Annotated in this window: 17 protein-coding genes (1 of these 17 running past the window's edge); 12 read left to right on the forward strand and 5 right to left on the reverse strand. The window is 74.3% G+C overall.

The annotated features are described in order from the left end of the window. Positions 1-139 precede the first annotated feature (139 nt). Positions 140-1,771 (reverse strand): MFS transporter, encoded by a 1,632-nt coding sequence (locus ACFXGI_RS31360; RefSeq protein WP_384713970.1) that lies wholly within the window; start codon positions 1,769-1,771, stop codon positions 140-142. 694 nt (positions 1,772-2,465) lie between these two features. On the opposite strand from ACFXGI_RS31360, the gene ACFXGI_RS31365 reads away from it, so the two are divergent. From ACFXGI_RS31365 to ACFXGI_RS31390, 6 genes are all read left to right on the forward strand, one after another. After that, positions 2,466-13,145: a beta-ketoacyl synthase N-terminal-like domain-containing protein gene (locus ACFXGI_RS31365; RefSeq protein WP_384713973.1), complete on the forward strand. Its 10,680-nt coding sequence runs from the start codon at positions 2,466-2,468 to the stop codon at positions 13,143-13,145. 63 nt (positions 13,146-13,208) lie between these two features. Then, positions 13,209-18,137 (forward strand): type I polyketide synthase, encoded by a 4,929-nt coding sequence (locus tag ACFXGI_RS31370; protein WP_384713976.1) that lies wholly within the window; start codon positions 13,209-13,211, stop codon positions 18,135-18,137. Between the two features lie 44 nt (positions 18,138-18,181). Next, entirely contained in the window at positions 18,182-28,852 is a 10,671-nt protein-coding gene (locus tag ACFXGI_RS31375; RefSeq protein ID WP_384713979.1) for an SDR family NAD(P)-dependent oxidoreductase, read from the forward strand. Between the two features lie 7 nt (positions 28,853-28,859). Continuing rightward, positions 28,860-40,157 carry an SDR family NAD(P)-dependent oxidoreductase gene (locus ACFXGI_RS31380; RefSeq protein WP_384713982.1) on the forward strand — a complete coding sequence of 3,766 codons (11,298 nt, stop codon included), beginning with the start codon at positions 28,860-28,862 and terminating at the stop codon, positions 40,155-40,157. Between the two features lie 7 nt (positions 40,158-40,164). Next, a complete protein-coding gene (locus ACFXGI_RS31385; protein WP_384713985.1) occupies positions 40,165-41,091 on the forward strand; it encodes a proline iminopeptidase-family hydrolase in 927 nt (308 codons plus the stop codon). Then, a complete protein-coding gene (locus tag ACFXGI_RS31390; RefSeq protein ID WP_384713988.1) occupies positions 41,078-42,043 on the forward strand; it encodes an ACP S-malonyltransferase in 966 nt (321 codons plus the stop codon). The genes ACFXGI_RS31385 and ACFXGI_RS31390 overlap by 14 nt, the downstream gene beginning before the upstream one ends. A gap of 42 nt (positions 42,044-42,085) precedes the next feature. Here ACFXGI_RS31390 and ACFXGI_RS31395 read toward each other — a convergent pair whose 3' ends face one another. Further along, on the reverse strand, positions 42,086-42,352 hold the full coding sequence (locus ACFXGI_RS31395) for an acyl carrier protein (protein ID WP_331742766.1): 267 nt from the start codon (positions 42,350-42,352) through the stop codon (positions 42,086-42,088). Positions 42,353-42,487: 135 nt separating this feature from the next. Here ACFXGI_RS31395 and ACFXGI_RS31400 point away from each other — a divergent pair, with 135 nt between their 5' ends. The 3 genes from ACFXGI_RS31400 to ACFXGI_RS31410 all read left to right on the forward strand — a co-directional run bounded on the left by ACFXGI_RS31400 (position 42,488) and on the right by ACFXGI_RS31410 (position 46,093). Then, on the forward strand, positions 42,488-43,981 hold the full coding sequence (locus ACFXGI_RS31400; protein WP_384713991.1) for an AMP-binding protein: 1,494 nt from the start codon (positions 42,488-42,490) through the stop codon (positions 43,979-43,981). A gap of 121 nt (positions 43,982-44,102) precedes the next feature. Next, a complete protein-coding gene (locus tag ACFXGI_RS31405; protein WP_384713994.1) occupies positions 44,103-45,443 on the forward strand; it encodes an AAA family ATPase in 1,341 nt (446 codons plus the stop codon). Then, positions 45,440-46,093: a hypothetical protein gene (locus ACFXGI_RS31410; RefSeq protein ID WP_384713997.1), complete on the forward strand. Its 654-nt coding sequence runs from the start codon at positions 45,440-45,442 to the stop codon at positions 46,091-46,093. The genes ACFXGI_RS31405 and ACFXGI_RS31410 overlap by 4 nt, the downstream gene beginning before the upstream one ends. Positions 46,094-46,134: 41 nt before the next feature. Here ACFXGI_RS31410 and ACFXGI_RS31415 read toward each other — a convergent pair whose 3' ends face one another. Both ACFXGI_RS31415 and ACFXGI_RS31420 read right to left on the reverse strand, forming a co-directional pair. After that, entirely contained in the window at positions 46,135-48,831 is a 2,697-nt protein-coding gene (locus ACFXGI_RS31415) for an AAA family ATPase (protein WP_384713999.1), read from the reverse strand. Positions 48,832-48,985: 154 nt separating this feature from the next. Continuing rightward, positions 48,986-49,318 (reverse strand): PqqD family protein, encoded by a 333-nt coding sequence (locus tag ACFXGI_RS31420; protein WP_384714002.1) that lies wholly within the window; start codon positions 49,316-49,318, stop codon positions 48,986-48,988. A 583-nt stretch (positions 49,319-49,901) separates the two neighbouring features. Between ACFXGI_RS31420 and ACFXGI_RS31425 the strand changes: the two genes are divergently transcribed. Together ACFXGI_RS31425 and ACFXGI_RS31430 are read left to right on the forward strand one after the other, a co-directional pair. Continuing rightward, entirely contained in the window at positions 49,902-51,806 is a 1,905-nt protein-coding gene (locus ACFXGI_RS31425; RefSeq protein WP_384714059.1) for a 2-oxoacid:acceptor oxidoreductase subunit alpha, read from the forward strand. A gap of 40 nt (positions 51,807-51,846) precedes the next feature. Continuing rightward, complete coding sequence (locus ACFXGI_RS31430) at positions 51,847-52,848, forward strand: 2-oxoacid:ferredoxin oxidoreductase subunit beta (protein ID WP_384714062.1); 1,002 nt, start codon at positions 51,847-51,849, stop codon at positions 52,846-52,848. 138 nt (positions 52,849-52,986) lie between these two features. Here the strand turns inward: ACFXGI_RS31430 and ACFXGI_RS31435 are convergent, their stop codons facing one another. Continuing rightward, positions 52,987-56,259 carry a BREX system ATP-binding domain-containing protein gene (locus ACFXGI_RS31435; RefSeq protein WP_384714005.1) on the reverse strand — a complete coding sequence of 1,091 codons (3,273 nt, stop codon included), beginning with the start codon at positions 56,257-56,259 and terminating at the stop codon, positions 52,987-52,989. A 574-nt stretch (positions 56,260-56,833) separates the two neighbouring features. Here ACFXGI_RS31435 and ACFXGI_RS31440 point away from each other — a divergent pair. Then, on the forward strand, positions 56,834-57,671 hold the 5' portion of the coding sequence (locus tag ACFXGI_RS31440) for a 4'-phosphopantetheinyl transferase family protein (RefSeq protein WP_384714008.1). The gene runs 14 nt beyond the window's last position; 838 of the gene's 852 nt are visible here — the first part of the coding sequence; it begins with the start codon at positions 56,834-56,836; the stop codon falls past the right edge of the window.

Here is a 57,671-nt window from a genome sequence, read left to right on the forward strand (position 1 = left end):
ATAGCGTTGGGGGGGTTTTTTTTTTTTTATTCCCCCCGGGCCCCCCGCGGGGGGCGGCCCCCGGCCCCGCGCCCCCCCCGCCCCGGGGGGGGGGGGGGGGGGCGGACGTCTTCCGGGCCCTCCGGGGGCCTATCGCGGATCAGTGATAGGCGACCGAAGAGTGCGGTGCGGCGGCGGGGGTGGAAGCCGCACCCGCGGTGGTCGGGATGTGCTGGGGCTCCTGCGACTGCGCGGCCTCGACGGAACCGGGCAGTGCCGCCTCGATCGGGGTCTTGCGGAGCAGGAGGGTGGTGATGACCGCGGTGAGGAGCATCAGGGCCGCACCGGCGATCGAGGCCACCTGGAGGCCGTGCGTGAAGGCCTCCCGGCTCGCGTCGAGCACCTGGGCGCCGACCTGCTGCGACTGGTGGGCGGCCACGTCGGCCGCACCGCCGATGGTGTTGCGCAGCGAGTCCAGCGCCGAGCCGGTGACGCCCTCGGGGCTGATCTTGGCCATGTCGTCGCGGTAGACGGCGGAGCCGATGGAGCCGAGCGAGGCGAAGCCGAAGGCGATGCCGAACTCGGTGAAGGTCTCGGAGGTCGCCACCGAGGAGCCGGCCTGCTCCGGCGGGGCCGAGGTGACCACGATCTCGGCGGCCAGCGTCTTCGACGCCACCATGCCGCCGGCCAGGAGGCCGACGCCGACGAGGACGATCGCGATGCTGGAGTCGACCTCGACCATCGTCAGGACGCCGAAGCCGGCGGCCATGATGACCAGGGCGGAGCCGATGAGGACGGCCGGGCGGACCTTGCGGCCGAGCGAGGCCGACAGGGCGACGGCGATGCCGATGGCCGGCATCGGGGCCAGCGACCACAGCGAGGCGGTGAGCGGGGAGTACCCGAGCACCATCTGGAGGTACTGGTTGGTCAGGACGCTGCTGCCCATCAGGGCGAAGGCGACCATCAGGTTGACGATGACCGCGCCGCTGAAGCCGCCGCTGCGGAACAGCGAGATGTTGATCATCGGGTTGGCCGCGGTCTTCTGACGGATCACGAAGGCGATGACCAGGAGGGCGCCGACGACGGCCCAGACGACCGCGCCCTGGCTGTAGCCCTCGATGACGAGCTCCTTGAACCCGTAGATCAGCGTCATGACGCCGCCCAGGGAGAGCGCGGTGCTCAGCAGGTCGAGCTTGCCGCGGTTCGGGTCGCGGTACTCGGGGAGCAGGAACGGCGCCGAGAGCAGGACCAGGACCATCACCGGGGTGTTGATCAGGAAGACCGAGCCCCACCAGAAGTTGTTCAGCAGGAGACCGCCGACGACGGGACCGATGGCGGCACCCGAGGTGAGCGTGCCACCCCAGGCCGCGATGGCCGTCTTGCGCTCCTTGGAGTCGTGGAACATGTTGCGGATCAGCGCCAGCGACGTCGGCGTCAGGGTCGACGCGGCGAGGCCGAGCAGGGCCCGCGAGGCGATGAGCATCTCAGGGCTGGTGGAGAAGGCGGCGCAGGCGGAGGCCACGCCGAACAGGGCGGCACCGATCAGCAGCAGCTTGCGCCGGCCGATGCGGTCGCCGAGCCAGCCGACGGTGACCAGGGTGCCGGCCAGGACGAAGCTGTAGATGTCCATGATCCACAGCAGCTGCGAGGCCGTGGGCGAGATGTCCTCGCTCAGCGGCGCGATCGCGAATCCCAGCACGGATACATCGACAGAGACCAGCAGGGTGACCAGAACGATCACTCCGAGGCCGATCCACTCCTTCGTTCCTGCCTTGGGCTTCAGTTCCGTCATGGCAATCGTCCATATCCTCTCGGCGTACGCGGCACGCAGAGCGTATCAGGTACGCACACGCGTGTCACGTACTCGTTGGGGGGTGGAGGGGTCGGTGGGGGGTTGCGCCGCGAACGGTGGGGGCGGGAACGGGTCCTGCGTGGAGCGGCGGAAGACAGCATGAGCGCCGTGGGGTGCGGTACCCCAGGCGCTCGTCGGAATTGATATGAGTGAGATCCTGCACGGAAATCGGATCGCCGTTACGGACGCTGACTGCTAACGCCGGGCCTTTGTAAGGCATTTCTGTATCCCTGAAAGCATGCGTATTTCCGGATGGGCGATTCGCCTGACTGTCGTCAGAGTTTCCGTACTGAACGCTAACGGAGCGATTTGCACCGGAGCCACCCCTATCCACCCCTAACCAGACCCCAGTTGTGCCGTTGCCGGCGCCAAGGGGTCAGGTCGGCTTCGCGGCGGGCGGGCGGGTCGGTCCCCGCCGGGGAGGGGTGGGACGGCTGTGATCCTAGGGGGCCCGGGGCCGTGCTCAGGGGTGGGCGGACCACCTTCCACCGAAGTAATTTTCGAGAGATCTCAGTCCGTCGCGAGTTTGTGGAACATACGTGCCGACTCGGCGCAGGGTCGAAATTCCTGCCCCGAGCGCACGGAAAGCGCATCTCGCCCGGGCGCCGTCGAATGGCATAGGAGGGTGTGCTCGGTGAGCAACGAGGAGAAGCTTCTCGGGTATCTACGCCGGGCTACCACCGACTTGCGTGAAGCCCGCAAGCGGCTGGCCGCGGCGGAGCGCAGGTCATCGGGTGAGCCGATCGCGATCGTGGGCATGGCCTGCCGGTACCCGGGCGGTGTCACCTCCCCGGACGACCTGTGGCGGCTCGTGGCCGAGGGCCGTGACGGCGTCTCCGCGTTCCCCGAGGACCGCGGCTGGAACACCGACGCCCTGTACGACCCCGAGCCGGGCAAGCCCGGCAGGACGATCACCCGCGAGGGCGGATTCCTCTACGACGCCGGCGACTTCGACGCGGGCCTCTTCGGGATCTCCCCGCGGGAGGCCCTGACCCTCGACCCCCAGCAGCGGCTGCTGCTGGAGACGTCGTGGGAGGCCATCGAGAACGCGGGCATCGCCCCGCACACCCTGCGCGGCACGAAGACCGGTGTCTTCGGCGGCGTCATGTACCACGACTACGCGCTGGGCACGGAAGCCGCGGCGACCACCGGCGGGAGCCTGGTCACCGGCCGCGTCGCGTTCAGCCTGGGCCTGGAGGGCCCGGCCCTGACGATCGACACGGCCTGCTCGTCCTCCCTCGTCGCCCTGCACCTGGCCGCGCAGTCCCTGAACTCCGGCGAGTCCACGCTCGCCCTGGCCGGCGGCGTCACTGTGATGACCGAGCCGGACATGTTCCTCTACTTCAGCCACCAGCGCGGCATGGCCGCCGACGGCCGCTGCAAGTCCTTCTCGGCCGACGCCGACGGGACCGGCTGCTCGGAGGGCGTCGGCGTCATCGTCCTGGAGAAGCTCTCGGACGCGCGCCGCAACGGGCACGAGGTCCTCGCCGTCATCCGCGGCTCAGCCGTCAACCAGGACGGCGCGTCCAGCTCCATGACCGCCCCCAACGGCCCCTCCCAGCAGCGCGTCATCCGCAGCGCCCTCGAAAACGCCGGCCTGACCATCGCCGACGTGGACGCCGTCGAGGCCCACGGCACCGGCACCCGCCTCGGCGACCCCATCGAGGCGCAGGCACTGCTCGCCACCTACGGGCAGGACCGCGACGAGGACAAGCCGCTGTGGCTCGGCTCCCTCAAGTCCAACCTCGCGCACACGCAGGCAGCGGCCGGCGTCGGCGGCGTCATCAAGATGGTCCAGGCACTGCGCCACGGCCTGCTGCCCAAGACCCTGTACGCCGAGGACCCGACCCCGCACGTCGACTGGACGGCCGGCAACGTCAAGCTGCTCACCGAGGCGGTCGCCTGGCCTGCCGGTGAGCGGCCGCGCCGCGCGGGCATCTCCTCCTTCGGCCTCAGCGGTACGAACGCCCACGTCATCGTCGAAGAGGCCCCGGCCGCCGACGCGGCGGAGGCCGACGGCGAGATCCGTACGCTCCCGCTGGTCCCCGTGGCCCTCTCGGGCCGTTCGGAGAAGGCCCTGGCCGAGCAGGCCGGGCGGTTGCACGCCCACCTCACCGGGCACGCGGACGTATCGCCCACCGACCTCGGGTTCTCGTCGGCGACCACCCGGACCGCGCACGAGCACCGGGCCGTCGTCGTCGGCGCAGACCGCGAGGAGCTCCTTTCCGGCCTGTCGGCGCTCGCCGAGGGTTCGGCGGCGCCCGTTGCCGTGCGGGGCGTCGTACGGGAGGGCCGCTCGGCCTTCCTGTTCACGGGTCAGGGCGCGCAGCGGCTGGGGATGGGGCGTGAACTGCATGCCGCTTTCCCGGTGTTCGCGGAGGCGCTGGATGCGGTGGTCGCCGCGCTGGACGCACACCTGGACACCCCGCTGTACGAGGTGATGTGGGGTGAGTCCGCCGAGGACGAGGCGCTGCTGAACAGCACCGCGTTCACGCAGCCGGCCCTCTTCGCGATCGAGACGGCGCTGTTCAGGCTGGTGGAGTCGTGGGGTGTGCGGCCCGACTTCCTGGCCGGGCACTCCATCGGCGAGATCACCGCGGCGCATGTGGCCGGGGTCCTCTCGCTGGAGGACGCGGCCCGCCTGGTCACCGCGCGCGGCCGCCTCATGCAGGCGCTCCCGGCAGGCGGAGCCATGGCCGCCATCGAAGCCACGGAGGAGGAAGTCCTTCCGTACGTCTCCGACCTGGTCGGCATCGCGGCGATCAACAGCCCGCGCTCCATCGTGGTGTCGGGTGCCGTGGACGCCGTCGAGGCGATCCAGGCGCAGTTCACCGAGCTGGGCCGCAAGACGACCCGGCTGCGCGTCTCGCACGCCTTCCACTCCCCGCTCATGGACCCGGCGCTCGCCGAGTTCCGCACCGTCGCCGAATCCGTGACCTACGCGCCCGCCCGGATCCCGGTCGTCGCCGGGGTCCACGGCGAGATCAGCGAGGACTGGGGCACCCCCGACTACTGGACCCGCCACCTGCGCGAGGCCGTCCGCTTCTCCGACACCGTCCAGCACCTGGCCGCCAAGGGCGTCCAGACGTTCGTCGAGCTCGGCCCCGACGCGATCCTGACCGCGCTCACCCAGAACACCCTCGACGGCGAAGACGCGGTGGTCGAACCCGCCGTACGCAAGAACCGGCCCGAGGCGCGCACGCTCCTGACCGCCCTCGCCCGCCTGCACGCCACCGGCACGCCCGTCGACTGGACCGCCTTCTACGCCGGGACCGGCGCGGCGCCGGTCGCACTGCCGACGTACGCCTTCCAGCGCGAGCGGTACTGGATGATCGCCGACCTCGCGGGCGGCGGCGACGCCACCGCCTTCGGCCTCGCGCCCGCCGACCACCCGCTGCTCGGTGCGGTCATCTCCTCTCCCGACACGGACGGGGTGACCTTCAGCGGTCGCCTCGGCGTCGACACCCAGCCCTGGCTGGCCGACCACGACGTGCTCGGCGCCGTGCTGCTGCCCGGCACCGGCTTCGTCGAACTCGCCCTGCACGCCGGTGAGCAGGTGGGCCACACCACCCTGGAGGAGCTCATCCTCCAGGCCCCCCTCGTCCTGCCCGAGCACGGCGGCGTCGCGCTCCAGGTCTCGGTCGCAGGCCCGGACGAGCTGGACCGCCGGGCCGTGCTCATCCACTCCCGGCCCCAGGACTGCCTGCCCGACACCCCCTGGGTGCTGCACGCCCAGGGCCTGCTCGCCGAGGCTCCCGTCGCGGCCGGCGCGGACCTCACCGCGTGGCCGCCGGCCGGCGCCGCCGAGGTGGCCGTGGGCGAGGCGTACGAGCTGCTCCAGGAGCGCGGCTACCACTACGGTCCGGTGTTCCAGGGCCTCAAGGCCGCCTGGCGCCAGGGCGACGCGGTGTACGCCGAGATCGAACTGCCCGAGCAGGCGCACGAGGACGCCGCCCGCTTCGGCATCCACCCCGCCCTCCTCGACGCCGCCCTGCACGGTTCGCTGCTCGACGACGGCCAGGGCGGCTCCGACTCCGGCGTGTCCGGCGTGCTGCTGCCGTTCGCGTGGCGGGGGGTGCGCTTCCACGCCGTCGGCGCGACCCGGCTGCGCGTGCGGATCGCCCCCTCCGGCCCGGACGGCATCACCCTCGACGGCGCCGACGCGGACGGCCTCCCCGTCTTCTCCGTCGAATCGCTGGTCTCGCGGGCCGCCGCCCCGGCTCCCGAATCCTCCGGACAGGCCCCGGGCGGGGCGCTGTTCGCCGTGGAGCTCCGGCCGCTGCCCGCCCCCACCGCCACTCCCGCCCCGCTGACCTGGGGCCTGTGGGAGGCGGACGACCGCACCCGGCCCGCGCGGGACGTACTGGTCCTGGAGGGGTCCGATGCCTCCGACGCGGCCGGGGACACCGCCGCCCGGGTGCACGCGGCCACGGCCCGGGCCCTGGTCCGCGTACAGGAGTGGCTCGCGGACGAGCGGTACGCCGACTCCCGCCTGCTCGTCGTCACCCGCGGCGCGGTCGCCGCGCCCGGAGAGGGCGTCACGGACCTGGCCGGTGCGGCGGTCCGCGGTCTGATGCGCTCGGCCCAGGCCGAGAACCCCGGCCGGATCGTCCTGGCCGACCTCGAACACGGCGCCGACCTCGAACCCGGCTCGGCCGAACTCCCGGTGGAGCCCGCCGTCCTGCTCGCCGCCGCCGAGCCCGAGATCGTCGTACGCGGCGGCGCGCTGTACGCCCCGCGCCTGGTCCGCGCCACGGCCGGTGCCACGGCGGAGCAGACGATCCGCTTCGACGCCCCCGGCGCCGTCCTGCTCGCCGGCGGCACCGGCACACTGGGCCGCCTGGTGGCCCGCCACCTCGTGGCCGAGCACGGCGTACGCGAGCTCCTGCTGGTCAGCCGCCGCGGCCCCGAGGCCCCCGGCGCCGCCGACCTGCACGCCGAGCTCACCGGCCTCGGCGCCGAAGTCACCCTCGCCGCCTGCGACCTCGCCGACCCGGACCGGGCGCGCGAGCTGCTCGCCCGCCACCGGGTGTCCGCGGTGATCCACCTCGCGGGCGTCCTCGGCGACGTCACCATCGGCTCGCTCACCCCCGAGCTGCTGGCCGGGTCGCTGCGCCCCAAGGCCGACGCCGCGTGGAACCTCCACGAGCTGACCCGCGACCAGGACCTGTCCGCCTTCGTACTGTTCTCCTCGGTCGCCGGTGTCCTCGGCAACCCGGGCCAGGGCAACTACGCGGCGGGCAACGCCTTCCTCGACGCCCTCGCCGCCCACCGCCGGGCCGAGGGCCTGCCCGGCCAGTCGCTCGCCTGGGGCCTGTGGGCCACCGAGGGCGACGGCGGCTCCGTCAGCGGCGACGGCATGGCGGAGGAGCTGAACGGCACCGACCTGCAGCGCATGCGCCGCTCCGGCATCGGCGCGCTGTCCGCCGCCGACGGCCTGGCCCTGTTCGAGGCCGCCACCACCTCGGCCGACGCCGTCCTGCTGCCGCTCGCCCTGGACCTCGCCGCCCTGCGCGCGGCCGAGGACCTGCCCGCGCAGTTCTCCGCCCTGGTCCGCAGGCGCGCCCGCGCGGCGGCCCGTACCGGCGGAGCCCGCACCGCCGGCCGCGGCCGGGAGCTCGCAGCGCTGCCGGAGAAGGAGCGCCGCCGCGCCCTGCTGGACCTCGTACGCGGCCAGGTGGCCTCGATCCTGGGGCACTCCACCACGGCCGAGGTCGGACCGGAGCGCGCCTTCAACGAGCTGGGCTTCGACTCGCTCACCGCACTGGAACTGCGCAACCAGCTCACCACCGCGACCGGGCTGCGGCTGACCCCGACGCTCGTCTTCGACCACCCGAACGCCCAGGCGGTCGCCGAGCACCTCGACACCCTCCTCGCAGGATCCGCCGTCACCGCCCCGGCCGCGACCGCCGCGGGGGGCAGGACGGGCACCGCGGACGACGACGACCCGATCGTGATCGTCGGCATGGCCTGCCGCTACCCGGGCGGCGTCCGCTCCCCCGAGGAGCTGTGGCGCCTCGTCGAGGACGAGGTCGACGCGATCACCGAGTTCCCGGTCAACCGAGGCTGGGACCTCGACGGGCTGTACGACCCGGAGCCGGGCACCCCCGGCAAGGTGTACGTACGCCACGGCGGCTTCCTGCACGACGCCGACGAGTTCGACCCCGCGTTCTTCGGCATGAGCCCCAACGACGCCCTGACCACGGACCCGCAGCACCGGCTGCTGCTGGAGGTCGCCCACGAGGCGCTGGAGCGCGCGGCGATCGACCAGGCCTCGCTGAAGGGCACCCCGACCGGCGTGTTCGCCGGGATCATGTACCACGACTACACGGGCAACAGCGCCGCCGGTTCGCTCGGTTCGGGCCGCGTCTCCTATACGTTCGGCCTCGAAGGCCCGTCCGTGACGGTGGACACCGCCTGCTCCTCCTCGCTGGTAGCCCTGCACCTCGCGGCGCAGGCCCTGCGGTCCGGCGAATGCCCGCTGGCGCTGGTGGGCGGCGTGACCGTGATGTCGTCCACGGAGACCTTCGTGGAGTTCTCGCGGCAGCGGGGCCTGTCCAAGGACGGGCGGTGCAAGTCGTTCTCGGACGCGGCCGACGGCGCCGCCTGGTCCGAGGGCGTCGGCGTCCTCGTCATCGAGCGGTTGTCGGACGCGCGGAGCAACGGGCACCGGGTGCTCGCCGTGCTGCGCGGCAGCGCGGTGAACCAGGACGGTGCGAGCAACGGCCTGATGGCGCCGAACGGGCCCTCGCAGCAGCGGGTCATCCGCCAGGCCCTGGCCAACGCGGGGCTGTCGACCGCCGATGTCGACCTCGTCGAGGCGCACGGTACGGGCACCACCCTCGGCGACCCGATCGAGGCGCAGGCGCTGCTCGCGACGTACGGGCAGGGCCGCGGCGACGCGGAGCCGCTGTGGCTGGGGTCCGTCAAGTCGAACATCGGGCACACGCAGGCCGCCGCCGGCGTGGCCGGGGTCATCAAGATGGTGCAGGCGCTGCAGACCGGCATCATGCCGAAGTCCCTGCACCTGGACGCGCCGTCGACCAAGGTCGACTGGGAGGCGGGCGCGGTCCGGCTGCTCGACGAGGCCCGCAAGTGGCCCGCCTCGGACCGCCCGCGCCGCGCCGGCGTCTCCTCCTTCGGCATCAGCGGCACGAACGCCCACGTCATCCTGGAGGCCCCGGCCCTCCCGGAGGCCCCCGCCTCCGACGCCCCGGCCGCGCCGGAGGCCCCGGCGCGGGTCGTGCCCTGGCTGCTGTCCGCCCGGGACGCGGAGGGGCTCGTACGGCAGGCAGGGCGGCTGCTGGGGCACCTGGACACGCTGCCCGCGGCCGAGCTGCGCGACGTCGGGTTCTCGCTGGCGGCCACGCGGGCGCCCATGGAGCACCGGGTCGCGCTCGTCGCGACCGATTCCGCGCAGGCCCGCCAGGCGCTGGCCGCGCTCGCGTCCGGCGCGCCCGCCGCCGTGCCCGCCGTACGGGCGGCCGCCGCCGGCGGACTCACCGCCTTCCTGTTCTCCGGCCAGGGTGCCCAGCGCCCCGGCATGGGGCGCGGACTGCACGCCGCCTTCCCGGTGTTCGCCGAGGCCTTCGACGCCGCCGTCGCGGAGCTCGACCGGCACCTGGACCGGCCGCTGCGCGAGGTCGTCTGGGGCGAGGACGCGGCGGAGCTCGGCCGCACCCTCTACACACAGACCGGGCTCTTCGCCTTCGAGACGGCCCTCTTCCGGCTGCTGGAGTCCTGGGGTGTGCGGCCGGACTTCCTCGCCGGGCACTCCATCGGCGAGATCACCGCCGCCCACGTCAGCGGCGTTCTGTCCCTGGCCGACGCGGCCAGGCTGGTCGCCGCCCGCGGCCGGCTCATGCAGGCCCTGCCCTCCGGCGGAGCCATGGCGGCCGTCCAGGCCTCCGAGGACGAGGTGCTGCCGCTGCTCACCGGCGCCGTCAGCATCGGCGCGGTCAACGGCCCGCAGTCCGTGGTCGTCTCCGGCGCCGAGGACGAAGTCCTCGCGATCCAGGAGCACTTCACGGCCCAGGGCCGCAAGACCTCCCGGCTGCGCGTCTCCCACGCCTTCCACTCGCCGCTGATGGAGCCGATGCTCGCCGAGTTCGGAGCCGTCGCGGCCGGGCTCACCCCGGCCGAGCCCCGGATCCCGCTCGTCTCGAACGTGACCGGCCGGATCATGACCGCCGAGGAGATCGCCGATCCGCAGTACTGGGTCCGGCACGTCCGGCAGGCCGTCCGCTTCTCCGACGGCGTACGCGCCCTCGCCGAGGCCGGGGCCACCGCCTTCGTCGAGGTCGGCCCGGACGCCGTCCTCGCGGGCCTCGGCCCCGCCTGCCTCGCCGACTCCGACACCGACTCCGACTCCGGCATCGGCACCGGCGCCGCCGACACCCCGGTGTTCGTGGCGCTCTCGCGGCGCGAACGCGACGAGGAGCACACCCTCGTGGCCGCCCTCGCCCAGGCCCACACCCACGGCGTCGACGTCGACTGGTCCGGCTTCTTCGCCGGCAGCGGCGCCCGGCGCATCGAGCTGCCGACGTACGCCTTCCGCCGCGACCGCTTCTGGGCGCTCGACGAGCGTCGCGGCGGGGACGCCGGATCGCTCGGCCTCGACGCCGTCGACCACCCGCTGCTGAGCGCGGTCGTCCCCGCACCCGTCACCGGCGGGGCCACCTTCACCGGCCGCCCGGCCCGCTCCGCCCAGCCCTGGCTGGAGGACCACGACCTGCTCGGCACGGTCGTCCTCCCGGCCACCGGCCTCGTGGAGCTGGCCCTGCGCGCCGGAGCCGAGTTCGGCTGCGACCGGCTGGCCGGCCTGACCCTGCACGCCCCGCTGCCGCTGCCCGAGCAGGGCGGCGTCCCCCTCCACGTGGTGGTGGGCGCGCCCGGCGCGGACGGTCCGCGCCCGGTCGCCGTGTACTCCCGGGCCGAAGACGCCGACGGCGACGCCGACTCCGGCTGGAGCCTGCACGCCGAAGGCACCCTCACCACCGGCTCCGCCACCACCCCCGCCGATCTGTCGGCGTGGCCGCCCGCGGGCGCCGCGCCCGTCGCGGTGGCCGACGCGTACGAGCGGCTGCTCGCCCGCGGCTACGGGTACGGCCCCGTCTTCCAGGGCCTGCAGGCGGCCTGGCGGCGCGGCGGCGAACTGTTCGCCGAGATCGCGCTGCCCGGCGACACGGGCTCCGGCGAGGCCGCGGCCGACCGGTTCACCGTCCACCCCGCCCTGCTCGACGCGGCCCTGCACCTCGACCGCCTCGACCGCCTCGACCAGCTCGACACCGACGCCCCGGCCCCGCTGGCCACCGCCTCCTGGACCGACCTCCAGGTGCACCGGACCGGCGCCGCCGCCCTCCGGGTCCGCATCACCCGGGACGCGCAGGGCGCACTCGCCCTCGAAGCGGCCGACGAGGAGGGCCGTCCCGTCCTGTCGGCGGGCGCGGTCACCCAGCGGGCCGTCTCGGGAGACGAGCTCCGCACCGGCGAACTGCCCGGCGCCCTCTACCGGCTGACCTGGGTCCAGTCCCCCGTCGGCGGCACCGCGGCGCAGGCGGCGCCCGTCCTCTTCGAGTGCCCCGTACCCGAAGGGGCCGCCGACGCCGACGCGGCCGACCGGGCCCGCACGGTGGCCGCGGCCACCCTGGCCCGGCTCGCGCAGTGGCTCGGCGAGGAGCAGGCCGCGCCCCTGGCCGTCGTCACCCGCGGGGCCGTCGCGGTCCGCGAGGACGAGGGCGCCGACCTCGCCCAGGCTCCCGTACGGGGTCTGGTACGGGCCGCCCAGGGCGAGCACCCCGGCCGGTTCGTGCTGGCCGACCTCGACGACACCGAGGCCTCCCGGCAGGCGCTGCCCGCCGCCCTCGGCGCCGGGCTCACCGAGTTCGCGATCCGCGCCGGCGCCGTCCTCGTGCCCCGGCTGGCCAAGGCCGCCGCACCGCAGGGGGAGCTGCCGTCCCTGGCGGCCGGCACGGTCCTGGTGACCGGCGCCGGGTCCGCCGCCGGCGCGGCCGTGGCCCGCCGCCTGGTGACCGCGTACGGCGCCACCCGCCTCCTGCTCGTCCGCACGCCGGCCGCCACCGGCACGGACCCGCAGCCGGCTCCCGCCCACGATGCCGGCACCGCACCGCAGCACGCGGACGGCCTCTCCCGGCTCGCCGCCGAGTTCGCCGGGTCCGCGGTCACGGTGGACACCGCCGACTGCGACCCCGCCGACCGCACCGCCCTCGCCGCGCTGCTGGCCTCCGTACCCGCCGGGCACCCGCTCATCGCGGTCGTCCACGCCGACCTCCCGGCCGGCGCCACGCGCACCGACGCGCAGGACCTGGCCACGCTCGACGCCGACCTGCGGCGCAGCGCCGGCGCGGCCTGGAACCTGCACGAGCTCACCCGCGAGAACCGCCTCGCGGTCTTCCTGCTGCCGTCCTCCTCCGCCGGGCTGATGCACGGCGCCGGACAGGGCGCCCGGGCCGCCGCGGCCGGCTTCCTCACCGCGCTCGCCCGGCACCGCCACACCCTCGGACTCGCCGCCACCACCCTCGCCTTCGGGCCCTGGGAGGCGGCCGCCGAGCCCGCCGGGCAGACGGAGCTGCTGGCCTCGCTCGGACTGCCCGCCCTGGGCGCCGAGCGCGGACTGGCCCTGCTCGACGAGGCGCTGCGCGGTGCCGAGCCCGACCTGACCGCCCTCGACCTCGACCGCGGCACGCTCCGCGCGGCCACCGGCCGGGTCCCGGCCGTCCTGGCCGGCTTCGTACGGACCCCCGCCGGCCGCTCCGGCCGCGGCGGCGCCGACGAGGCCGACCGGCTGCGGCGCCGGCTGACCGGCCTGGACGCGCAGGAGCGGGAGCGGCTGCTCCTGGAGCTGGTGCGCTCGCAGGTGGCCGGACTGCTCGGCCACGCCTCGGCCGAAGCCGTCGCCGCCGACCAGTCCTTCCAGGAACTGGGCTTCGACTCCCTGGCCGTGGTCGAACTCCGCAGCCGCCTCGGCTCGGCCACCGGACTGGCCCTCCCGGCGAGCCTCGCCTTCGACTTCCCGACCTCGCGGGCCGTGGCCGGCTACCTGGCCGCCGCCGTCCAGCCCGAGGGCGACGACGGGTCGCGAGGGGTCACGGAGGCGCTGGACCAGCTGGACGCGGCCCTGGCGGCCGTCGCCCGGGGCGCCGCCGACCCGGCCCGGATCACCGCACGGCTCGAAGCGGTACTGCGCCGCTGGCAGGACACCCGCACCACCGAACCGGCCGACCCGGAGCAGGACTTCCAGGCGGTCACCGACGACGAGCTGTTCGAGGCACTGGACCGGGAGCTCGGGCTCTGACCCGCCGCGACAACGACCCCGACCGCCGCGATCCACAGTTGGCTTCAGATTGGTTGACTTCAGATGCCTGACCAGGACAAACTCCGCGACTATCTCAAGCGTGCCACCGCCGACCTGCAGAGCGCCAAGAGGCGCCTGCGCGAGGCCGAGGCCCGCGAGCACGAGCCGATCGCGATCGTCGGGATGAGCTGCCGCTACCCCGGCGGGATCGGCTCCCCCGAGGACCTGTGGGACCTGGTGGCCTCCGGCGGCGACGGGATCACCGGCTTCCCGCTCAACCGGGGCTGGGACGTCGACGGGCTGTACGACCCGGAGCCGGGCACGCCCGGCAAGTCGTACGCCCGCGAAGGCGGGTTCCTGCACGACGCGGACCGGTTCGACGCCGACTTCTTCAAGATCAGCCCGAAGGAGGCGCGGGAGACCGACCCCCAGCAGCGCTTGCTGCTGGAGACCTCCTGGGAGGCGCTGGAGCGCGCCACCATCGACCCGCACTCGCTGCGCGGCAGCCGCACCGGCGTGTACGCGGGCGTCGTCTACCACGACTACCCCTCCGACGGCGGGATCGGCGGCCTCGGCTCCATCGCCTCCGGCCGCATCTCCTACACCCTCGGCCTGGAGGGCCCCGCGGTCACCGTGGACACGGCCTGCTCCTCCTCGCTGGTCGCCCTGCACTGGGCGGTCAAGGCCCTGCGCGCCGGCGAGTGCGGCCTGGCGCTGGCCGGCGGCGTGACCGTGATGGCGACACCGACCTCCTTCGTCGGCTTCAGCCAGGAGCGCGGCCTCGCCCCCAACGGCCGCTGCAAGTCCTTCGCCGCGGCCGCCGACGGCACCGGCTGGGGCGAGGGCGCCGGCATGCTCGTCGTCGAGCGGCTCTCCGACGCCCGCAGGAACGGCCACCCGGTGCTCGCCGTCATCCGAGGCAGCGCCATCAACCAGGACGGCGCCTCCAACGGCATCACCGCCCCCAACGGCCCGTCCCAGCAGCGGCTGATCGAGCAGACGCTGGCCGGCGCGCAGCTCACCGCCGACCAGGTCGACGCGGTCGAGGCGCACGGTACGGGCACGACCCTCGGCGACCCCATCGAGGCGCAGGCGCTGCTCGCCACGTACGGCAAGGGCCGCTCCGCGGACCGGCCGCTGTGGCTGGGCTCCATCAAGTCGAACATCGGGCACGCGCAGGCCGCGGCCGGGGTCGGCGGCATCATCAAGATGGTCGAGGCGATCCGCCACGGCGTCCTGCCCAAGACCCTGCACGTCGACGAGCCGAGCCCCAAGGTGGACTGGTCGGCGGGCAACATCCGGCTGCTCACCGAGGCCGTCGCCTGGCCCGAGACCGGGCAGCCGCGGCGCGCCGCCGTCTCCGCGTTCGGCCTCAGCGGCACCAACGCCCACGTCATCATCGAGGCCGCGCCGGCCGAGGAGGCCCCGGAGGGCGAGGACGCCCCCGAAGCCGCCGCCCCCGAGGCGGCCGCCCCCGAAGCGGCCGCCCCCGAAGCCGTCCCCGCGCTGCTGCCGCTCTCGGCGAAGACCGCCGACGCGCTGCGCGCCCAGGCCGCCAACCTGCTGGACCACCTGGCCTCTCCGGACGCCGCCGGTGACGAGGCGACCGTACGCGACCTCGGCCACTCGCTGGCCGTCACCCGCGCCGCGCTGGAGCACCGCGCCGTCCTCCTCGCCGCCGACCGCGAGGAGCTCGTACGGGGCCTCGCGGCGCTCGCCGAGGGGGACCTCCCGGGCGACGCGGCCCGGGCCGTCGCCGAACCGGACGTCCGCACCGCCTTCCTCTTCTCCGGGCAGGGTGCCCAGCGCCTGGGCATGGGCCGGGAACTGCACGCCGCCTTCCCCGTCTTCGCCGAGGCCCTCGACGAGGCGGCCGCCGCCCTCGACGCCCACCTCGACACCCCGCTGAAGGACGTGATGTGGGGCGGGGAAGAGGAGGCGCTGAACCGCACCGTCTACGCCCAGCCCGCGCTCTTCGCCGTCGAGACCGCCCTGTTCCGGCTCGTCCGCTCCTGGGGCCTGCGCCCCGACCTGCTGGCCGGCCACTCCATCGGCGAGATCGCCGCGGCCCACGCGGCCGGGGTCCTCGACCTCGCCGACGCCGCCCGCCTCGTCACCGCGCGCGGCCGCCTCATGCAGGCCCTGCCCGCGGGCGGTGCGATGGCCGCGGTCCAGGCCACCGAGGAGGAGGTCCGCCCCCACCTCACGGACGGCGTGGGCATCGCCGCGGTCAACGGCCCCCGCGCGGTGGTCGTCTCCGGCGAGCAGGACACCGTCCGCGCCATCGCCGCCCACTTCGGGCAGGAGGGCCGCAAGACCAAGGAACTGCGGGTCTCGCACGCCTTCCACTCCCCGCTCATGGACCCCATGCTCGAGGAGTTCCGCGCCGTCGCCCAGAGCGTGACCTTCCGCGAGGCCCGGATCCCCGTCGTGTCGAACCTGACCGGCCGCCCCGCCGGGGACGGCGAGCTGCAGAGCGCCGACTACTGGGTCCGCCACGTCCGCGAGGCCGTCCGCTTCTCCGACGCCCTGCGCGCGATCGAGGCCGACGGCGTCCGCGTCCTGCTCGAACTGGGCCCGGACGCCGCGCTCACCCCGATGGCCGCCGACTCGCTCACGGCCGAAGCCGGAGCCGTCATCGCTCCCGCCCTGCGCCGCGGCCGCGACGAGGAGCGCACGCTCCTGGCCGCCGTCGCCCAGGCGTTCGCCCGCGGCGCGGCCCTGGACTGGCCGGCCCTGTTCGCGGCCCGCCCGGCGCTCCGCCCCGCCCGACGGCCGGCGCTGCCGACCTACGCCTTCCAGCACCGCAGCTTCTGGGCCGACGCCGTCCCGGCCACCCCGGGCCTGCTCGCCGCCGCGCAGGGGGGCGGGAGCGGCGCGGCCGACCCGGCCGACACCGCCTTCTGGGACTCCGTCGAGCACGCCGACGTCGACTCCCTCGCCGACCGGCTGGAGATCGCCGCCGAGCCGCTCCACGAGGTGCTGCCCGCCCTCTCCAAGTGGCGCCGCCGCCACCAGGACGCGTACACGCTCGACTCCTGGCGCTACCGCGTCGTCTGGCAGCCCGCCCCCGAGGCCCTGCCCGCCCCGGCCCTGACCGGCACCTGGCTCGTCGCGGTGACCCCGCAGAGCGCCACCGACCCCCGGGTCGCCGCCGTGCTCGCGGCGCTGGCCGAGAGCGGGGCCGCCCCCGAGACCGTCGAGGTCGCCGGGGAGGACCGCACGGCGCTGACCGAGGAGCTCCGTACGCGCGCGGCCGCCGGGGTGCTCTCGCTGCTCTCCCTCGACGAGCGGCCCCACCCCGGACACCCCGGCCTCACCCGGGGCCTGGCCGCCACCATCACCCTCGTACAGGCCCATGGCGACGCCGGGCTCGGCGCCCCGCTGTGGCTCGCCACCGCCGAGGCGGCCGCCGTCGCCGGCTCCCACGAGGTGGCGGCCGTCGCCCAGACCCCGCTGTGGGGTCTGGCCGGCGCCCTCGCCCTGGACCTGCCGCAGACCTGGGGCGGCATCGTCGACCTGCCCGCCTCCGTCGACGCCGCCGCGGCCCGGCTGCTGTGCTCGCTGCTCACCGGCACCTCCGGCGAGGACGCCGTCGCGATCCGCCCGCAGGGCGTCTTCGTACGCCGCCTCGTCCGCGCCCCCCTCGCCGGGCAGGAACCCCGCCGCACCTGGCAGCCCCGTGGCACCGTCCTCATCACGGGCGGCACCGGCGGCCTCGGCGCCCACGTGGCCCGTACGTTCGCCGCCGAAGGCGCCGCACACCTGCTGCTCACCAGCCGCCGCGGCCGGGCCGCAGCCGGCACGGCCGAGCTCGAAGCCGAACTGACCGCCCTCGGCGCCCGCGTGAGCATCGAGGCCTGCGACGTCACCGACCGGGCCTCCCTGACCCGCGTCCTGGACTCCGTACCCGAGGACCAGCCGCTCACCGCCGTCGTCCACGCGGCCGGCGCGATGCAGCGCATCGCCCCGCTCGCCGACCTCTCCCTCGAGGAGTTCGCCGAGGTCGGCCACGCCAAGGTGGCCGGAGCCGTCCTCCTCGACGAACTGCTCGCCGACCGGGCGCTGGACGCCTTCGTCCTCTTCTCCTCCGGCGCGGCCGTCTGGGGCAGCGCCGGCCAGAGCGCCTACGCCGCCGCCAACGCCCACCTCGACGGCCTCGCCCACCGCCGCCGCGCCCAGGGCCGTACGGTGACCTCCGTCGCCTGGAGCTCGTGGGACGGCGGCATGGTCGACGCCGAACTGGGCGCCATGATGCGCCGGATCGGCGCCCCCGCCATGCGCCCCTCCATCGCCGTCGGCGCGCTGCGCCAGGTCATCGAGCACGACGAGAGCCACCTCGTGGTAGCCGAGTTCGACTGGGAGCGCTTCGTCCCCACCTACACCCTCGCCCGGCCCCGCCCGCTGCTGAACGCCCTGCCCGAGGTGCGCGACATCCTCGCCGGGGCCGACGCGGGCGCCGCGGCGGGCGGCGGTTCCGCCCTGGTCGCCTCGCTCGCCGCGAAGCCGGAGGCGGAGCAGACCCGTGCCCTGCTGGACCTGGTCCGCGGCAAGGTCGCGGCCCTGCTCGGCTACGACTCCCCGGCGGAGCTGGAGCCCACCCGCGCCTTCGAGGACCTCGGCTTCGACTCCGTCGCCGCCGTCGAACTGCGGGCCCGCCTGAGCGAGGCGACCGGCGCGAACCTCCCGAGCACGATGGTGTTCGACTACGCGACCCCCGCCGCGCTCGCCGCCTTCCTGCGCACCGAGCTGTTCCAGGACGGCGACGCGGGCCCGGCCGACGTGCTCACCGAGCTGGACCGCTTCGAGGAGCTCGCCGCCTCCCTCGACATCGAGCAGATCCGCTCCAGCCGGATCACCTCGCGGCTGCAGGCCCTGGTCGGCAGGCTCACCGACCTCCAGGGAACCGGCGAGATGGTCCGCGACCAGCTCGAATCCGCCTCGGCGGACGACGTCTTCGCCTTCATCGACAGAGAACTCGGCCTGGCCTGACCGAGCCCCGAGCACGTTGCCGACACATTCATCAAAAGGACTCGGTGAGACCCGACATGGCAAATGACGAGAAGATCCTCGACTACCTGAAGAAAGTCACGGCCGATCTGCACCAGACCCGGCAGCGGCTCCAGGACGTCGAGGCTCAGACGCGGGAGCCGATCGCGATCGTGGCCATGAGCTGCCGCTTTCCCGGCGGGATCACCACGCCGGAAGAGCTGTGGCAGCTGGTGGCCGAGGGCCGCGACGCCGTGGCGGGCATGCCCACCGACCGCGGCTGGGACCTCGAGGCCCTGATGGACCCGAACCCCGACGCCCCCGGGTCGAGCTACGTCCACCAGGGCGGCTTCCTGGAGAACGCCGGCATGTTCGACCCCGGGTTCTTCGGGCTCAGCCCGCTGGAGGCCGAGGGCACCGACCCGCAGCAGCGGCTCACCCTCGAAGTGGCCTGGGAGGCCTTCGAGCGCGCCGGCATCGACCCGGAGACCCTGCGGGGCAGCCAGGTCGGCGTCTACATGGGCTCGGGCATCCAGGACTACGGCGACTACGAGGAAGGCGTCCCGGAGGCCGTCGAGGCCTTCATGGCGACCTCCCGCGCCTCGTCCGTCATCTCGGGCCGCGTCTCCTACACCCTGGGGCTGGAAGGCCCCGCCTTCACCGTCGACACCGCCTGCTCATCCTCCCTGGTGGCCATCCACCTGGCCGCGCAGGCGCTGCGCCAGAACGAGTGCAGGCTCGCCCTGGCCGGCGGTGTGATGATCATGTCGACGGCGTCCCCGTTCGTCGCGTTCAGCAAGCAGAAGGGCCTGTCGCCGGACGGACGCTGCAAGGCGTTCTCCGACGCGGCCGACGGCACCGGCTGGGCCGAGGGCGCCGCCGTCATCCTCCTGGAGCGCCTCTCCGACGCCCGCCGCAACGGGCACGAGGTCCTCGCGGTGATCCAGGGCTCGGCCATCAACCAGGACGGCGCCTCGAACGGGCTGACCGCGCCGAACGGCCCCGCCCAGCAGAAGGTGATCCGCCAGGCCCTCGCCAACGCCCAGATCCCCGGCGCCCACGTCGACCTCGTCGAGGCCCACGGCACCGGCACCACCCTCGGCGACCCGATCGAGGCCCAGGCCCTGCTCGCCACCTACGGACAGGACCGCAGCGCCCAGCGGCCGCTGCGGCTCGGCTCGTTCAAGTCGAACATCGGCCACGCCCAGGGCGCGGCCGGCGTCGGCGGCGTCATCAAGACCGTCATGGCGATGCGCAACGGCCTGATGCCGCGCACCCTGCACGTCTCCGAGCCCTCCAGCCACGTGGACTGGAACGCCGGCCACGTCGAGCTGCTGACCGAGGCACTGCCCTGGCCCAAGGCCGAGGACCACGCCCGTACCGCGGGCGTCTCCGCGTTCGGCCTCAGCGGCACCAACGCCCACGTCATCCTCCAGGAGGCGCCGGAGCCGGCCGTCTCGCAGGAGGCTCCCGAGACCCCGGCCGTCCCCGCCGTCACCTCCCCGGTCCTGCCGTACGCGGTCTCCGCGCGCGGCGCCCAGGCCCTGCGCGGACAGGCCGCCAAGCTGGCGTCCTTCGTCCGCGGGCAGGCCGCTGCCGAGGACCCGCGCGACATCAGCCACGCCCTGATCACCCGCCGCACCGCCTTCGACCACCGCGCCGTCGTCCTCGGCGGCGACCGGGACGCCCTGCTGGCCGGGCTCGACACCCTCGCCGACGGCGGCAAGGCCCCGCACCTGGTCCGCGGCACCGCCTCCGGCGCCCCGCAGGTCGCGTTCGTCTTCCCCGGCCAGGGCTCGCAGTGGATCGGCATGGCCGTCGAACTGCTCGATTCCTCCCCGGCGTTCGCCGAGCGGATGCGCCAGTGCGCCGAGGCCCTCGCCGAGTTCACCGACTGGAACCTCATCGACGTCGTACGCGGTGAGCCCGGCGCCCCCACGTACGACGAGGTCGACGTGGTCCAGCCGGTGCTGTGGGCCGTCATGGTCTCGCTCGCCGAGCTGTGGCGCTCCTTCGGCGTGGAGCCGGCCGCGGTCGTCGGCCACTCCCAGGGCGAGATCGCGGCGGCCACCGTCGCCGGCGCCCTCTCCCTGCAGGACGGCGCCCGCGTCGTCGCCCTCCGCAGCAAGATCATCCGTACCGGGCTGGCCGGCCGCGGCGGCATGATGTCCGTACGCCTGCCCTCCGCCGAGGTCCGCGAGCTCATCGCCCGCTGGGACGGCCGCCTCCAGCTCGCCGTCGTCAACAGCCCCACCTCGGTCGTCGTCTGCGGCCACCCCGAGAACCTCGACGAGCTGTACGCGCACCTGGAGGCGGAAGGGGTCCAGGCCCGCAAGATCCCCGTCGACTACGCCTCGCACTCCGTCTTCGTCGAGGAGATCCGCGACGAGGTCCGCGCCGCCCTCGCAGGCGTGACTCCGCGCTCCGCCGACGTCTCCTTCTACTCCACCGTCGTCGGCGCCCCCGTCGACACCGCCACCCTCGACGCCGACTACTGGTACCGCAACCTGCGCCAGACCGTCCTCTTCGAGGAGACCACCCGCGCCCTCCTCGACGACGGCTTCACCGTCTTCGTCGAGGCCAGCCCGCACCCCGGCCTGCTCGTCGGCCTCGCCGAGACCGTCTCCGCCGTCGGCGTCAGCGCCGCGCCCGTCGGCTCGCTGCGCCGCGGCGAAGGCGGCATCGAGCGGTTCGCCACCTCGCTCGCCGAGGCCTGGGTCGCGGGCGCGCCCGTCGACTGGAGCCTCTTCCACGGCGCGGCCCCCGCCCGCCCCGTCGACCTGCCGACGTACGCCTTCCAGCGCGAGCACTACTGGGCGCCGGCCCCCGCCGCCGCGGGCGACGTCGAGGCCGCCGGCCTCGACCCGGCCGGCCACCCGCTGCTCGGCGCCGTCGTCACCGCGCCCGACAGCGAGGGCATCACGCTGACCGGCCGCCTCTCCACCGCCACCCACGGCTGGCTCGCCGACCACCGCGTCGGCGACCAGGTCTTCTTCCCCGGCACCGGCTTCGTCGAACTCGCCGTCCTGGCCGGCGACCGGGCCGGCTGCACCACCGTCGAGGAACTGACCCTGGAGGCCCCGCTGGTGCTGCCCGCGCGCGGCGGAGTCGCCGTACGGGTCACCGTCGACGGCCCCGACCCGGCCGGCCGCCGGGGCGTGAGCGTCCACTCGCGCGGCGAGGACGCCGGCCTGTCCTGGACCCGGCACGCGGTCGGTGTCCTCGGCCGCACCGCCGCCCCCGCCCGCCCCTTCGACACCACCGCCTGGCCGCCCGCCGGCGCCGAACCGGTGGACCTCGGCGGGTTCTACGAGAACGTCGCCGCGGAGGGCCTGAACTACGGGCCCGTCTTCCGGGGCCTGACCGCGGCCTGGCGCCTCGGCGAGGACCTGTACGCCGAGGCCTCCCTGCCCGACGCCGCCGACGGCTCCGCGTACGGACTCCACCCGGCGCTGCTCGACGCGGCCCTGCACACCGTGGCGCTGACCGGCGTCACCGGCGACGGGGCGGCCCTGCCGTTCGCCTGGTCCGGGGTCACCCTCGCGGCCGAGGGCGCCACCGCCGTCCGCGTCCGGGTCAGCGCGCTCGGCGAGGGCGAGGTCGCCGTCGACCTGGCCGACTCCGCCGGGCAGCCCGTCGCCTCCGTGGACTCCCTCGTCCTGCGGCCGCTCACCGACGACCGGCTCGCCCAGGACCGCTCCCTCACCCGGGACGCCCTGTTCCGCATCGACTGGCAGGCCCTCCCGGCGGCGGCCGCCGCCGAGGCCTCGCTCACGACGTGGGAGGCGGCACGGGCCGAGGACGCCGAACTCGCCGACGTGGTCCTGTGGGACGCGCCGGCCGCCGCCGGCGCCGAGGCCGCCCGCACCGCCGCGCAGGCCGCCCTCGCCGTCGCCCAGGAGTGGCTCGCCGACGAGCGGTACGCCGGATCGGTGCTGGTCGTCCGTACGAGCGGCGCCGTCGCCGCCCGCACCGGCGAGGACGTCACCGACCTGGCCGGCGCCACCGTATGGGGCCTGGTCAAGTCGGCCCAGTCCGAGAATCCCGGCCGCATCGTCCTCGCCGACGCCGCCACCGAGGCCGACGTGCTGACCGCGTACGCCGCCGGCGAGTCCCAGATCGCCGTCCGCGACGGAGTCGCCTACGCGCCCCGCCTGGTCCGCTCCGCCGCCGACGACGGCGGCGAGGCACCGCGGTTCGCCGCGGACGGCACCGTCCTGCTCACCGGCGGCACGGGCATGCTGGGCCGGCTCTTCGCCCGGCACCTGATCACCGGGCAGGGCGTCCGCCGCCTGCTGCTGACGAGCCGCAGCGGACCCGACGCCGAAGGCGCCGCCGAACTCGCCGCCGAGCTCACGGAACTGGGCGCGCACGTCGAGATCGCCGCCTGCGACGCCGCGGACCGCGGCGCCCTCGCCGCCCTCCTGGCCGCCGTACCGGCGGAGCACCCCCTCACCGGGGTCATCCACCTCGCCGGCGTCCTCGACGACGGCATCCTCGGCTCGCTCACCCCCGAGCGCCTCGACTCCGTCCTGCGCCCCAAGGTCGACGCGGCCCTCAACCTGCACGAACTCACCGCCGGCGCCGACCTCGCGGCCTTCGTGCTCTTCTCCTCCGTCGCCGGGATCTTCGGCAACCCCGGTCAGGCCAACTACGCCGCCGCCAACGCCTTCCTGGACGGCCTCGCCGCCCACCGCCAGGCGGCCGGCCTGCCCGCCCAGTCCCTCGCCTGGGGCTTCTGGGGCGAGGCCAGCGGCATGACCGGCGCCCTCACGGACGCCGAGCGCTCCCGCATCTCGCAGGGCGGCGTCCACCCGATCTCCTCCGACGAGGGCGTCGCCCTCTTCGACGCCGCGCGCGCCGCGGGCGACGCCACCCTGGTCCCCGTCAAGCTGGACCTCGGCGCGATCCGCGCCCAGGGTGCGAGCGCCCGCGAGGTGTTCCGCTCCCTCGCCCCGGTCACCGCCCGCCGCAAGGCCGGCGGCAAGATCGAGGCCGGCGCCCTCCAGCAGCGGCTGGCCTCCCTCCCCGAGGCCGACCGCGAGGAGGTGCTCGTCGAGCTGGTGCTGCGTCAGGTCGCCGACGTACTGGGCTTCAGCTCCACCCAGGCCATCGAGCCGGAGCGGGCGTTCAAGGAGCTCGGCTTCGACTCCCTGCGCGCCGTCGAGTTCCGCAACGGCCTCGCCGAGGCCACCGGCCTGCGCCTGCCCGCCACCGTCGTCTTCGACTACCCGAACCCGCTGGGCCTCGCGCGCCACCTGCTCACCGAGGTGTCCGGCCTGCCGGCCGCCGCACGGCCCGCCGCCCGCAAGGCCGCGGCCAAGGCCGCCGACGACGACCTCGTCGCCATCGTCGGCATGGCCTGCCGCTTCCCCGGCGGCATCACCTCGCCCGCCGGCCTGTGGCAGGCCGTCGCCGACGGCGTCGACGCCATCTCCGACTTCCCGACCGACCGCGGCTGGGACCTGGCCCGCATCTACGACCCCACCGGTGCCCGCCCCGACACCAGCTACGTCGCCCGGGGCGGATTCCTGTACGACGCGGGCGACTTCGACCCCGACTTCTTCGGGATCAGCCCCAACGAGGCGCTGATCATGGACCCGCAGCAGCGCCTGCTGCTGGAGGCCTCCTGGGAGGCCTTCGAGGACGCCGGCATCGACCCGCGCACCCTCAAGGGCAGCCGGACCGGCGTCTACTCCGGGATGATGTACCACGACTACGCGCACAACGCGTCCACGGGCGGCATCGCCTCGGGCCGGGTCTCCTACGTCCTCGGCGTCGAAGGCCCGTCCATGACGGTCGACACCGCCTGCTCCTCCTCCCTCGTCTCCCTGCACCTGGCCATCCAGGCGCTGCGCTCCGGCGAGTGCGGCCTGGCCCTGGCCGGCGGCGTCACCGTGATGTCCGACCCCGAGGTCTTCGTCGAGTTCAGCCGCCAGAAGGGCATGGCCAGGGACGGCCGCTGCAAGTCCTTCGCGGGCGCCGCCGACGGCGCCGCCTGGTCCGAGGGCGTCGGCGTGCTCGTCGTCGAGCGGCTCTCGGACGCCCGGGCCAACGGCCACCGGGTTCTGGCCGTCGTACGCGGCTCCGCCGTCAACCAGGACGGTGCCTCCAACGGGCTCACCGCCCCCAACGGCCCCTCCCAGCAGCGCGTCATCCGCGCCGCCCTGGAAGGCGCCGGACTGACCACCGCCGACGTCGACGTCGTCGAGGCGCACGGCACCGGCACCACCCTCGGCGACCCGATCGAGGCCCAGGCCGTCCTCGCCACCTACGGCCAGGACCGCGCCGAGGACGAGCCGCTGTGGCTCGGCTCCCTCAAGTCGAACATCGGACACGCCCAGGCCGCCGCGGGCGTCGGCGGCGTCATCAAGATGGTCGAGGCCCTGCGCCACGGGCTGATGCCGAAGACCCTGCACATCGACGAGCCCACCCCGCACGTCGACTGGGAGGCGGGCAACGTCAAGCTGCTCCAGGAGCCGGTCGCCTGGCCCGCCCGGGCCGGCCGCCCGCGCCGCGCGGGCATCTCCTCCTTCGGCCTCAGCGGCACCAACGCCCACGTCATCCTCGAAGAGGCCCCCGCCGACGCCGCGGCGCCCGCCGGCGAACACCGCGAACTGCCCCTCGTACCGGTCGTGCTGTCGGCCCGCAGCCCGCAGTCCCTCGCCGAGCAGGCGCAGCGCCTCCGGGCGCGGGCCGCAGAGGACGCGGAGCTCTCCCTGACCGACCTCGGCCACGCGGCGGCCACCTCCCGCACCCCCCACGACCACCGCGCCGCGGTGATCGCCGGGAACCGTGAGGAACTGCTCGCCGGACTCGCCGCGCTGGCCGAAGGCTCGGCGACGGCGGGTGTGGTCCAAGGCGCCGTACGGGACGGCAAGCGCGCCTTCCTGTTCACCGGCCAGGGCGCCCAGCGCCTGGGCATGGGCCGGGAACTGCACGCCGGCTTCCCGGTCTTCGCCGCCGCCCTCGACGAGGTCGTCGCCGCCCTCGACACCTACCTCGACACCCCGCTGTACGAGGTGATGTGGGGTGAGTCCGCCGAGGACGAGGCGCTGCTGAACAGCACCGCCTACACCCAGCCCGCCCTCTTCGCCATCGAGACGGCCCTGTACCGGCTCGTCGAGTCCTGGGGCGTCCGCCCGTCCTTCCTGGCCGGCCACTCCATCGGCGAGATCACCGCGGCCCACGCGGCCGGCGTGCTCTCCCTTCAGGACGCGGCCCGCCTCGTCGCGGCCCGCGGCCGCCTGATGCAGGCACTGCCCGCGGGCGGAGCCATGGCCGCGATCGAGGCCACGGAGGAAGAGGTCCTGCCGCACCTGACCGACACCGCCGGCATCGCGGCCGTCAACAGCCCGCGCTCCCTGGTCGTCTCCGGCGCCGAGGACGCGGTCGAGGAGATCACCGCCGTCTTCACCGCACTGGGCCGCAAGACGACCCGGCTGCGCGTCTCGCACGCCTTCCACTCGCCGCTCATGGACCCGGTCCTCGCCGAGTTCCACCTCGTCGCCGAGAACGTCACCTACCACCAGCCGAGGATCCCCGTCGTCTCCGGCGTCCACGGCGAGGTCAGCGAGGACTGGGGCACCCCGGACTACTGGACCCGCCACCTGCGCGAGGCCGTCCGCTTCAGCGACACCGTCCGGTACCTGCACGGCCAGGGCGTCACCCGCTTCGTCGAGCTGGGTCCCGACGCCGTCCTGTCGGCCCTGACCGGCACGACCCTGGACGGCCAGGACATCGCCGTCGAGCCGGTCCTGCGCAAGAACCGCCCCGAGCCGCGCACCCTCCTCACCGCGCTGGCCAGCCTGCACACCACCGGAACGCGCATCGACTGGCAGGCCTTCTACGCCGGCACCGGCGCCCGCCGCGTCGACCTGCCGACGTACGCCTTCCAGCGCCGCCGGTTCTGGATCCAGGGCGGCCAGGCGGGCGGCGACGCCACCTCCCTCGGCCTCTCCACGGTCGGGCACCCGCTGCTCGGCGCGGTGATCTCCGCGCCCGAGACGGACGGGATCGTCCTCACGGGCCGCCTCGCGCTGTCCGCCCAGCCGTGGCTGGCCGACCACAAGGTCGGCGAGACCGTCCTGTTCCCCGGTACCGGCTTCGTGGAGCTGGCCGTCCAGGCGGGCGACCGGATCGGCTGCCCGGCCGTGGACGAACTGACGCTGGAGGCGCCGCTGGTGCTCCCGCCGCACGGCGGAGTCGCCGTGCGGGTCGCGGTCGGCGCCCCCGACGGGTCGGGCCGGCGCCCGGTCACCTTCCACTCGCGCGTCGAGGACGAGGACCTCCCGTGGGTGCGGCACGCGGTGGGCACGCTCGCCGAGGAGGCCGCCGAGCCCGTACGCCCCTTCGACGCGTCGGCCTGGCCGCCCGCCGGCGCCGAACCGGTCGACCTCGACGGGTTCTACGCCGACGTGGCCGAGGCCGGCCTGGCCTACGGCCCCGTGTTCCAGGGCATGCGGGCCGCCTGGCGCTCCGGCGACGACGTCTACGCCGAGGTCGCCCTGCCCGACGGCGTGGAGCCGGACGGCTACGGCCTCCACCCCGCGCTGCTCGACGCGGCGCTTCACCCGGTCGCGCTGTCCGGCGTGACCGGCGGGGAGGCCGCCCTGCCGTTCGCCCTCTCAGGCGTCTCCCTCGCCGCCGAGGGCGCGTCCAGCCTGCGCGTACGGGTCACCGCCCGCGGCGAGGGCTCGGTCGCGGTGGACCTCGCGGACGCCTCGGGGGTCCCCGTGGCCTCGCTCGCCTCGCTGATGCTGCGCCCGCTGACGACCGGCCAGGCGGCCGCCGACGGCCGCTCGGCGGTCCGGGACGCACTGTTCCGGATCGACTGGCAGGCGCAGGCGCAGGCGCAGGCGCAGGCGCAGACGCAGACGCAGACGCCGAGCGCGGCCGCCGACGGCCGGTCCGCGGTCGCCTGGCCGCCGCTCGGCGAAGGCCCCGTCGCGGAGACCGTCGTCTGGGACGCGCCCGCCGGCACCGACGCGGCCGCCGTGCACGCCGCCGTCGGCCAGGCCCTGGAGGTCCTGCGGGACTGGCTGGCCGACGAGCGCTTCGAGGGCTCGACGCTCGTCGTCCGGACCCGCGGTGCGGTCGCGGTGGCGGACGAGGAGGTGACCGACCTGGCCGGCGCCGCCGTCTGGGGCCTGGTGAAGACCGCGCAGTCGGAGAACCCCGGCCGAGTCGTCCTCCTCGACACCGACGCGCCGGACGAGGCTGCCCCGGACTTCGCGGATGTCGCCCTCGCGGTCGCATCCGGCGAACCGCAGGCCGCCGTACGGTCCGCGGCCGTCCTCGCCCCGCGCCTCGTACGGGCGGAAGCGGCGCAGGCCCCCACCGCCGAATCCGCGGAGTTCGCCGCCGACGGCACGGTGCTGATCACCGGCGGTACGGGCATGCTGGGCCGCCTCTTCGCCCGGCACCTGATCACCGAGCGCGGTGTGAGCCGCCTGCTCCTGACCAGCCGCCGCGGCCCGGCGGCCGAGGGCGCGGCCGAACTCGTCGCGGAACTCGCCTCGCTCGGCGCCGAGGTGGAGATCGCCGCGTGCGACACCTCCGACCGCGAGGCCCTCGCCGCCCTCCTGGCGGCCGTCCCGGCCGCCCACCCGCTCACCGGCGTGATCCACATGGCCGGTGTCCTGGACGACGGCGTCCTCGGCTCGCTGACGCCGGAGCGCGTGACCGCGGTCCTGCGCCCCAAGGTCGACGCCGCCCTGCACCTGCACGAGCTGACCGCGGGCCTGGACCTGGCCGCGTTCATCCTCTTCTCCTCGGTCGCCGGCATCCTCGGCAACCCGGGCCAGGCCAACTACGCGGCCGCCAACGCCTTCCTCGACGCCCTCGCGACGTACCGGCACGCACAGGGCCTGCCGGCCCAGTCCCTCGCCTGGGGGCCGTGGGCGGCGCAGGAGGCCGGCGGCGGCATGGCCGGCGAGCTGGCCGCCGCCGACAGCGGCCGCATGAGCCGGATCGGCATCGAGCAGCTGTCGGCCGGCGCGGGCACCGAGGTGTTCGACGCGGCCCACGCCCTCGGCGCACCCGCGCTCGTGACGATTCTGCTGAACACGAAGGCGATGCGGAGCGCCACCGACCTCCCGGACCTGTTCCGGAGCCTGGTGCCCGCCCGCTCCCGCCGCCGCGCGGACTCCGGCTCCACGGTCGACGTGACGGCGTTCCGCCGCCGGATGGCCGGGCTGTCGGAGGCCGCCCGTACGGACGAGCTCGTCGACCTCGTACGGGCCCACGCGGCCGCGATCCTCGGCCACTCGGGAGCGGCGGCCATCGGCAAGAGCCGCGAGTTCAAGGAGCTCGGATTCGATTCGCTGTCCGCGGTCGAGTTCCGCAACAGCCTCGCCGAGGCCACCGGACTGCGACTGCCGGCCACGCTCGTCTTCGACTACCCGAACTCCCAGGCGCTCGCCGAGTACTTCGCCGAGGAGCTGCGGCCGAGGGACGGGAGCGAGGGGGCCGGCGCCGCCGGCCCCGACTCCGAAGAGGGCAGGATCCGTCGCCTGCTCCAGACCGTCCCCATGGCCCGCCTGCGCGAACTGGGCCTCGTGGACACGCTCCTCGAACTCGCCGACGGGCGAACGCACACCACGGAGTCCAAGGCGGTCGCCGCGGAGGAAGAGGCGATCGACGACATGGACGCCGAGAGTCTGATCAACATGGCGCTCGACGGTCTCGGGCTGGACGACGCGATACAGGGAATGTGAGAAGCCGATGTCCAATTCTGACCAGAAGCTGCTCGACGCGCTCCGGGCGTCCATGAAGGAGACCGCCCGGCTGCGGACGCAGAACCGCAACCTGTCGGCCGCCGCGCGCGAGCCGATCGCCATCGTCGCCATGAGCTGCCGTTTCCCGGGCGGGGTCGATTCCCCCGAAAGCCTGTGGCAGCTCGTCGACGAGGGACGCGACGGCGTCTCGGAGTTCCCGGTCAACCGGGGCTGGGACGTCGAGGGCCTGTACGACCCCGAGGGCGAGCGCCCCGACACCACGTACGTCAACAAGGGCGGGTTCCTGCACGACGCGGACCGCTTCGACCCCGCCCTCTTCTCGATCAGCCCCAACGAGGCGCTGATCATGGACCCGCAGCAGCGCCTGCTGCTGGAGGCCTCCTGGGAGGTCTTCGAGCGGGCCGGCATCGACCCGCACACCCTCAAGGGCAGCCGGACCGGCGTCTACTCCGGGATGATGTACCACGACTACGCGTACAACAGCGCGACGGGCTCCATCGCCTCCGGCCGCGTCTCGTACGCCTTCGGCTTCGAGGGCCCGTCCGTGACCCTCGACACCGCCTGCTCCTCCTCCCTCGTCGCCATGCACCTTGCGGCCCAGGCCCTCCGGGCGGGGGAGTGCACCCTTGCCCTGGCCGGCGGCGTCGCCGTCATGTCCACCCCCGAGGTCTTCGTCGAGTTCAGCCGTCAGCGCGGCCTCGCCAAGGACGGCCGCTGCAAGTCCTTCGCAGCCGCCACCGACGGCACCGGCTGGTCGGAGGGCGTCGGCGTGCTCCTGCTGGAGCGCCTCTCCGACGCCCGCCGCAACGGCCACCAGGTCCTGGCGGTCCTGCGCGGCAGCGCCGTCAACCAGGACGGCGCCAGCAACGGCCTCACCGCGCCCAACGGCCCCTCGCAGCGCCGCGTGATCCGCAGCGCCCTCGAGAACGCCGGCCTCACGACGGCCGACGTCGACGTCGTGGAGGCGCACGGCACGGGAACCACCCTCGGCGACCCCATCGAGGCGCAGGCACTGCTCGCCACCTACGGGCAGGACCGCGACGCGGACAAGCCGCTGTGGCTCGGCTCCCTCAAGTCCAACCTCGGCCACACCCAGGCCGCGGCCGGCGTCGCGGGCGTCATCAAGATGGTGCAGGCGATCCACCACGGCGTCCTGCCCAGGACCCTCCACATCGACGAGCCGACCCCGCACGTCGACTGGACGGCCGGCAACGTCAAGCTGCTCACCGAGCCGGTCGCCTGGCCGGCGGGCGAGCGCCCGCGCCGGGCCGGCATCTCCTCCTTCGGCCTCAGCGGCACCAACGCACACGTGATCGTCGAGGAGGCGCCCGCGCCCGCCGAGACCGGGAACGAGGCGGAGACCGAGCCGCAGGACACCGCCCCCGCCTTCGTGCCGGGGCTGGTGCCGTGGGCGCTGACCGGCCGGACGGCGCCGGCGCTGCGCGCGCAGGCGGAGCGGCTGATCACACACCTGGAGACCCTGGACGACGCCGACCTCGCGATCGCCGGGCGGGCGCTGGCCACCCGGCGCGCCGGGCTGGGCGAGCGGGCCGTGGTCATCGGCGAGAACCGCGAGGAGCTCCTCTCCGGTCTGACCGCCCTCGCCGGGGGCGGCGCGTCCGCCGCGGTCGTGCAGGGGCAGGTACGGGAGGGCAAGTCGGCCTTCCTGTTCACGGGCCAGGGCGCCCAGCGCCTGGGTATGGGGCGTGAACTGCACTCCGCCTTCCCGGTGTTCGCGGAGGCGCTGGATGCGGTGGTCGCCGCGCTGGACGCACACCTGGACACCCCGCTGTACGAGGTGATGTGGGGCGAGTCCGCCGAGGACGAGGCGCTGCTGAACAGCACCGCCTACACCCAGCCCGCCCTCTTCGCGATCGAGACGGCGCTGTTCCGGCTGGTGGAGTCGTGGGGTGTGCGGCCCGACTTCCTGGCCGGGCACTCCATCGGCGAGATCACCGCCGCCCATGTGGCCGGGGTCCTCTCCCTGGAGGACGCGGCCCGCCTGGTCACCGCACGCGGCCGCCTCATGCAGGCACTCCCGACAGGCGGAGCCATGGCCGCCATCGAAGCCACGGAAGAAGAACTCCTTCCGTACGTCTCCGACCTGGTCGGCATCGCGGCGATCAACAGCCCGCGCTCCATCGTGGTCTCGGGTGCCGAGGACGCCGTCGAGGCGATCCAGGCGCAGTTCACCGAGCAGGGCCGCAAGACGACCCGGCTGCGCGTCTCCCACGCCTTCCACTCCCCGCTCATGGACCCGGCCCTCGCGGAGTTCCGCGCGGTCGCGGAGGGCGTGACGTACCGCGCCGCCGGGATCCCGGTGGTCTCGGGCGTGCACGGCGAGCTGAGCGAGGACTGGGGGACCCCGGAGTACTGGACCCGCCACCTGCGCGAGGCCGTCCGCTTCTGCGACACCGTCGAGTACCTCCAGGGCCGCGGCGTCGAGACGTACGTGGAGCTCGGCCCGGACGCGATCCTGACCGCCCTGGCGAGCGCGACCGTCGGCGACGTCGAGGGCACCGCCTTCATCTCCTCCTGCCGCCGGCAGCGGCCCGAGGCCCGCGAACTGCTCGCGGCCGTCGCCCGCACCCACAACCAGGGCATCCCCGTCGACTGGGCCGCCTACTTCGGCGCCACCGAGGACCGCTGGGCCGATCTGCCGACGTACGCCTTCCAGCAGCAGCGCTACTGGCTGGAGGCCACGACCGGTGAGGGCGCCGGCCTGGGCTCCGCCGGCCTGGAGACGGTCGGGCACCCGCTGCTGAGCGCCGCGATCGCCTCCGCCGACTCCGGCGAGACCGTCCTGACCGGCCGCCTCTCGGTCGACGGCCAGCCCTGGCTGGCCGACCACGACGTCCTCGGCAGCATCCTCTTCCCGGGCACCGGCTTCGTCGAGCTCGCCATCCGCGCGGGCGACCAGGTCGGCTGCGACGCCGTCGAGGAACTCACCCTGCACGCCCCGCTGATCCTGCCCGAGCGGGGCGGAGCCGCCGTGCAGGTCTGGCTCGGCGCCGACGACGGATCCGGGCGCCGTACGGTGACCATCCACTCCCGCGACGAGAACGCCGGCGAGCCGGTCTGGACGCGGCACGCGGAAGGCACCCTGGTCAGTGGCGCGGGCCTGCCGGCCGCCGGCCTGACCGAGTGGCCGCCGCCCGGTGCCACCCCGACGACGGTGGACGGGGCGTACGAGCTCCTGCGGGAGCGCGGCTACCACTACGGCCCGGTGTTCCAGGGCCTCAAGGCCGCGTGGACCTCCGGCGAATCGCTGTACGCGGAGGTCTCCCTCCCCGAGCAGGCGCACGCCGACGCCGCGCGGTACGGCCTGCACCCGGCCCTCCTCGACGCCGCCATGCACGTGGCGCTGATCGACGACGGGTCGGGCACCGACGAGTCGACGGTGCTGCCCTTCTCCTGGAACGACGTGGCCCTGCACGCGGGCGGCGCCCCGGCGCTGCGCGTGTGCATCGCCCCCTCCGGCCCGAACACGGTGACCGTGACGGTGGCCGACGCCGAGGGGCAGCCGGTCCTGACGGTGGGCTCGCTGGTGTCGCGTCCGGTGTCGCAGGAGCAGCTGAGTGCGGGCGGTCCGGAGTCGCTGTTCGAGATCGCCTGGCGGCCGCTGGCGGTGCGCGCGGATGCTGCTGCCGAGCAGCACGTGTGGGGTGGGCTGCCGGAGGGTGAGCTCACCGGCGCCGTGGTGTTCCACGTACCGGACACCGAGGGCGGGCTGCCGGAGGCGGTGCGCTCGGCGAGTGCGCGGACGCTGGCGGTGGTTCAGGAGTGGCTGGCCGAGGAGCGGTTCGCGGAGACCACGCTGGTCGTCGCGACGCGTGGCGCGGTGGTCGTGGACGCCGCCTCCGATGTCATCGATCTGGCGCAGGCTCCTGTGTGGGGTCTGGTGCGTGCGGCGCAGGCGGAGAACCCGGGCCGTATCCAGCTGACCGACCTCGCCTCGGCGGCGGACGCGCTGGCGGCCGTCATCGCCTCGGGCGAGCCGGAGAGCGCGGTCCGCGCCGACGGCATCCGCATCCCGCGCCTGGCCCCCGTCACCGCGATCGCGGAGGCTTCCGTCGTCCTCGACCCCGAGGGCACGGTCCTGATCACCGGTGGCACGGGCGGTATCGGTGCCCATCTGGCCCGGCACCTGGTCACCGAGTACGGTGCCCGCCACCTGGTCCTCACCTCCCGGCGCGGCCCCGACGCGGAGGGCGCGGCCGAACTGGCCGCCGAGCTGAACCAGCTGGGCGCCGAAGTCACGATCACGGCCTGCGACGTGGCCGACCCGGCGGGCATCACCACCCTGCTGGCCTCGATTTCGGCCGCGCACCCGCTGACCGGCGTCGTCCACGCCGCAGGCACCGGCGACAACGGGCTCATCGACACCATGGACGCCGAGCGCCTCGACCGGGTCCTCGCTCCCAAGGCCGACGCGGCCTGGCACCTCCACGAGCAGACCCGGCACCTGGACCTGCCGCTCTTCGCCCTCATCTCCTCCGCCGGCGGCCTCACCCTGGCCGCCGGACAGGCCAACTACGCCGCCGCCAACACCTTCCTGGACGCGCTGGCCACCCACCGCCACGCCCAGGGCCTCGCCGCCCAGTCCCTCGCCTACGGGCTCTGGGCGAGCACGGGCATGGGCCAGTACATCACCGACACCGACGTGAAGCGCATGGAGCGCCAGGGCCTGCCGCCGCTCCAGCCCGAGGAGGCCCTCGCCCTCTTCGACGCGGCCTGCGCATCCGGCCGCCCCGCCACCGTCCCGCTCCACATCAACCGCACCGCCCTGGCCGCCCGTACCGACGAACTGCCCGCGCTCCTGCGCTCCGCCACCCCCGCCCCGCAGCGCCGCAACGTCCGCGCGAGCGCCGGCGGTGCGGGGGCCGGAGCCGCCCACGAGCTCGCGGCTCGCCTCGCCGGGAAGACCGAGGAGGAGCGCGACCAGGCCCTGCTCGAACTGGCGCGGACGCACGTGGCCGCCGTACTGGGCCACGAGTCGCCCGACGCCATCGAGCCCGACCGGGCCTTCCAGGAGCTCGGCTTCGACTCCCTCAGCGCCGTCGAACTGCGCAACCAGCTGAAGGCCGCCACCGGGCTCCGGCTCCCCGCCACGCTCGTCTTCGACTACCCGAACGCCCGCGCCGTCGCCGCGTACATCGGCGAGTCCATCGGCGGAGCGGCGCAGGACGCGGCCACCCGTCCGGCCGCCGCCGTCGCCCGTACGCGGGCGGACGGCGACGACGACCAGATCGCGATCGTCGCGATGAGCTGCCGCCTCCCCGGCGGAGTCACCTCCCCCGAGGAGCTGTGGCAGCTCGTCGTGGACGGCCGGGACGCCGTCTCCGGCTTCCCCCTCGACCGCGGCTGGGACGTCGAGAACATCTACGACCCGGAGCCGGGCGTGCCGGGCAGGACGTACGCCAACGAAGGCGGCTTCCTCTACCGGGCGGGCGACTTCGACCCGCACTTCTTCGGGATCAGCCCCAACGAGGCGCTGATCATGGACCCCCAGCAGCGGCAGCTCCTGGAGGTCTCGTGGGAGGCCATCGAGCGGGCCGGCATCAACCCGCACACCCTCAAGGGCAGCAGGACCGGTGTCTTCGCGGGCGTCATGTACCACGACTACGGGCAGGGCACCGAGGCCGCGGCCACCACCGGCGGCAGCCTCATCTCGGGCCGCGTCTCGTACACCCTGGGCCTCGAAGGCCCGTCCATGACCGTGGACACGGCCTGCTCCTCGTCCCTCGTCTCGCTGCACCTGGCCACCCAGTCGCTGCGCTCCGGCGAGTGCTCGATGGCACTCGTCGGCGGTGTCGCGGTGATGGCGAGCCCCGACATGTTCGTCGAGTTCAGCCGCCAGCGCGGGCTCGCCGCCGACGGCCGCTGCAAGTCCTTCGCGGGCGCCGCGGACGGCGCCGCCTGGTCGGAGGGCGTCGGCGTCCTCGTCATCGAGCGGCTCTCCGACGCCCGCCGCAACGGCCACCCCGTGCTCGCCGTGATCCGGAGCTCCGCCGTCAACCAGGACGGCGCGTCGAACGGCATGACCGCCCCCAACGGCCCCTCCCAGCAGCGCGTCATCCAGAGCGCGCTGGAGAAGGCCGGACTGACCACGGCCGACGTCGACGTGGTCGAGGCGCACGGCACGGGTACCAAGCTCGGCGACCCGATCGAGGCCCAGGCCGTACTCGCCACGTACGGGCAGGGCCGCGACGAGGACAAGCCGCTGTGGCTCGGCTCGCTGAAGTCGAACATCGCGCACACACAGGCCGCGGCCGGTGTCGCCGCCGTCATCAAGATGGTCCAGGCACTGCGCCACGGGCTGATGCCGAAGACCCTGCACGTCGACGAGCCCACCCCGCACGTCGACTGGTCCGAAGGCAACGTCAAGCTGCTCACCGAGGCGGTCGAGTGGCCGGCGGGCGAGCGGCTGCGCCGCGCGGGCATCTCCTCGTTCGGGCTCAGCGGCACGAACGCGCACGTGATCCTGGAGGAGGCCCCGGCAGCCCCGGAGGCCGCCGCCGACGGGGCGCCGCGCGAGCTGCCCGTCGTACCGGTGGTGCTGTCGGCCCGATCCCCCGAGGCCCTGGCCGGCCAGGCGGAGCGGCTGCGGGCGCACCTCGCCGACCATGCGGACGTGTCCTTGACCGACCTCGGCTTCTCGGCGGCGACCACCCGGACCGCGCACGAGTACCGGGCCGCGGTGGTCGGCGCGGACCGCGAGGAGCTCCTTACGGGGCTGTCGGCGCTGGCCGGCGGCTCGGCGGAGGCGGGCGTGGTGCAGGGCCTCGTACGGGAGGGTCGTTCGGCCTTCCTGTTCACGGGGCAGGGCGCGCAGCGGCTGGGGATGGGGCGTGAACTGTATGCCGCTTTCCCGGTGTTCGCGGAGGCGCTCGATGCCGTGGTCGGTGCGCTGGACGAGCACTTGGACCGGTCGTTGTACGAGGTGATGTGGGGTGAGTCCGCCGAGGACAAGGCGCTGCTGAACAGCACCGCCTACACCCAGCCCGCGCTCTTCGCGATCGAGACGGCGCTGTTCCGGCTCGTCGAATCGTGGGGTGTGCGGCCGGACTTCCTGGCCGGCCACTCCATCGGCGAGATCACCGCGGCGCATGTCGCGGGGGTTCTGTCGCTGGAGGACGCGGCCCGGCTGGTGGCCGCACGCGGCCGTCTGATGCAGGCGCTGCCCGCCGGTGGCGCCATGGCCGCGATCCAGGCGACCGAGGAGGAGATCCTCCCGCACCTGACGGACGCGGTCGGGATCGCGGCGATCAACAGCCCGCGTTCGATCGTGGTGTCGGGGGCCGAGGAGGCCGTCGAGGCGATCCAGGCCGCGTTCACCGAGCTGGGTCGCAAGACGACCCGGCTGCGCGTCTCGCACGCCTTCCACTCGCCGTTGATGGACCCGGTCCTGGCCGAGTTCCGCGCGGTCGCCGAGTCCGTGGCGTACGAGCCCGCCCGGATCCCGGTGGTCTCGGGCGTCCACGGCGAGCTCAGCGAGGACTGGGGGACCCCGGACTACTGGACCCGCCACCTGCGCGAGGCCGTCCGCTTCTCCGACACCGTCCGACACCTGCACGACAAGGGCGTCACCCGCTTCATCGAGCTGGGCCCCGACGCCATCCTGACCGCGCTCACCCAGGTCTCCCTGGACGGCCGGACCAGCGTCATCGAGCCCGTCCTGCGCCGCAACCGCCCCGAGGTCCGCAGTCTCCTGACCGCGCTCGCCCACCTGCACAGTGCGGGCTCGCGCATCGACTGGGCGGCCTTCTTCGCCGGCACCGGCGCGCAGCGCGTCGACCTGCCGACGTACGCCTTCCAGCACGAGCGGTACTGGCTGGAGGCCACGCCGGCCACCGACGTCGCCCACCACGGCCAGACCTCGGTCGGCCACCCCCTGCTCAGCGCGGCCATCACCCTGGCCGGGACCGACGAGGCCGTGCTGACCGGCCGCCTCGCCGCGGGCACGCACGCCTGGGTCGCCGACCACGACGTGCTGGGCAGCGTGCTGCTGCCGGGAACCGGCTTCGTCGAGCTGGCGCTCCAGGCGGGTGACCAGGTCGGCTGCCCGGTCCTGGAGGAACTCACCCTCCAGGCACCGCTCGTACTGCCCCGGCACGGAGGAGTCGCCCTCCAGGTGTCGGCCGGCGCGCCCGACGACACGGGCCGCCGGACCGTACGGGTCCACTCGCGCCACGAGGACGCACCGGCCGACACCCCCTGGGTGCTGCACGCCGACGGCCTGCTCGGTGCCCGCCCGGTCGACGCGGGCACGGACCTCACCGTCTGGCCGCCCGCCGGCGCCACCGCGGTGGACGTGAGCGACACGTACGAGGTGCTCCAGGGCCGCGGCTACCACTACGGCCCGGTGTTCCAGGGCCTCACGGCCGCCTGGACCTCCGGCGACGACATCTACGCCGAGATCGAACTGGCCGAGCAGGCGCACGGCGACGCCGAGAGCTTCGGGGTCCACCCGGCCCTGCTCGACGCCACGATGCACGCACTGGGCATCGGCGGTTCGGATGCGGACTCCGAGGGGGGCGCACAGCCGCTGCTGCCCTTCTTCTGGGAGGACGTGTCCCTGTACGCGGTCGGCGCCACGGCGCTGCGCGTACGGATCTCCTGGACGTCCGAGAACACCATGTCCCTGGACGCGGCCGACGCGGCCGGTGCCCCGGTGCTGTCGGTGAAGAGCCTGACCTTCCGTCCGGTGTCGCAGGAGCAGCTGGGCGGGGGGCGGCCGGACTCGCTGTTCGAGATCGCCTGGCGTCCGTCGGCAGCTCAGGTTCCGGCGGATGCCATCGCCGAGCAGCACGTGTGGGGTGAGCTGCCGGAGGGCGAGCTGTCGGGTGCGGTGGTCTTCCACGTCCCGGACGGCGAAGGCCCGCTGCCCGGGGCGGTGCGTTCCGCGACGGCACGGACGCTGGCGGCCCTTCAGGAGTGGCTGGCCGAGGACCGGTTCGCGGAGACCACGCTGGTCGTCGCGACGCGTGGCGCGGTGGTCGTGGACGCCGCCTCCGATGTCATCGATCTGGCGCAGGCTCCTGTGTGGGGTCTGGTGCGTGCGGCGCAGGCGGAGAACCCGGGCCGTATCCAGCTGACCGACCTCGCCTCGGCGGCGGACGCGCTGGCGGCCGTCATCGCCTCGGGCGAGCCGGAGAGCGCGGTCCGCGCCGACGGCATCCGCATCCCGCGCCTCGCCCCCGTCACCCCGAGCGCCGAGGCCTCCGTAACCCTCGACCCCGAGGGCACGATCGTCATCACCGGCGGCACCGGCGGCATCGGTGCGCACCTGGCCCGGCACCTGGTCACCGAGCACGGTGCCCGCCACCTCGTCCTGACCAGCCGGCGCGGCCCCGATGCCGAGGGCGCGATCGAACTGGCCGAGGAACTCTCCGAGTCGGGCGCCGAGATCACGCTCACCGCCTGCGACGTGGCCGACCCCGTCAACATCACCGCGCTGCTGGCCTCGATCCCGGCCGCGCACCCGCTGACCGGCATCGTCCACGCCGCGGGTACGGGCGACAACGGGCTCATCGCGACGATGGACCCCGAGCGCCTCGACCGCGTCCTGGCCCCCAAGGCCGACGCGGCCTGGCACCTCCACGAGCAGACCCGGCACCTGGACCTGCCCCTGTTCGCCCTCATCTCCTCCGCCGGCGGCCTCACCATGGCGGCCGGACAGGCGAACTACGCGGCGGCGAACACCTTCCTCGACGCCCTCGCGACGTACCGCCACGCCCAGGGCCTCGCCGCCCAGTCCCTCGCCTATGGGCTCTGGGCGGGCACCGGCCTCGGCCAGTACGTCTCCGACACCGACGTGAAGCGCATGGAGCGCCAGGGCCTGCCGTCGCTCCAGCCCGAGGAGGCCCTCGCCCTCTTCGACGCGGCCTGCGCATCCGGCCGCCCCGCCACCGTCCCGCTCCACATCAACCGCACCGCCCTCCAGGCGCGTGCCGACCGGCTCCCCGCACTCCTGCGGCCCGCCACCACCCCCACCCAGCGCCGCAGCGCCGGGGCCAAGAGCACCGAGGCAGAGCTCATCTGGCTCCGGATCGGCGGGGCGCCGGAGGCCGAGCAGGAAGCGGCCCTGCGCGAGCTCGTGCAGCGACGGGCCGCCCACCTCCTGGGCCACGCGAGCCCCACCGCCATCGACGTCGAGCGGGGCTTCCTGGAGTCCGGGTTCGACTCGCTCAGCGCGATAGAGCTGCGCAACGCCCTCATGAAGGACACCGGGCTCCGGCTGTCCCCGATGGTGGTGTTCGACAGCCACAGCCCGGCCCAGCTCGCCAAGGTGCTGCTGGCCGAGTACGCCGAGCAGGGCCTGCGTACGACGGCCACCGCGGCCACCACCTCCGGCGCCCCCGCGGCCCCGGGCTCCGCTCCGGCCGCCCCCCGGCCGGGCCGGGGAGCGGGGGAGACCCTGCGCGACCTGTTCCACGCCGCCGTGGTCGCCGGCCACGCCGACAAGGGCTTCGACCTGCTGCGCGCGGCCGCTGCCGTCCGGCCGTCCTTCGAGACGGCGACCGAGCTGGAACGCGTACCGGCCGCGGCGCGGCTCGCCGACGGTGCGGAAGGCCCGCACCTGATCTTCATCAACACGCCGATGGCGACGGGCGGGGCCTACCAGCACGCGCGCCTCGTCTCCCACCTCCAGGGCAGGCGGAAGGTCTCCGCCCTGCCGATCCTCGGCTTCGACGCGAGCGAGAGCCTCCCGGCCACCCCGCAGGCGGCGGTCGAGGGCCTGGCCCGTACCGTCCTGGAGGCCGCGGGCGACGAGCCGTTCGTCCTGATCGGCTACTCCTCCGGCGGCACCCTCGCCTACGCCACCGCCGGGCACCTGGAGCGCGCGTACGGCATCCGCCCGCACGGCGTGGTGCTGCTCGACACGTACAACGTCCACGACGGCGAGAGCGAGGGCGTCCCGATGGACGGTCTGGCGCTCGGCATGTTCGACAAGGAAGCGGCCTTCGGGGAGTTCGACACCACCCGGCTCTCGGCCATGGGCCGCTGGGTGGAACTCGTACCGGACCTGCCCCTCGACTCCGTCGCGGCGCCCGTCCTCTTCGTCCAGTGCACCCAGTCGTTCGTACCGGACGGCGACGACCCCTCGCCCGAGCTCACCCAGGGCAAGGCCGAGCCCTGGGAGCCCGCCCACACGCTGCGCCCCGTCGCCGCGAACCACTTCACGATCGTCGAGGAGCGCGCGGCGGACACCGCCCACGTGCTCGAAGAGTGGCTCGACGACGCACAGACCGCCCACCCGGACAACCAGAAAGCGATGTGAGACGACGGTGGCACTCAAACCCAAAGGCACCGTGCCCTTCGGCCCGTACGAGACCTGGTACCAGGTCACCGGTGACCTCCAGTCGGAGCAGCCCGCGCTCGTCGTCGTCCACGGCGGGCCCGGCAGCACCCACGACTACCTCAAGAACCTGAAGGAGCTGGCGGCGCACACCGGTCCGGTCGTCCTGTACGACCAGCTCGGCAACGGCGGCTCCACCCACCTGCCCGACAAGGGGGCCGACTTCTGGACCCCGGAGCTGTTCGCCGACGAGCTCGAAAACCTCGTCACGCGGCTCGGCATCGCCGGCAACTACGTCCTGTTCGGGCAGTCCTGGGGCGGCCTCCTCGTCACCAAGTACGCGGCCGCCCGCCCGGCCGGCCTGCGCGGCCTGGTCATCGCCAACGCCCCGGCCTCGTACCCGCTGTGGCTGGAGGAGGCGCAGCGGCTGCGCGCCGACCTGCCGCCCGGCGTCAACGAGACGCTGCTGCGCCACGAGGCCGCGGGCACCACGGACAGCGACGAGTACCACAACGCGATGCGCCCCTTCTACGAGAAGCACGTGTGCCGGCTCAAGCCGTGGCCGCGGGACTACCTGGCCTCGTTCTACGAGGTCTACAACGACCCGACGGTGTACTACGCGATGAACGGCCCGAGCGAGTTCCACGTCAACGGCACCCTCAAGGACTGGTCGGTCGTCGACTACTGCCCGCAGGTGGCCGTGCCGACGCTGCTCATCTCCGGACGCCACGACGAGGCGACCCCGGCGACCGTGCAGCCGTTCCAGGACCTGATCCCCGACGTCCGGTGGGTGATCTTCGAGGAGTCCAGCCACCTCCCGCACCTGGAGGAGCCGGAACTGTTCCAGCAGGTCATGAGGGAGTTCCTCGGCTCCCTCGCGAAGGAGAAGGAGGCGGCGGGCCATGGAGTCGTCTGACCGCTTCGCCGACCGTACGGGCGGCGCCCTGGTCTTCCCCGGCATGGGCCCCGTCCCCTTCGCCGAGGTCGCCAAGTTCATGCTGGTCAACCCGTTCGCCCGCAAGCTCTTCGCGGAGGCGGACGAGGTCCTCGGCTACTCGCTCTTCGAGCGGTTCAAGCAGGCCGAGGGCGACTACTCCGAGGCCGCCCAGGTGGCGTTCCTCGTGAACTGCCTCGCGCTCGCCCTGTGGGTGGAGCACGAGTTCGACGAGCAGCCGGCCTTCTGCACCGGCCTGAGCTTCGGCGAGAAGGCCGCGGCCGTGCACTCCGGTGCGCTGTCGTTCGCCGACGGGGTCCGCTTCACGGCACGGTTCGCCCACACGCTCGACGCGTACTTCGCCGAGGAGCACCCGGAGGAGGTCGCCACCCAGTCCTTCGCGCGGACCCCGCGCGCCCGGCTGGACGAGGTGCGGGCCGAGCTGACCGAGCAGGGCGAGTGGCACGACGTCACCTGTGTCGTGGACGAGGACTTCGCGATGCTCACCCTGCGCAAGTCCCGGCTGGAGTGGCTCCAGCAGCGCCTGCGGGCGCTGGGCGGCATGCCGCTGTACGTCATGGAGCCGCCGCTGCACTCGCCCGCGTTCGGCGGGCTGCGCCGGCGGGTCGAGGAGGAGGTCCTGGCGGGGCTGTCCTTCCGTGACCCGCACCTGCCGGTCGTCGCCGACCAGGACGGGGCGGTGCTCACGACGGGCGAGCAGGTACGGAACCTGCTGCTCGACGGCTGCGTCCGGCCGGTCGACTGGCCGGGCGTGCTCGGCTCCCTGCGCGACAAGGGCGTCGGAACCCTCTACGTGGCCGGGCAGGACGCCCTGTTCGGCCGGGTGGGGGCGGCGACCCGCAACTTCAAGGTCGTACCCGTCAATCCGCGGCTGGCCATGCGGCCGCGCCGCCGGACCGCGACCGCCGCCTGAGGGCGGCGGCCGCGGCCGCGGCGGCGCGGGCTCCGCTGCCGGTCAGCGGTTGGCTGCCTCGGACATCTTGCCGATCTGCTCCCACAGCACCGCGGGGGTGGCGAAGGTGTCCAGGGACAGCGCCTCGTCCACGAACCGGACGTCGTACGCCTGCTCCAGGGACCCCAGGAGCTCGACGACCCCGAGGGAGTCCAGTCCCACGGCCCGCAGGTCGGTGTCTGCCTCAAGCGGTTCGTCCGCACTGAGGAACGGCAGGTACTCCCGCAGCAGTTCCTCGAAATTGTTGTCCCAGCCCTTGTCCCAGCCCATGGTGACCCCAGTCTGTGTCGGTTGACGATTCCCAAGCACATGACGCTAGGACGGCCGAGGAGACCCCGGGAACCCCGGCCGGACCCCTAACCCGCGACGCACTCACACATCTCTTTCGGAACCTTCGGAGTGATCATGTCTGACACCAAGCGCCAGGCCTTGTACGAGCGCTTCCGCCGCGGGCTGGCCCTGTCCCCCGACCGCCCCGCCCTGCGGATCGGCGCCGAGTCGTACACCTACCGGGAGCTGCACGAGCAGGCCCTCACCTGGGCCGGCTCCCTCGGCTCCGCCAAGGTCGTCGGCGTCCTCGCGGGCAAGAGCGTGACCGCGTACGCCGGCATCCTCGGCGGGCTGTACGCGGGCGCCACCGTCGTCCCCCTGCACCCCGACTTCCCCGCCGTCCGCACGGGCCGCATGCTCGAACTCTCCGCCGCGGCGGCCCTGATCGTCGATGACCAGGGCCGGGCCGCGCTGGGCGACGTCGATATCCCCCTGGTGGTCCCGGACCCGGCTCTCGCCCTCACGGAGCCCCGAGCGGTCGATCCGACGGACGTGGCCTACATGCTGTTCACCTCGGGCTCCACGGGCCGCCCGAAGGGCGTGCCGATCAGCCACGGCAGCACGCACCACTACTTCGAGCTCCTCGACGCCCGCTACGGCTTCACCCCCGAGGACGTCTTCACCCAGACCTTCGACCTGAACTTCGACTGCGGCATGTTCGACCTGTTCTGCGCCTGGGGTGCGGGCGGCGTCGTCGACGTCGTACCGCCGAGCGCCTACCTGGACATGCCGGCCCACCTCGAAAAGCGCGGGATCACGGTGTGGTTCTCCACCCCCAGCGCGATCGGCCTCATCCGCCGCATGGGCGGCCTGAAGCCGGCAGCCCTTTCCACCCTGCGCTGGAGCTTCTTCGCGGGCGAGGCCCTGCGCGTCCAGGACGCCGCCGACTGGCAGGCCGCCGCGCCCGGCTCGACCCTGGAGAACATCTACGGGCCGACGGAGCTCACCGTCACCATCACCGCGTACCGCTGGGACCCGCAGACCTCGCCCGGCCAGGCGGTCAACGGCCTGGTCCCGATCGGCGCCGTCCACGCGGGCCACGACCACGTCCTCCTCGACGAGGAGGGCGCCGAGACCGAGGTCGAGGGCGAACTGCTGATCACCGGGCCCCAGATGGCCACCGGCTACCTCGACCCGCAGGACGACGGCGGCCGCTTCGTCGAGCGCGAGGGCCGCGTCTGGTACCGCACGGGGGACCGGGTCCGCCGGCTGCCCGGCGGCGACCTGATCTACCTCGGCCGCCTGGACTCCCAGGTCCAGGTCCAGGGCTGGCGGGTCGAGCTCGCCGAGGTCGACCACGCCCTGCGCGCCGTCGAGGGAGTGGAGGACGTGGTCACGGTCGCCCGCCCGGTGGACGGCAGCACGGAACTGGTCGTCTTCTACACGGGGGAGATCCAGCCGCCGGCCTCGCTGGCCCGCAGTCTTCGCGAGGTCCTCCCGCACGGCATGCTCCCGCGCCGCTTCGAACACGTCCCGGAGTTCCCCCTGAACTCGAACCGCAAGGTGGACCGCCCGGTCCTGGCGGCCCGAGCCGAATCCCTCCCCACCCCCCGCCGCCGCGCCGCCTGACACCCCCCGCACCCCTCCTCCGGCCCCACCGGCCCCCGCCCGGTGGGGCCGTTCGCCTGCCGGTGACGTCCACGCCGCTAGGGTGGCAGGGCATGTGCCGGCCCGAGGAGCAGAGCAGAGGATGATCACCCAGATTCGGATCGACGGCTTCAAGTCCTTCCGCGACTTCAACCTTGACGTGCCGCCGACGCTCCTCCTGCTGGGCCCGAACGGCGCCGGGAAGTCGAACCTCTTCGATGCGCTGCGCCTGGTGGCCGGCACGGCCGACCGCGGTTTCGAGGCGACGGTCCGCGAGGACCCCCGGCTGTCTCCCGGCGGGCTCTTCCACCGGGGCGCCGAGGAGCCGGCCCACACCCTCACCATCATGGTCGGGATGCTGGTCGCCTCCCAGGACGGGCCTCTCCCGGTCCGTATCCGTCTTCGCGTGGGGCGTACGCCCAACGGGCAGGTGGGAGTGCTCAGGAGGAGCGCCATCTGGGTCAGCAGCCTCGACGAACCCGGGTGGATGACCAGCGTGGGGCTGGACGGGGCCGCGCGGACCGCCGTCGAGGAGGCGCGCTCGGCGTTCCTCGCGCGTACGCATGCCGTGGACTACGTGCCCTTCCAGGGAAACATCGGCCCCGCTTGGGATCCGCAGGCCCTGGCAGAGTCCGGGGACGAGGACGAGGGCGGTGAGGAGGACGCCGAGGACGGCCGGGAGAGGTACGCCGAGGACTTCAGGCCGGCGCCGGGCGCCGAGCTGCTGGCGCTGGCCGCCCGCGAGTGCGCCTCCTGGCAGCCCTTCGTCCTCGATCCGGCGGCGTTGCGCGCGCCCACGGCTGCCCTCGCCACCGGCAGGACCACCCCGGACGGAGGCAACCTGGCGGCGGTTCTGCACCGCATCAAGGACGAGTCGCCGGGAAACTGGAGGCGGTTCGTCGGCGACCTGGCCGCGCTCGTCGACGGGGTGCGGGACATCCGGCCGCTGTACGACCGGCGCCGGGACGAATACGACTTCGAAGTCGAGTTCGGCAACACGGGCTGGATCAGCCCGCCCGCCCTCTCCGACGGCACCCTGCGGATGGCGGCCCTGCTCGCCGCCGCCGCGGATCCGGCCTGGCCGGGCGGGATGTGCGTGGAAGAGATCGAGAACGGGATGCATCCCGAGCACGTCGCCGATCTCGTACGCAGGCTCACGCGCGGCGCCGGGGTGACGGTGGACGCTTCCGCCGCCGTCCCGTACCGGCAGCTCATCGCCACCACACACTCCCCGGCCCTGCTGGCAGCCCTCCGCGGCGACCTCTCCGGCAGCCTCGTCTTCATGGAGCAGGCAGACCGGGTCGATCCGCAGAAGCAGAGTGCCGTCCGCACGACCGTCGCCCGACCGCTGCGCGGCTTCGACCCGGAGCGGGACCCCGGCGAGACGGTCTCACCTGAGCAGGTGGAGCGGCTGCTGCGGAACCTGGGCCGGGGGGCGTCGTGACGCACAAGTACAGGCCGCTGACACCGGGGCTGCTCGTGGAGGGCAGCGACGGGCCCTACTTGGCGAGCCTGGTCCAACGCCAGTTGGACCGGCTGATCCATCAGTACAGCTCGCGGACCGTGGAGGTCCTGCGGTGCGAGGTGTCCGCCGTACGCACGAACGACAAGCCGGAGCGGGTGCTGCGCGCCGCCGAGGTACTCGCCCGGGACTGCGACGTGGTCTTCGTCCACGGCGACGAGGACGCCCGCGAGGAGCGCCTCAAGCTGGTCGCCGAGCTGGAGCAGCGCCGGGGGCTGGCCCCGCGGGCCGGGGTGCCGGTTCCTCTCGTTCCGGTGCTCATGACCGAGTCGTGGATGCTGGCCGACCGGAAGGCCCTGGAACAGGTCGTCGGCGCCGAACCCCTGAAGGCGTACCCGTACACCTCGCCCTCCGCGCTGGAGGGGCACGTCACGATGAAGGGCAGCAAGGAGAAGCGCAACCCCAAGCAGGTCTGGAAGGCCCTCCTTGGTCCGGAGGGCCGCGAGGTGCTGAGCGACCGCGCGGAGCTGCTCGTGCGACGCACGAACCTCGACGTGCTCGAGCAGCTCCCCTCGTACCGGAAGTGGTGCGAGGACACCGCACGGGCCCTGCGGACGCTGAACTTCCTGTAGGGCGCTCGCGCGGTGCGAACAACGGCCGGCCGCCCGGGCGGTCAGACCTGGGCCGGTGCGGGGAGGGGCTCCAGGCCCATGGGGAGGTCGCCTCGGGAGGTGATCTGGAGTTTGCGGTAGACGCGGGTCAGGTGCTGTTCGACCGTGCTGACCGTCAGGTAGAGCTTCGCCGAGATCTCGCGGTTCGTCAGGCCCTGGGCCGCCAGGGTGGCCACCCGCTGTTCCGAGCTGCTGAGCCTTGCCGTCGTGGCCGCCCCCGGAGCCTCCGCCGGCGCGCGGTCGCGGTCGCGGGTGGTGGCGGCCGCGGAGGGGGTGGCCAGGGGGGCGTCGGGGAGGATCTCCCGGCACAGGGCCGTGGCCTCCGCCTCCTTCGCCAGGTTCCACGCCGAGCGGACCATCGCGCTGCCCTTCGCCGCCGACCCGTCCGCCTGCAGCGCCCGGCCCAGCTCCGCCATCGCCCGCGCCGCCTCCACCCGGTCCCCGGAGCGGTGCAGTGCCTCGACCGCCTGCCCCAGGACGGCCGCACGCCGCTTGGGGTCGCCGGCCAGTGCCTTGATGCGGAGCGAGACGCCCCGTACGTACGGCCGCTGCGCGTCGGGCAGGGCGAGCTGCTGGAGGGCGAGCTGCTCGGCCCGCGCCCCCTCGCCCAGCCTCAGCAGTGCCTCCGCCGCGTCCGTGCGCCACGGCAGGAACGCCGGCCGGTCCACCCGGCCGTCCTCCATGAGCCGCCCGGCCTCCAGGAAGTCCGCGAGCGCCGCGTGCGGCTGATTGACCGCCAGCCGGTACAGGCCGCGGGCCCGCAGGAACGCCAGCCCGTGCAGTCCGGTGAGCAGCCCCTTCGGCACCTGCCGGTCGGCGAGCCGGGAAGCCTCCGTGAAGCGGCCCATCGCGGTGCACGCCCGGATCAGCACCGCCGCCGGCGCGCACGGGAAGCTTCCGCCGCGCTCCGGCAGGGCCTCCAGCGCGGCCGTCGCGTGCGTGTAGGCCCCCCGCAGATCGCCCATCCGCAGCAGCGCCTCGGCGTGCAGCGCGGCGAACACCGCGCTCCAGCCCGGGGCCTGGCAGCGCCGGGCCTCCTCCAGCAGGTTCCGGCTCCACGGCACGGCCCGCTCGGGGTGCTCCGAGCAGATCAGCGACCGTACGGCCTGGGCGAGCGGCGCCACCGTGGCGTCCGTCAGCCGGGCCGAGTGCAGCAGCCGCTCGCCCACCGCCGCCGTGGTGTCCACCAGCGTGTCCAGGGGAGAGGCGGCCGGCTCGCCGACGGCGGCCGGCAGCAGGGCGGCGGCCTCGGTGAACTGCCCCTGCGCGAGCAGCAGCCCGGCCAGCGGCTGCACCTGCTCGGCGTCGAGCAGCCCGTCCCGCGCCTCCTCCAGCAGGGCGCCCAACCGCCGCTCCGCGGCGGCCGGATCGAAGCGCGCCGTGATCTGCGCGAGCCGCACCCGGATCCCGCGTTCGGCGTGTTCGTCGCCCCGCCCCTGCGCGGCGAGCTCCAGCAGCCGCGCCGCCTCGCGCGCGTCGCCCCGTACGAGGAGTTCCTCGGCCGCGTCCCGCAGTACGGCCACCTCCGCCGGACCGCAGTCCAGGGGCCGGCCCTCGGCGCGGGCCGCCAGCAGGTGACCGGCCACGGCGAGCACCGGCCCGCGGTCCTCGCCCAGTACCCGGGCGGCTTCGCGGTGCAGCGCGGTCCGGAGCTGCGGATCGCACTCCTCGAGGGCCGCGGCGCGTGCGGCGGGGTGGCGGAACGCCAGGCCCTCCAGCGGGCCCTGCTGCTCTCCCGGGGCCTCCAGCAGTCCCGAGGCTTCCAGCGCGGCCAGCCCTCGGCGGGCCGCCGCCGCGTCGAGGCCGGCCAGCCGGGTGACCCGGGCGGCGGTCGCCTGCTCGCCGAGCAGCGCCGCGGCACGGGCCAGCGCGAGCGCGTCCGGCCCGCTGCGGCGCAGGCACGTCGCGACGGCCTGGGCGAACGGCCCGCCGGGCTCGGGGGAGGGGAACGAGGAGGCGCAGGGCCCGGCCGCAGCCGCCTCGGGAGCCTCCCGCCCGGCCGCCTCCTCGACGAGCGCGCGCAGCAGCAGCGGGTTGCCCCCGCTGATCCGGTGCAGCTCGGCGGCCTCGGCGGCGGCGTTCGAGGCAACGGCGTTCGCGGCGTGGGCGGATCCCTCCCGCCTGCCCCGTACGAGGGCCACCTCGGCCGCCGTCAGCCGCTCCAGCCGCATCCGCCGGAAGTGCGGCTGGCGCATCAGCTCGGTGGTGAACGCCGGGTCCTGCGCCGGTGCGTGCGCCGCGCCGGCGACCACGACGAGCACCGGTGCGGTACGCGCGTGCCGGGCCAGGTACTGCACGTACTGCAACGACTCGCGGTCGGCGTACTGGACGTCGTCGACGCAGAGCACGACCGGGCAGTCCAGGCTCAGTTCGCGCAGTTCCGCGCAGAACGCCTGCATCGCCTCGACCCGCGAGGGCGCGCCCGGGCCCTCGGAGGGCCGCGGCAGGGCGAAGACCTGCTCGCTGTTGACCAGCTGGCGCAGTACGCCGAGCGGCACCTGCTGCTCCTCGGGCGCGCCGACCGCGTACAGGACCAGTGCGCCGGCCGCCGCAGCCCGCTCGGCGACGAGGTCGACGAGCGCGCTCTTCCCGCATCCCGTGCCGGCTTCGATCAGAACGATCCGGGACCGCCCCGCGACGCAGTCCGCGAGTGCCGTCTCCAGGAGTTCGATTCCGGCTTCCCTGCCCGTCAATGTCATAGCCGCCCCCGCGATCTGAAGGTCCACCCACCGGTCCATCGACCGGTCCACCCGCCTCTGACCCAGGACAGGATGGATCCCGCGTGCTACAGAGCAGGTCGAGGAGAAGCGGAGATCAGGACGGAAACCGGCCAGGACGGCGTGGGAGGCCGCTTCAGGGCGCCGGCTGTACGCACAGCAGACCGGCGTCGCGCATTTCCTCGACCCAAATGTCGAGATCGGCCCGCGCGTTTTCCGGTGCGGTGTTCCACAATTCGGCGAGCACATCGGCCGCGATTCCCGCATCGCCGTCATGGCGGCGCAGCAGAATCCACATGGCGGTGCCCACCGGGCCGCACCGGAACCGCCCCGGTCCGGCGGCGGAACCGCCGCCGGGACCGGCAGCCGGTCCCGCCGCGTACGCGGCGTGGAGCTCCAGACAGCCGTCCGCGTCCACGGAAGCGGCGACCACACCAGGCGTCGGTCGGACGCGCACGGCCACCTCCACTGCCGGATCCGAGACGTGTCGGCACCAGCCGATCGAGGACACCTCAAGCTATGGGGGAACGCCCGCCGGATCCATGGCGGGCGCCGCACTCTGGGGTGGCGGCTTCCGCCGACCCCCTACGGAGGGGTGAAGGCACCCGGCCGGAGATAGGGGGAGCGCGGCCGCCGCGGGACCGGTGGTTCCGGCGGAATACCATCCCCATTCCGGCGGAAAAGGCAGTACGTGTCCGGCGCCGCCCGGGCGGTCAGCTGGGCGGCACCCGAAATCGCCGGACCAAACCGGATCGCGTCCGCTTGGCCGAATTGCGTGCGGGCTGCCGGTCGAAAGGAACGGTGAAAAACCGGGTGCCCGGAATTGATCGCCTTTTCCGTCCCGCCCCGACCGTTTCTGCACCGGTTCTCCACCCGTCCTCAAGTGGCCCTGGACGTGCTCGCGGGTCCCTCCGCGCCGGGGAGCGGGCCGCGGGCCGAGTGCTGGTGCGGCCGCTCAACGGGCGGTCGAGTCTGACGCGATCGCGGTTCGCGAGGCTGACCCCTGTCCTGCTCATCCTCGGAGGTACCAGGTGAATCCGCCCACGCCCGTCATCACCGACGCCGTCCCCAGCCAGAGCGGGACAGGGTCCAAGGAAGGCCCCAAGGAAGTACGCCGCCTCGACCGGGTGATCATCCGTTTCGCGGGTGACTCGGGTGACGGCATGCAGCTCACGGGTGACAGGTTCACCTCGGAGACGGCGTCCTTCGGAAACGACCTCTCCACGCTGCCGAACTTCCCGGCCGAGATCCGTGCCCCCGCCGGCACCCTGCCGGGTGTCTCGTCGTTCCAGCTGCATTTCGCCGATCACGACATCCTGACGCCGGGCGACGCCCCGAACGTACTGGTCGCGATGAATCCGGCGGCGCTGAAGGCGAACATCGGGGACGTTCCGCGCGGGGCCGAGATCATCGTCAACACCGACGAGTTCACCGACCGCAGCATGACCCGCGTCGGCTACGCGAGGTCCCCGCTGGAGGACGGCTCCCTCGACGCCTACCAGCTGCACCCGGTGCCGCTGACGTCCCTGACGATCGAGGCGCTGAAGGACTTCGGGCTCTCCCGCATGGAGGCCGGCCGCAGCAAGAACATGTTCGCGCTGGGCCTGCTGAGCTGGATGTACCACCGCCCGACGGAGGGTACGGAGGCGTTCCTGCGGCAGAAGTTCGCGAAGAAGCCGAACATCGCCGAGGCGAACGTGGCGGCCTTCCGGGCCGGCTGGAACTTCGGCGAGACGACCGAGGACTTCGCGGTCTCGTACGAGGTCGCCCCGGCGACCCGGGCCTTCCCGGCCGGCACGTACCGGAACATCTCCGGGAACCTGGCCCTGTCGTACGGGCTGATCGCGGCGAGCCGGCAGGCCGATCTGCCGCTCTACCTGGGCGCGTACCCGATCACCCCGGCCTCGGACATCCTGCACGAGCTGAGCAAGCACAAGAACTTCGGCGTGCGGACCTTCCAGGCCGAGGACGAGATCGCCGGCATCGGCGCGGCGCTCGGCGCGGCCTTCGGCGGCGCGCTCGGCGTGACCACCACCTCCGGGCCCGGAGTCGCGCTCAAGTCCGAGACGATCGGGCTCGCGGTCTCGCTGGAGCTGCCGCTGCTGATCGTGGACATCCAGCGCGGCGGCCCGTCGACGGGGCTGCCGACCAAGACGGAGCAGGCGGACCTGCTGCAGGCGATGTACGGGCGCAACGGCGAGGCCCCGGTGCCGATCGTGGCCCCGCGGACGCCCGCCGACTGCTTCGACGCCGCACTGGACGCCGCGCGGATCGCGCTGACGTACCGGACGCCGGTGTTCCTGCTGTCCGACGGGTACCTCGCGAACGGCTCCGAGCCGTGGCGGATCCCGGACGTCGAGGAACTCCCCGACCTGCGCGTCCCGTTCCAGACGACCACGAACCACGTACTGGCGGACGGCACCGAGGTGTTCTGGCCGTTCAAGCGCGATCCGCTGACGCTGGCCCGCCCGTGGGCGGTGCCGGGCACGCCCGGGCTCGAGCACCGCATCGGCGGCATCGAGAAGCAGGACGGCACCGGCAACATCTCGTACGACCCGGCCAACCACGACTTCATGGTCCGCACCCGCCAGGCCAAGATCGACGGCATCCTGGTCCCGGACCTGGAGGTCGACGACCCCGACGGCGCCCGCACCCTCGTCCTGGGCTGGGGCTCCACCTACGGCCCCATCACCGCAGCCGTCCGCGAGCTCCGCACGGTCGGAGAGGCCATCGCGCAGGCCCACCTGCGCCATCTCAACCCCTTCCCGAAGAACCTCGGCGAGGTCCTCGGGCGCTATGAGCGCGTGGTCGTCCCGGAGATGAACATGGGCCAGCTCGCCCGGCTCCTGCGCGCCGACTTCCTCGTCGACGTCATCTCCTTCACCCAGATCAACGGCATGCCGTTCAAGGCCGGACAGCTGGCCGACGCCATTCAGGAGGCGAACCGTGGCCAGTGAGCTCCTCAACCTCGTGCCGAAGGCCGAGGCCAAGCAGTCGATGAAGGATTTCCGCTCCGACCAGGAGATCCGCTGGTGCCCCGGGTGCGGCGACTACTCCGTGCTCGCGGCCGTGCAGGGCTTCATGCCCGAGCTGGGACTGGCGAAGGAGAACATCGTCTTCATCTCGGGGATCGGCTGTTCCTCGCGTTTCCCGTACTACATGAACACGTACGGGATGCACTCGATCCACGGCCGCGCCCCCGCCATCGCCACCGGGCTGGCCACCTCGCGCCGCGACCTGTCGGTATGGGTGGTCACCGGAGACGGCGACGCGCTCTCCATCGGCGGAAACCACCTGATCCACGCCCTGCGCCGCAACGTCAACCTCAAGATCCTGCTCTTCAACAACCGGATCTACGGACTGACCAAGGGCCAGTACTCGCCCACCAGCGAGGTCGGCAAGATCACCAAGTCCACCCCCATGGGCTCCCTCGACGCCCCCTTCAACCCGGCGTCGCTGGCGCTGGGCGCCGAGGCCACCTTCGTGGCCCGCACCGTCGACTCCGACCGCAAGCACCTCACCGAGGTACTGCGCGCCGCCGCCGACCACCAGGGCACGGCACTGGTGGAGATCTACCAGAACTGCAGCATCTTCAACGACGGCGCCTTCGAGGTCCTGAAGGACAAGCAGACCGCCCAGGAGGCGGTGATCCGCCTGGAGCACGGGCAGCCGATCCGCTTCGGCGCCGACGGCCACAAGGGGGTCGTGCGGAACCCGGCCACCGGAGACCTGGACGTGGTGGACGTGACGCCGGAGAACGAGTCGGCGATCCTCGTCCACGACGCCCAGGCCAAGTCCCCGACCACGGCCTTCGCGCTCTCGCGCCTCGCCGACGCGGACACCCTCCACCGGACCCCCATCGGGGTCTTCCGCGACGTCGAACGCCCCGTCTACGACACGCTGATGGCCGAGCAGCTCCAGGCGGCCGTCGACAGCAAGGGCAAGGGCGACCTGGCCGGCATCATGGCCGGCGGCGACACGTGGACGGTCGTCGCCTGACCGGCCCTCTGCTGACGGTGGAGGCCGTACGGGTACCCCGTACGGCCTCCTTCGGGAGCCCCCGGCCGGGCTCGCCGGGACGCGCCGCCGGTCGGCGGTGTCCTTCGGATCAGGCCGGGGCCACCCGCCGGAGGCGGTTCAGACGGCCGTCCGGCCTACGGGCGTCAGGTCCATCGGGAGGTCGCCGCGTGAGCTGATCCGGAGCTTGCGGTAGACGCGGGTCAGGTGCTGCTCGACGGTGCTCACCGTCAGGAAGAGCTTCGCGGAGATCTCCCGGTTGGTCAGCCCCTGCGCCGCCAGCGTCGCCACCCGCTGCTCCGAACCGCTCAGCTTGGCCCCGCCGGCCGCCGTTCGACCGCCCGCCTGCGCCCGGTCGCGTACGGGCGGGGTCAGGGGAGCGTCCGGGAGGATCTCCCGGCACAGGGCGACGGCCTCGCTGTCCTTGGCGAGGTTCCAGGCGTTGCGGATCATGGTGTTGCCCTTGGAAGAGCCCTCGGACTGGAGCGCGCGGCCGAGGTCCGCCATGGCGCGGGCCGTCTGGACGCGGTCGCCCGAGCGGTGCAGCTCCTCGACGGCCTGGCCCAGCAGGGCGGTGCGCCGGCGGGGTTCGCCGGTGAGGGCGCGCAGGCGCAGGGAGACACCGCGTACCCAGGGGCGCCGCGCGTCGGGGTGGGCGAGCTGGTCGAGGACGAGCTGCTCCGCCTGCCGGGCCTCGCCGAGGCGCAGCAGGGCTTCGGCGGCGTCGGTGCGCCAGGGGAGGTGGGCGGGGCGGTCGATGCGCCAGTCCGCCAGGAGGCGGCCGGTTTCGAGGAAGTCGGCGAGTGCGGCGTGGGGCTGGTTGACGGCGAGTCGGTGCAGGCCGCGGGCGCGCAGGTACGCCGGCCCGTGCAGGCTGGCCGGCAGCCGCGGCGGCAGCTGGCGGTCCGCCAGCCGGGAGGCCTCGGTGAACCGGCCCATCGCACTGCAGGCCCGGATCAGCACGGCCGTCGGGGCGCAGTGGAAGGCGCTGCCGGTCCGGTCGGGAAGGGCCTGGAGGGCGGCGGTGGCGTGGGCGTGGGCCCCGGTGAGGTCGCCGAGGCGGAGCAGGGCCTCGGCGTGGAGGGTGCCGAAGAGCGAGACCCAGCCGGGCGCCCCGGCCCGCTCGGCCTCCTCCAGCAGCTTGCGGCTCCAGGAGACGGCGCGGTCGGGCTGGTCGGAGGCGGTCAGCGACCGTACGGCCTGGGCGAGCGGCGTGACGGTGGCATCGGCCAGCCGGGTCCCCTGCAGCAACCGTTCACTGACGGCCGCGGGCGTATCGAGATCGGTGTCGAACGCCGCCCCGCCGCCGGTGGTGGCGCCGGGGCCGGGGGCGGCGGAGGCTGCGACGGCGCCGGAGGCGTCCAGTCCCGCGGCTTCGCCGATCCGCCCCTGCGCGTACAACAGTGCGACGAGCAGCCGGGTGTGCTCGGTGTTCGGGGTGCCGGAGCGGTGGGCTTCGAGCAGGGCGGTGAGCTGGCGTTCGGCCGCCGCCGGGTCGAAGCGGGCCGCGACCTGGGCCAGGCGCAGTCGGATCCCGTGGGAGGTGTGCGCGTCGGCGCCTGCCCGGAGGGCGAGTTCGAGGAGGCGCGTGGCGAGGCGGGCGTCGCCCTGGACCAGCTGTTCCTCGGCGGCCTCGCGCAGCACCTCGATGTCGGCGGGGTCGCCGTCGGCGGGGCCGTCGGCGGCGTGGTCGGCGGCCGCGGCCAGCAGGTGCTCGGCGACGGTGGTGGCGGGCGCGCCGTCCTCGCGCAGCAGCCGGGCGGCCCGGCGGTGCAGGTCGGCGCGGGTCGCGGGGGCGGTGTCCTCCAGTACGGCGGCCCGCGCGGCGGGGTGCCGGAAGCGGGTCCCGTCGGGTCGGCCGCCGTCGTCGGGCCGGCCCGAGGCTTCCGGCCACCGCGAAGCCCCGGGCTCGCCGGAGCCCGCCGCCCGCCCCGAAGCTTCCGGCAGGCCGGGGGCGTCCGGCCGGCCTGCGGCCTCGTACCAGCCTGGGTCCTGGTGCCGTCCCGCGGTCTCGTACGGGCCGGGGGCGTCCGGCCGGGCCGCTGTCTCCACGAGGCCCGCGGCTTCGAGGGCGGCCAGGGCCCGACGGGCGGCCGCCGCGGATCCGCCGAGGAGGCGTACGACCCGTTCAGGGGTGGCCTGTTCACCGAGTACGGCCGCGGTACGGGCCGCCGCGAGGGCGGTGGGCCCGGTGCGGTGCAGGCAGGTCGCGACGGCCTGGGCGTACGGGCCGCCCACCGCGGGAGCGGGAGCCTGCCCGGCCCCGATCCCGGCCCCGATCCCGGCCCCGGTCTCCTCGACGAGGGCCCGCAGCAGCAGCGGGTTGCCCCCGCTGATGCGGTGCAGCTCGCCGACGGACAGGAGCCCGCCACCGCGCGCGAGCCCGTCGGCCGCCGGGAGCCCGGTGTTCGGGGCGAGCCCGCTGCTCGGCGTGAGCTCGCCGTTCGAGGTGAGCCTGTGGCTCGCCGTGGGCCTGTTCGGGATGAGCTTGTCGGTGGGCGTGAGCCCGCTGTCCGGGGCGAGCCCGACGGTTGGCGTGAGCCGGCCATTCGGCGTGAGACCGGTGTTCGGGGCGAGCCTGTGGGTCGGCCCGAGCCCGCTGTCCGGGGCGAGCGTGTCGTTCGGCGTGAGCCCGGTGCTCAGGGTGAGCCCGCCGAACGGCGTGAGCCAGCCTTCCGGAAGGTGCCCGTCGGGCGGCGTCAGCCCGCCGTTCGGTACGGGTGTGCGGGTTCGCTCGGGCTCGTCGGTCGGCACGAGGGGTACGGGCGGCCGGACTCCGTCCGTCGGGCGGAGGGCGGCGAGGGCCGTGGTCACCTCGGTGGGGGTGAGGCGGTCCAGGCGCAGGCGTGCGAAGTGCGGCTGGCGCATCAGCTCGGTGGTGAAGACCGGGTCGAGGTCCTCGGCGTGCGGAGTGCCGGTCAGCACGGTCAGGACGGCCGCCGTTCGGGCGTGCCGGGCCAGGTACTGGAGGTACTGGAGGGACGCGCCGTCGGCGTGCTGGATGTCGTCGACGACGAGCACGACGGGGCGCTCGGCGCCCAGCTCCCGCAGCCGCGCGCAGAAGGCCTGCATGGCCTCCACCCGCGCGGGCGGCGCACCCGAACCGTCGGCGGCGGACACGGGCAGGGCGAAGCCCTCCTCGCCGTGGGCCAGTTGACGCAGCACGCCCAGGGCCACGTGGCGCTCCTCGGGGGAGGCGACCGCGGTCAGGACCAACGCCCCGGCCCGGCGCGCCCGTTCGGCGGCGGCGTCCGCGAGCGCGCTCTTGCCGCAGCCCGTGGCGCCCTCGGCCAGCACGATCCGCGCGCCCCCCTCGGCGCACTCCGCGAGCGCCGTGTCCAGCGCTCCGATCACCGCTTCCCTGCCCACCAGCGTCACGCGTGCCCCCGTCATCGAAAATCCACCCCTCACCCTGGCCAGGGTCGAAGCCGCGCCTACAGGGGTGGTCGAGCGCAGCCGGAGCAAAAAGACCCCAGGCCGTCCGGGGTGGCCCCCGCCTACAGAGCCTGCCCCGCAAACCGGACCGGACCGCACCGGGCCGCCGCGCCCCGGTGCGTCAGTACGTCCGCACCTCGGGCGCCCCGCGTCCCACGCTGCCCGCCGCCGGACTCCGCGGGCTGGTCCCGCCCGCCCCGGAGGGGGGACCGGCCTCGCGGCACCCGGCTTCGGCCCGGGCGCCGGTGGTGTCCCCTGCCCCCTGCGGGCGGCTCGTCGCGGGTCCCGAGCCCGGCCCCGATCCGCCGGACACACCAGGGGGAACCCCCTGTTCCGCAGGGGTGCCTTCCGAGCCGGCACCGGCGGCGTCAGCCGCTGGCACGACCCGGTACCGATCGTTCCGCGGCGCGGTCTGTGGTGCTTCTCAAGCGGACTTCGAGGATTTCTCGACCCGCGGCGCCGAGCGTGACAGCGCCACGTCACCGCCGCCGCCAGCGGAAACACCTGCCACGAGAGGGCGATGCCGATGCCGATGGAAGAACCCCGATGCGATGCCGCGCAGCGCGAGCGCATCACGGCGCCCGTCCACGTGACCGGCCCCGCCGGCCCCTGGGACGCGGTACGGGAGGGCATGGCCCGGCGCGGTAACGCCTCCGTCCACACCACCTGGGGCGAATGGCTCACCGCCGCCCTCGCGGAGCCGGCCCTGCGGCCCCTCCTCGGCCGGGACTGGCAGCGCTACCGCCACACCACCGACCCGACCATCCGGTTCCGCTTCGTCGCCTCCCGGCTCGCGGTCCGGTACACGGCCGCCGCCGCCCTCGGGACCGACCCCGCCAAGCTGGACCTCTCGTACAAGCCCGGCGGGCGCCCGTACCTGCGCGGCCTGGACCAGATCGACCTGAGCCTGACCCACACGGACGACCTGATCGCGGTCGGCATCAGCCGCAACGGCCGCATCGGCATCGACACCGAACCCGCCGACCGCAGGCTGGCGTTCTCGCTGCTCCAGAACCAGGTGTGCACCGAGGCCGAGCGCGCCGAGCTCGCCGCCCTCCCCGAGGCGGAGCAGAGCGCCGGCATGCTGCGCCTGTGGACGCTGAAGGAGGCGTACACGAAGGCCCTGGGCCAGGGTCTGCGGATGGGTTTCTCCGAGTTCGGATTCGCCGCGGGGGGTACGGGCGGCACCGGTCTGCTCGCCCCCGACGGCACGCCCGCCGCCCACGGGGAGTGGGCCTTCGGCACCTACCCCGTCCTCGGCCGGTACCTCGTCAGCGTCGCCTGCCACGACGCGGGACTCGACCCGTCCCGGGACACCTCCGTGTCCACCATGCTCGACGAGGGATTCGTCGCGATGGTGTCGGGGCTGC

Origin of the sequence: Streptomyces sp. NPDC059355, assembly GCF_042752335.1 — a bacterium.
Classification (GTDB): Bacteria; Actinomycetota; Actinomycetes; order Streptomycetales; family Streptomycetaceae; genus Streptomyces.

Bases quoted from the DNA above. Each gene is read 5' to 3' on its own strand.
- ACFXGI_RS31360 (WP_384713970.1), bottom strand. From the start codon at position 1,771: ATGACGGAACTGAAGCCCAAGGCAGGAACGAAGGAGTGGATCGGCCTC.
- ACFXGI_RS31370 (WP_384713976.1), top strand. From the start codon at position 13,209: ATGCCTGACCAGGACAAACTCCGCGACTATCTCAAGCGTGCCACCGCC.
- ACFXGI_RS31380 (WP_384713982.1), top strand. From the start codon at position 28,860: ATGTCCAATTCTGACCAGAAGCTGCTCGACGCGCTCCGGGCGTCCATG.
- ACFXGI_RS31390 (WP_384713988.1), top strand. From the start codon at position 41,078: ATGGAGTCGTCTGACCGCTTCGCCGACCGTACGGGCGGCGCCCTGGTC.
- ACFXGI_RS31395 (WP_331742766.1), bottom strand. From the start codon at position 42,352: ATGGGCTGGGACAAGGGCTGGGACAACAATTTCGAGGAACTGCTGCGG.
- ACFXGI_RS31400 (WP_384713991.1), top strand. From the start codon at position 42,488: ATGTCTGACACCAAGCGCCAGGCCTTGTACGAGCGCTTCCGCCGCGGG.
- ACFXGI_RS31405 (WP_384713994.1), top strand. From the start codon at position 44,103: ATGATCACCCAGATTCGGATCGACGGCTTCAAGTCCTTCCGCGACTTC.
- ACFXGI_RS31415 (WP_384713999.1), bottom strand. From the start codon at position 48,831: ATGACATTGACGGGCAGGGAAGCCGGAATCGAACTCCTGGAGACGGCA.
- ACFXGI_RS31430 (WP_384714062.1), top strand. From the start codon at position 51,847: ATGAAGGATTTCCGCTCCGACCAGGAGATCCGCTGGTGCCCCGGGTGC.
- ACFXGI_RS31435 (WP_384714005.1), bottom strand. From the start codon at position 56,259: ATGACGGGGGCACGCGTGACGCTGGTGGGCAGGGAAGCGGTGATCGGA.